The sequence below is a fragment of the Roseateles sp. DAIF2 genome, assembly GCF_015624425.1.
Taxonomy (GTDB): domain Bacteria; phylum Pseudomonadota; class Gammaproteobacteria; order Burkholderiales; family Burkholderiaceae_C; genus Kinneretia.
In genome coordinates this window covers 223624-277632 of record NZ_CP049919.1, presented here as the reverse complement: position 1 = coordinate 277632, position 54009 = coordinate 223624, and the positions used below count along the sequence as shown (strand labels likewise).

The window sequence follows — 54009 nt, the reverse complement described above, 5'->3', positions numbered from 1 at the left end:
GGCTCTTCGAGCGATCAAGGTCTCTGTTGCCCTGCATAGCGCTGCATGCGGCGGTCAACACCGCGGTCGTTGTACTTGAGCAGCTGAAGGGGCCACGGAGCGGGTCGCTCTTGGATGAGGTGGGCATTTCCACTTGGCTGGCTTCGGCAGTGGCCGCTGGGGTTGGCGCGTTTGTTCTGCATCGATTGCTTGTTGACTCCACTCGGAGGACGGCCAATGCGGTCTGACACTTCACTGCACCCGAAGGGCTGCAGTAAGCCTCGCACGCCTACACGCTCGGGTGAACTCAAACGGTAGCGCGCATGAACAACTTTGCATGGATCTTCGTCACCATCACGATCACTGGCCTTGTCATTGCTTTGATCGTGCTCAGTTCGAAGTCCGTGCAGAAAGAACGTGAGATCCTGATGGAGACTGGCCTTCTTGCCGAGGCCGAGATCCTGGGATATGAGCGCGATGAAGTCCACGTTGTTCACTACCGGTTTGTTCCGATGGGGAAAACAAAGCCGGTGGAGTGCAAAAAGAGAGCCTGTCAGGATTTTTGTGTGCGAGGCATAGCATGACGACCAGGAGCATCTATGCCAACCAAGAAGAAGCCGGCGGGAGCCGGCATGACGGCGCTGCCGTCGATCCCCAAGGAACTCATTGAGCAGCTGACCGGCGGCTCGACGCCGATGACGGCCGAGCAGATCAACGCCACGACCATGGCGCTGAAGAAGGCGCTGATCGAGCGCGCGTTGGGCGCGGAGCTGTCGCACCACTTGGGCTATCCGCCCGGCACGGCCAAGCCGGAGGAGGCCGGCAACCAGCGCAACGGCAAGTCCGCCAAGACGGTCTTGACCGAGGACGGTCCGTTGCGCATCGAGGTGCCGCGCGACCGCGCCGGCTCGTTCGAACCCATCCTTATCCCCAAGCACGAGCGGCGCTTCACCGGCTTCGACGACAAGATCGTGGCCATGTACGCGCGTGGCATGACGGTGCGCGAGATTCAGGGCTTCCTGGCCGAGCAGTACGGCACCGAGGTCAGCCCCGAGTTCATCAGCTCCGTGACGGATGCCGTGATGACCGAGGTCTCGGCCTGGCAGAGCCGGCCGCTGGAGCCGATGTATCCGGTGGTGTTCTTCGACGCTCTGCGCGTGAAGATTCGCGAGGATGCGGTGGTGCGCAACAAGGCTATCTACCTGGCCCTGGGCGTGCTGCCCGATGGCACGCGCGACATCCTGGGCCTGTGGATCGAGAACACCGAGGGCGCGAAGTTCTGGATGAAGGTCTTCAACGATCTGAAGACCCGAGGAGTCGCCGACATCCTGATTGCCGTCACCGATGGGCTCAAGGGCATCCCCGAGGCGCTCGCTGCCGTGTTCCCAGCCACGACGCTGCAGACCTGCATCGTGCACCTGATCCGCAACAGCCTGGACTTCGCGAGCTGGAAGGACCGCAAGGCCCTGGCGGCGGCCTTGAAGCCAATCTACACGGCGTCCAGTGCTGACGCGGCCCAGGCCGAACTCGATGCCTTCGAGGCGAGCGCCTGGGGCCAGAAGTTCCCGACCGTGACGGCCACCTGGCGCCGGGCCTGGGATCGGGTCATCCCGTTCTTCGCCTTCAGCCCAGCCGTGCGGCGCGTGATCTACACGACCAACGCCATCGAGAGCATCCACAGTCGGCTGCGCAAGATCATCAAGACGCGCGGCCACTTCCCCAGTGACGATGCCGCTACCAAGCTCCTGTGGCTGGCGCTGCGCAATATCACGGCCGACTGGGGCCGCGCGGCCAAGGAATGGAAGGAGGCCATGAACCAATTCGCCATCGCCTACGGCGAGCGATTTACCTGACCTGCCGCGTAATATGCGGCGCGGGCTCGTCTGAATCGGCGAGCCCTACACCGAGCCTCGAACACAGAAATTCAGACAGCCCCCGCGGTACCCAGTTGGCAGCAAGATGCCGGTGCGATACAAGCCTCAGCTGCCGTCGATAAGTTTGCTAGTCCCATATGCAAACTCACAGAGTCCATCGTCGTGAATCAAGCCGGCTCGAGATCAATGCGCGCTAACCAGTTGCTCGAGCCTACTCATGGCGGCAAGTCGCCGCCCGCAGTTCAGCCTCAACATTGCCAGCCGTGAGAAGCGTCACCCTCACCCTCCTCAAAGCCCTCCTCAGCATCCCCATCGGGATCGGCCTCGCCTACCCGTTCATCTTCGCGCCCCCGGACGCCCCCGCCGCCGGCATCCTCGGCGAGTTGCAGATGTTCGGCCCGGTCGGGTCTGCGCTGGTCATCGCAGTGTTCCTGCTGCTGATCCTCTTCTACGCGCTGGACCTCATCAAGACGCTCAAGCTGGTGTCGCCCGCGTCGAGAAAGGGCGTCAGGCCCCAGAGCGTCTGGCTGATGTTCCTGCTGCCCTACAACTTCATCGAGGACTTCTTCATCGTCGCCAATGTGGCCCGGTCGTTGAAGGCCGAGGCCGCCACCAACCCGGCAGCGCTCGCCGGCTTCAAGTCCTTCGGCATGGTGTCGGGTCTTGGCTGGTGCTCGGCGCAGATCGTCTCGCTCATCCCGAACCAGCTGGGCTCGGCCGCGGGCTTGCTGGCCATCGGTTTCTGGGTCTGGCACTGGGTGTTCATACGCCGCGCCAACGGCGCGCTGGCGCGAGCCCGGTCGTGACAAGGGCGCGACGATCTCACCGAAGGGGGCTGCATGCACGCGTCGATGCGGCCAGCACCCCTCCCACCGCATCGCCCTCCACACCCAACTTCTTTACCCTCCACGAACGCTTGTGGTGCGCCGCGCTGGGCCTTGGCTTGCTCGTCTACCGGAATCCTCGGCCTGCTGACGAATCGCTTGAGCCTGACCGGTCGTAGCTTGCGCATCGGCATCCTTCAAGGCGGCCCGGCCTGGCTGATGAGTGCAGCCCTGTTGGTCGGGGCAGTTGTACTGCTGTCCGAGGTCATCGACCACTACGACAAGAGGAACACCGAGCGGCACTACCAGCTCTTCCGCTGGATCGCACTGCACCTGGGCTGCTGCCTGGCAGGCGCGGCCCTGCTGGCGCATCTCTACCTCGGCTTCACAAGGTGACGACGCATGACCTGGCCGCTGCCCGCCTCCATCCGCCCCGCCACTCCCGACGACCTCCCCGCGATCTGCGCCCTCGGCCACGAGGTGAACGCCATCCACCATGAGGCCCATCCCCATGTGTTCGCGGGCCGCGGGGAACCCGAGCGCGACCGGGCGCATTGGGCGGCGTCGCTGGCCTGCGGCAACGACGATGATGATGGCGAGACCTGTGGCGACCGGCAGCTCTTCGTCGCCGAGCTGGACGGCCAGGTGGTCGGCTTCGTGACGGTGGCGGTGGCCACGGAGTCGCACAGCCTGCTGCAGCCGCTGCGCTTCGGCCGCGTCGGGTCCGTCTCGGTCGCCCCGCAGCATCGCGGCCGGGGCATCGGCAGCGGGCTGATGCAGCGGGCCCATGACTGGGTCCGGGCCCGGGGCGGGCACGAGATACGCCTGAACGTCTGGGCCTTCAACGAGGCGGCGCAACGGCTCTATGTGGACGAGCTGGGCTACGAGGTCCGCTCGCTGAGCCTGGCTTGCGTGCTGGCGTCGAGCAAGACTCGATAGCTGGGAAAGTTCATTTTTCTAGAATTCCCGGCAACGGTTTTTTCCCACCACCTCTTCAACCCGGCCCCCTCATGGCACTTGTGCAGCAGTACCTCGTCCTCCAGGATCACAGCAGTGAGTACCCCGAGCCCATCACCTTCCGCAAGGGTGCGCCGCTTTCGGTCGGGGAGCGCTACGAGGGCCCCGAAGGCTGGGACGACTGGTTCTTCTGCGAAACGCCGGGACAGCAGGGCGGCTGGGTGCCGGCGCAGATCATCGAGTACATCGGCGAAGAAGAAGAAAAAAGCACGACGACCAGGACCGCCCGGGCACGCGAGGATTACACGGCGAGAGAGCTCGATGTGCGGGCAGGCGACCTGCTGCTGGGCAGCCGGACCTTGAATGGATGGTCCTGGTGCGAGACCCCGAACGGCGCGGCCTCCGGCTGGGTGCCGCTGGCCAAGCTCGGCGCGAGTACCGCAGTCTGACGGAGCCCCTGGGCTTGCGACATAGACTCACCTTCTACGGCATCCTGTACCACCTGAGGAACGTCCACCCGATGATTACCTGCCACCTTCGCTATGTGATCGATCCCGGCAAGCTCCGGGAGTTCGAGCATTACGGCAAGACCTGGATCCCGCTCGTCCGGAAGTTCGGCGGCATCCACCATGGCTATCTGCTGCCCTCGGAGGGCGCCAACAATATCGCGCTGGCCTCCTTCTCCTTCCCCTCGCTGGCGGCCTACGAGGACTACCGGCGCAAGTCCTTCGCGGATCCGGAATGCCAGGCGGCCTTCAAGTACGCGGAGGAGGCCCGCTGCATCCTCAGCTACGAGCGCAGCTTCTTTCGCCCGGTGTTCGAGTAGGAAGCGCGGCCCGCGCCGTCGGGGCCATGGCTTTCGGCCCGGGCCGATCCGCCTTCAGCGACACTGCGCGGCCAGCACCGCCGGGAGAAGACGCCATGCCAGATCCGGAAGCCGAAGACATTCTTCACGCCTATGTGCATCTGCAGGACGGTGGCCGGGCCACCCTGCGGCCGCTGACGGCCGACTTCTGGCCGGCGCTGGCCCAGGGCGCCTATCCCGAGCTGGAGCAGGGCCGGCTGATGACGGCCTTCAGCTTCTCCGAGCCCTGGTCCAGCTGGGAGCGCCATCCCGCGGGCGAGGAACTGGTCATGCTGCTCAGCGGCGCGGCCACCCTGGTGCTGGACGAGCCGGGCGGCGAACGCGCCATCCCGCTGGACAGCGTGGGCGCCTATGTGCTGGTGCCGCGCGGCGTCTGGCATACGGCCAAGACTGAGCAGCCCACCACCCTGCTCTTCATCACGCCGGGTGCCGGCACCGAGCATCGGCCGGTGTAGTCAGAAAAAAAAAGCAGGCCGGGCCGGCGATCTTTCGCTGCGTCGCCTACTGCCACCACGCTGTCGGTAGCCCCACGCACACTGCGAAGCCTTGATCGCTTGATCGAACAGACGAACGATCACCACGCCAGCCACCAACCTCGGAGCCCCCACCCATCATGAGCAGCACAGCCCTTCTCGTCATCGACATCCAGCGCGGCGCTTTCGACGGGGTCCGCTGCCCGCCGATCGATGCGGCCGAACGCTTCGTCGGCAACGCGCAGTTGCTGGTCGAGGCGGCCCGCGCCGGCGGGCATCCCATCGTCTTCGTCCAGCATTGCGAGAGCGATCCGCGCGCGCCCTTCGAGGAGGGCTCGGTCCACTGGCAGCTGCATGAATCGCTGCAACCTCAGGGCGAGCGCGAGAGCACGCTGCGCAAGTACGCGTTCAGCGCCTTCGAGAACACCGATCTCGACGCGCGGCTGAAGGCCCAGGGCCTCACCGATCTGGTGATCTGCGGCCTGCAGAGCGAGTACTGCGTCAGCCATGCCACGCAATCAGCACTGCAGCTGGGCTACCGGGTACAGCTGGCGCAGGACGGGCACAGCACCTGGCCGACCGAGGAGCAGGGCCCGGCCGAGATCCGCGACCAGGTCAACGCCACGCTGGCCGCGGCCGGTGCCAGCCTGGCCTCCTCGGCCGAACTGGCCGCGCGGCTGGCGAAGGCCAAGCAGGACGCGGTGACGTCTTGACCGACCCCAGCGGCTCGTCGCCACGCTACTTCGCCGATGCCCGCGCCTGGCGCGATTGGCTGCAGGCGCATGCCGCGACGGCCGCCGAGGTGATCGTCGGCTTTCGCAAGGTGACCACAACAAGAAGAAGCGGCGGCGACGATGTGGGCCTGCGCTGGCCCGAATCGGTCGACGAGGCGCTGTGCTTCGGCTGGATCGACGGGGTGCGCAAGCGCATCGACGACGCGCATTACCAGATCCGCTTCACGCCGCGCCGGCCCGGCTCGATCTGGAGCCGGGTCAATATCGACAAGGTCGAGCGCCTGCAGGCCGAGGGCCGCATGACGCCGGCCGGGCTGGCGGCCTTTGCGCTGCGCAGGGCCGAACGCTCGGCCGTGTATTCCTACGAGCAGGACCCGCAGCTGCGACAGCAGCAACAGCAGGCGGCCGCGGCGCTGAGCCCGGCCGAGGAGCGCGCTTTCCGGCGCGACCAGGCGGCCTGGACCTTCTTCAACGAGGGCACACCGCCCAGCTACCGCAAGACCCTGCTGCACTGGATCTGCAGCGCCAAGAAGGCCGAGACCCGCGCGGCGCGGCTGGCCAAGCTGGTCGAGGCCTGCGCGCGAGGCGAGCGCCTGGAATGAAGTGCAGCCTGCGCCCGCGGCTCAGCGCCACCCCAGCACCACATGCCCGCGCTCCTTCATGCAGTGCTCGACATATTTCTCGTAGACCCGGTCGGCCTGGTTCCAGTCGGCGCCGACCTTGACCGCGGCGCCGACCAGGCCGCCGACGCCGCCGGCGATGGTGCCGCGCAGCAGATTGCCGGAGTTCTTGATCAGGCCCGCGGTGGCGGTCTCGGCCGCCTCGGACAGGCCCTCGGTCAGCATGGCGCGGCCTTCCTTGCGGCTCAGGCTGCGCTCGTTGCGGCCGACATCGGCCTGCGCCCGCTGCTCGCAGCCCTGCAGGGCGCTGGCCGCGCGCTCCTTGGCCGCCGCGGCATGGCTGGAGCCATCCGCGGCGCGCGGGTAGAGCACGGCCTGCTGCGGCGCGGTGGCACAGCCGCCAAGCGCAAGCGCGGCCAGGAGCAGGCCCGCCGCGCGAGCGCCGCGGAAGATGAGGAAAGAGAAGAAGGCTGAAGAGGGTCTGAGCATGGATCGTCACTCATGGCTGATGCGGTTGCAAAACACCCGCGGCGCCGACAAGGAGGCGCCCGGTCCAGCCCTGGTGACGTGCAGGCGCGCGATTTATTCCATCGCCGGCCCGCCCTTCCCCTTCATCATCATTTCCCCGCCAGCGCCGCCCGTTCCGCCGCCGCGTCCAGCGGCTTGCCCGCGCCGATGCTGGCCAGATAGCTGTCCAGCGCGGAATGCGGCGAGGCCGGCGTGAAGCCGCCGCCCTGTGCATCGGTCTCCGCCAGCGCGGCGAAGCGGACCTGCCAGGGGCCGGCTTCACCCGCACGGCAGGCCACCGCTTCCACCCGGGGCGCCTGGCCGGGCTCGACCGAGAAGTCGCGGCACAGCGCCCCGCCCGCATCGCGGTAGCTCGCCACCATCGCGACGACCACGGCCTGCTGCGCCGGACCGTTGGCCTGCTGCTGCCCGCTCGGCAGCCGGTCCAGCAGCGCAGCCAGCGCCGGTGCCGCGGGCTTGCCGACCACCGCCAGCGCGGCCGGCTCGTCACCGCCGCCGCCATCACGCCCACCGAGCCCGCCGCCGCTGCCCAGCAGATAGCCCAGCGTGCCGAACAGCACCGAGGCCAGCGCCCCGGCCGGCAGCGCATAGGCACCACCACCGCCCAGCTGCTGCAGCAGCCCGCGCCACCAGGACTGGCGGGGCGCGGCGGCAGCGGGCCGGCGCGCCGGCGTGGCGGGCGCCTGCTGCGACTCGGCGCGCGCACGCGCCGCCCGGTCCTGCGCCACCATCGCCTCGACCGAGGCGCGCAGCGCCGCCGGCACCGGCGTCTCGTCCAGCTGGGCGTCGAAGGCCTGCCGACCCAGCTCGCGGGTCTCGAACATCAGGGCCACGCGCTCGGCCAGCGCCGCATCGGCCTCCAGCGCGGCCTCCAGCGCGCTCGCTTGCGCGGCGTCCAGCGCACCGTCCGCATAGGCGGCAAGCTGCTCGTCGCTCCAGGTCTTGCTGTTGTCCATAGTTGTGTCCATTGCCTCTTCTTCTTGCCCTCAGGCCGCACTCGCCGCCGCCGCGGCTCCCGACAGGCCGGCCAGCTCGGCCAGCCGCACCCGCGCCCGCGCCAGCCGGCTCATCACGGTGCCGATCGGCACGCCGGTGACGGCCGCCGCCTCCTTGTAGGACAGCTCCTCGACGCAGATCAGCAGCATCAGCTCGCGCTGCTCGCCGGGCAGGCGCTCCAGCGCCCGCTGCACCTTCTCGAGCCGGCGCCGCGCATCGACTCGCTCGTCCTCGCTGCCGGCGCCGCTCAGCAGCTCGGCCTGCTCGTCGATATCGGTCTGCACGCCCTCGGTCTGCTTGCGGCGCAGCCGGTCCAGCCAGAGGTTGCGGATGATGGTGAACAGCCAGGCCAGCAGCGGCGTCTCGGCATCGGCCGGGCCGCGCGCGGCCAGCGCGCGCTCGCAGGCGCCCTGCACCAGATCGTCGGCGATATCGCCGCTGCGGCTCAGCGCCAGCGCATAGCGCCGCAGCCGGGGCAGGGCCGCCACCAGCGCGGCGCCCAGGTCTTCTTGCATGGTCTTGTTGTCCTTTTTTCCCTTGGGAACGCTCCCGAAGACGCGCAAGCCGCGCTTCTATTCCCACCTCTGCCCGCCTCTAGACTTACGGAATAAACCCGGCGCCCAGACGTCGGGGCAGAAGTCTATCGACTCATGGCTTCCTCCAGCCCCGCATTGCGTAACTCTTCATCTGCATGACTCGACCCGACCGCCCTGCCCTGCTGCCCCGCCAGTGCCGCCGCCTGCTGCTCTGCCTGGGCCTCACGCTGACTCCCTTGCTGCTGCCCTGGGCGCCCGGCAGCGCTCCGCCCGGCTTCGCCGCCCAGGCGGACGATGGCGACGGTGATGGCGGCGCCAGCGGCGATGGCAGTGGCGGCGTCGGCAGCAGCGGCGATGGCGGCGGCGACGCGCCGATGCAGCAGCAACAGGGCGACGCGGCCTTTCGCGAGCTGATCGCGGCCGGCCTCGGCCCGGCGCAGCTGGCGGAACTGCAGCGGCGCGGCTATGTGCTGCTGGACCAGCGCCCGAATGCGCTGCTGGGCGGCTCGGTCGCGCTGCTGCGCATGCCGCTGCGCGCGCTGCTGAGCGATGCCCCGGCCGAGCTGCGCGCGCTCGACGGCCAGGTGCTGGCGGACCGCAACCACCATTACCGCAGCAGCAGCAACAGCAAGACCCGCAGCGCCGCGGCCCTGCATCAGCATCAGCCGCCGCCGCATCGCCTGATCGCCTGGCCCGGCCAATGCGCGGCGGCTGCGCCGACCATCGGCCTGATCGACACCCGCGTCGACACCGGCCATGCCTCGCTGCAAGGCGCCGCGATCCGGCTGCTGGCCCTGCCGCCGCGCCAGGCCGACAACAAGCGCCAGGCCTCCGACCCCGCGCATGGCACGGCGGTGGCCGGCCTGCTGGTAGGCCAGACGCCGGAGCTGCGCGGCCTGCTGCCGCGCGCGCGCCTGCTCGCGGTGGACGCCTTCCATCGCGGCCGGCTGGGCGACGAGCGCATGGACGCCTGGGACCTGGTGGCCGCGCTGGACCTGCTCGCCGCGCAGGGCGCCCGCGTCATCAATATGAGCTTCGCCGGCGCGCCCAACGAGCTGCTGGAACAGGCGCTGGAGCGGGTGCACCGCCGCCAGATCGTGACGGTGGCGGCGGTCGGCAACCGCGGGCCGCGCGCCGTGCCGCAGTACCCCGCCGCCTACGAGGGCGTGATCGGGGTGACGGCCATCAGCGAGGGCCGTGAGGTCTACCACCGCGCCGGCCGTGGCGACCATGTCGACCTGGCGGCGCCCGGCGTCGACCTCCCGACCGCCGATGCCGACGGTGCGATCGACACCCGCAGCGGCACCTCCTTCGCCGCCCCCTTTGTCACCGCCGCTGCGGCCGCCACCCTCATGCATCGCCGCGGCCAGTCGCCGGCCGCCGTGCAGCGCCTGCTGCTGAGCCAGGCCCAGGACCTGGGCGAGCCGGGCCATGATCCGGTCTATGGCCATGGGCTGCTGCAGATGAACCCGCAGCAGCGCCCCTGCGGCGCCTGATCCGGATGGATTGATAAGGGATTGATGGAATAAGGCGCGGCGCGGCGCGTATGCCGGGGCATGAACGACAAAACCTGCCTCGCCCCGCCGTCCGCGCTTTCCTCCCCATCGTCGCCGTGCGCCTGGACCCGCCCCGCGCTGGCGGCGCTGCTGGCCCTGGCCGCCGCCGCCGGCATCTGGCTCGGCCTGCCCGGGCTGGCGCCGACCGCGCGCCTGGCCCTGCTGGTGTTCGCGCTGGCGCTGATCGCCTGGAGCCTGCTGCGCTGGGATGACACGCCGGTGGCCCTGCTGGCCTGCCTGGCCCTGGTCGGCGGCGGCGTCGTGCCGACCCAGACCCTCTATGCCAGCCTGGGCAGCGAGCTGATCTGGCTGCTGCTGGGCGCCTTCGTGCTGTCCGCGGTGCTGCAGGGCAGCGGCCTGGCCGAGCGCGCGGCGCTGCGCGCGGTGACCGGCGCCGGCAGCGCCGCCGGGCTGTGCCGCCGGCTTTGCTGGGTGATCGCGGCCACCGCCTTCATCATCCCCTCCACCTCGGCGCGCGCCGCGCTGCTGCTGCCGCTGTTCCTAGCGCTGACGCGCACGCTCGAGCGGCCGCGCCTGGCGCGCGCCCTGGCCCTGCTGTTCCCCACCGTGATCCTGCTGTCGGCCGGCGCCTCGCTGCTGGGCGCGGGCGCGCATCTGGTGGCGCTGGATTTCATCGAGCGCAGCGGCGGCCCTCGGCTCGACTTCCTGCGCTGGGCGGCGCTGGCCCTGCCCTTTGCGCTGCTGGCCTGCCTGGGCGCCACCGAGCTGATCCTGCGCCTGTTCCTGACGGCCGCCGAACGCGCCGCGCCGCTGAGCCTGCCGGCGCCGCCGCGCGAGCCGCTCAGCGCACCGCAGCGCGGCGTGCTGGCCGTCACCGCGCTGAGCATCGCCGGCTGGATCGCCGGGCCCTGGCTGGGCCTCGACGCCACCCTGGTGGCCCTGCTGGGCGCGCTGGCCGCGACCTGCCGGCCGCTGACCGGCATGGGCATGGCGCAGGCGCTGAAGAAGCTGGAGTGGAACCTGCTGCTGTTCCTGGCGGCGACCACGGTGATGGGCCAGGCACTGCTGGACAGCGGCGCGGCCCAGGCCCTGTCGCGCCTGGCGCTGCAGGCGCTGCCGCTGGCCGGCGCCGCGCCGGCCTGGCTGCTGGGCGCGGCGGCGCTGCTGTCGGTGCTGTCGCATCTCTTGATCACCTCGCGCACCGCGCGCGCGGTGGTGCTGATCCCGACCCTGGCGCTGCCGCTGGCCGCGGCCGGCGGCGGCGAGGCGGCGCTGCTGATCTTCGTCTGCGTGCAGGGCAGCGGCTTCTGCCAGACCCTGGCGGTCAGCGCCAAGCCGGTGGCCCTGTTCGCACGGGCCGAGGGGCCGGGCTGCGCGCCGCGGGACCTGCTCAAGCTCGCGGCCCTGCTGGCGCCCGCCTTCGCCGCGCTGCTGTGGCTGTTCGCGCTGTTCGTCTGGCCGCTGCAGGGTCTCTGAGCTTTTCTTTGCTTCTTTGTATCGATGCGTATCGGCAGGGAATAGCCGGCCGCCCCGCCCGTCCTCTGGACATGCGCGGGCCATTCGGGACCCGCGCGCCACGAACCGGGAGCAGCCGCATCATGCGCAAGAAGAAAAGCATCATCACCCACACCCAGCAACCCTTGACCGTGCTGGTCGCGCCCTCGGGCTTCAAGGAGAGCCTGAGCGCCCAGGAGGTGGCCGACCATATCGCCGCCGGCGTGCGCCGCGTGATGCCCGAGGCGGTGCTGCTGAAGGCGCCGATGGCCGATGGCGGCGAGGGCTTCACCGAGGCCCTGGTCGGCGCCACCGGCGGTCGGTTGCAGCGGCTGACGGTGACCGGGCCGGTCGGCGATCCGGTGCCGGCCTTCTTCGGCTTCCTCGGCGGCAGCGGGCCGCGCACCGCGGTGATCGAGATGGCCGCCGCGGCCGGCCTGCGCCTGGTGCCGCGCGACCGCCGCAACCCGATGCTGACCACCAGCCATGGCGTCGGCGAGCTGATCCGCGCGGCGCTCGACGCCGGCGCGCAGCGCATCCTGCTGGGCTGCGGCGATTCGGGCATCAATGACGGCGGCGCCGGCATGGCCCAGGCCCTGGGCGCCCGGCTGCTCGACGCCGACGGCGCCCAGATCGGCCGCGGCGGCGCCGAGCTGGCGCGCCTGGCGCGCATCGACCTGGCGGCGCTGGACCCCAGGCTGGCCCGCGTGCAGCTGGACGCCGCGGTCAACTGGCACAACCAGCTGCTGGGCGAGCGCGGCGTGGCCCGCGTGTTCGGCCCGCAGAAGGGCGCCACGCCCGAGCAGGTGCTGCAGCTGGAGGCGGCGCTGGAGAACTACGCCGCGCGCATCCAGGCCGACCTCGGCCTCGCGATCGGCGGCGCGCCGGGCTCCGGCGCCTCCGGCGGCCTGGGGTCGGGTGTTGCCGCGCTGCTGGGCGGAACCCTGCACCCGCGCTTCGACATCGTGATGCGCTATCTCGAGCTCGATGCCCTGATGGCGCGCGCCGACCTGGTCATCACCGCCGAGGGCAGCCTGGACGAGCAGACCCCCTTCGGCAAGGTGCCGGCCGAGGTGGCGCGCCGCGCCAAGCTGCTGGGCCTGCCGGTGGTGGCCCTGGCCGGCACCCTGGGGCGCGGCGCCACCGACAACCTGGCCCATGGCATCGACGCCTTCGCCAGCATCGTGCACCGGCCCTGCACCCTGGAGGAGTCGATGGCCCGCTCCCGGCCCTGGCTGGCGCGCGCCGCGGAGGACGTGATGCGCTTGATGTGCGTGGGCTCGCGCCTGCGTCTGCAGGCCTGAGGACCTCAGGCGAGGCCGGCCTTGTCCAGACCAAAGGCCTTGTCCTGCGAACCCGGCACATTGCGGAAGGCCACATTGACGCGGTTCCAGCCGTTGATCGCCATCACGCGGAAGGTCAGGTCGCTCAGCTCCTTCTCGCTGAACTGCTCGCGCACCTCGGTGTAGACGACATCGGACACGCCGCTCGCCTCGAGCCGGGTCAGGGCCTCGGTCCAGGCCAGCGCGGCGCGCTCGCGGGGGCTGAACAGCTGCGATTCATGCCAGATCGCGACATGGTGCAGGCGCAGCTCGCGCTCGCCGTGGATCTTGGCCTGCTTGACATGCATGTCCAGGCAGAAGGCGCAGCCGTTGAGCTGCGAGGCGCGGATGTCCACCAGATGGGACAGGCCCGCCTCGATGCTGCCGCCGGCCGCGATGGCCATGCTGAAGTCCAGGAACTTCTTGAACAGCTCGGGCGACTGCTTCATGTAGTTGATGCGGGGCTCGGTAGACGCGGTGTGTTGCTGGCTCATGGTCGTGATTTCTCGTGAAGTGAAGAAGATGTGGAAGGAAATTTCGTGATCACATCTTCAAGACGACATGGCCCGGCCGCTTGTGACATCGAGCTCGGAAATCGGCACCAGATCCTTTGGCAGCGCCAGGTGGCGCAGCTTGTCGGGGTTGAGCTGCACATAGATCGTCAGCACCCGCCCGTCGCCGGCCCGCGGCGCCAGCGCCACGCTCTGGATCGCGCAGCCGCGGGCATCGAACAGCACATAGCCGGGCAGGCCATTGATAGGTGTCAGCTGCAGGCACAGCTGGCCCAGATCGACCAGCTTGGAGAAGCCGACCAGGGTCTTGGCGATGCGCGCGCCGCCCCGCAGCGGCCGGGGCACGGCGTTGACCTTGCCGCCGCCGTCGGCCAGCAGCACCGCGTCGTCGGCCAGCACCTTGGCCAGGCGGTCCACATCGCCGCTCGCCAGCGCGGACAGAAAGGCCTGCAGCAGGCGCTGGCGCTCCACCTCCTCCAGATTGACCCGCGCATAGCCGGCCTTCACATGGGCCCGCGCGCGCAGCGAGAGCTGGCGGCAGGCCGCGACGCTGCGCGACAGATGGCCGGCCACCGCTTCGAAGTCCAGCCCGAACACGTCGTGCAGCACGAAGGCGGCGCGCTCCAGCGGCGTCAGCCGCTCCAGCGCCAGCATGAAGGCCAGCGACAGCTCCTGCGCATATTCGGCCTGGCTCTGCGGGTCGGGCTGCCAACCCTGCAGATCGTCGACCAGCGGCTCCGGCAGCCAGGTGCCGACATAGAGCTCGCGCTGCTGCGCCGGGCTGCGCAGCCGATCCAGGCAGAGGTTGGTGACCAGGCGCGACAGGAAGGCGCCGGCATGCCGCACCTCGCCCTCGTTCACCTCGGCCCAGCGCAACCAGGCCTCCTGCACGATGTCCTCCGCCTCGGCGCGCGAACCGAGCATGCGGTAGGCCAGCGCGCGCAGGGAGCGCGCATGCTCGCGGTCGAAGCGCCGGGCGCGCGCGGCCGCCGATCGGTCCGGCGCGGCGTCCGGGCCGGCTGCTGAATCCTGTTGTGCTTGTTGATCTTGCTCCCTGCTCATCATCGTGTCTGCGCCTCCCCGCCGCCGGCATTGTCGGCGCCCACGACCAGGCGCTGGCAGCTGCGGCCATGGCCCAGCGCGTACTTCAGGGTCGGGAAGGTGCGCGCCACGCTCAGCGCCAGCGCCACGCCGGCCACCGCCTGCGGCCCCAGGCGCTCGCCCAGCGCCCGCGCATGGGTTTCGGACTCGGGATCGCGCGCCAGCGCGGCCTCGGCATAGCGCCAGGCCAGGCGCATGTCCTCGGGCATCGCCGTGGCGTCACCGGCGACCAGCGCGCGCAGCGCAGCGGCCGGCACGCCGGCCTCCAGCGCCAGGTCCAGCACCAGCTGGGCGCAGGGGCCGCAGTCCTCGCGCCGGGTGGCGGCGAACTTGGCGGCCACCAGCATCGCCGGGCTCAGGCCCGGCACGCCGCCGGCAATGCCGAACAGCTTCGCCAGCTGCCAGAAGGCGGCGGGGCTGGCGTCGTAGAGCTGGCGCGCGTAGTCCATCCGGTAGCGGTAGCGCCGCTCGAAGGCGGCGATGCGCCCCGTCACCGGCGGGCGCAGCAGCGCGGCGATGAGGCGCCCGGCCAGGCCGCCACGCGGCCGCGCGGGCGGGAAGAGGGAGGCGGGGGCGGGGTTCGTCGGGTAGGCCATGCGGGGCTCCTTCGGGTTCATCAACGCCCCTAAGACGTGGCCGCATGGAAAAAAGTGACATCGCCGCCGCCCAAGGCGGCGCTGACTAGGCCCGCGGTGGCGGCGGCAGCCCCAGCGCCGCCATCACGCCGCGCAGCTTGTCCGGGTTGCGCTGGATATAGATCGCGCCGATGCGGCCCGGCTCGGTGGCCGAGGGCGCGAACGCGATGGTCTGCACCAGCCGACCGCTGTCGCCGTCCAGGATCAGGCAGCCCGGCATGCCGTTGATGCGGGCCGGCTGCAGGCGCCAGGCCTGGCTGGTCGGCAGCTGGGCAAAGCCGATGAAGGTTTTGGCGACCAGCGCGCCGCCATGCAGCGGGCGCGGCACCGCGCTGACCTTGCCGCCGCCGTCGGCCAGCATCACCGCGTCCTCGGTCAGCACCCGGGCCAGGGCCTCGACATCGAAGCTGCGCACCGCCTCGGCGAAGGCGCCGAACAGGCGTTCGCGCTCCTCCGCCTCGACCTCGCGGCGCGCATAGTCGGCCTTCACATGCTGGCGCGCGCGGCTGGCCAGCTGGCGGCAGGCGGCCGGGCTGCGCTCCAGGCGCCGCGCCACCTCGTCGAAGTCCAGCTCGAACACCTCGTGCAGCAGGAAGGCCGCGCGCTCCAGCGGCGACAGGCGCTCCAGGGTCAGCAGGAAGGCCAGCGACACATCCTGCGCGAACTCGGTCTGGGCCTCGGGGCTGGGCGACCAGTCGCTCAGGGCCTCTTCGTCCAGCAGCGGCTCGGGCAGCCAGACGCCGACATATTGCTCGCGCCGGGCCGCGGCGGAGCCGAGCTTGTCCAGGCAGAGATTGGTCACCAGGCGCGACAGGAAGGCGCCGGCATGCTGGACGCTGCTTTCGTCCACATCGGCCCAGCGCAGCCAGGCGTCCTGCACGATGTCCTCCGCCTCGGCGCGCGAGCCGAGCATGCGGTAGGCCAGCGCGCGCAGCGGGCGCGCATGTTCACGGTCGTAGCGCAGCGCGCGTTCGGTTGGCGTCATCATCGTCATGACCTTCTCTTTCTATTCCTTACCCGGACTGTTTGCGGGATTCTGCGATCCAGCCGTCAGGATGGCATGGCCGCGGGCCTCTGACGGAAGCCACTCACCGGTTTGCGCCGCCATGCCGGGCCGCGGTACGGGCATCATGCGGCGTCACGCCAGCGGCCGGGACGACGGCGGCCGGCAGGTTGAAGAAAGAAGAAGAAGGTTTCGAGGCCATGTCGAAATCCGGGGATCGACGGCGTCCTTGCAGGTCGGAACACACCCAAGGAGAACACCGATAGATAGGCCATCAACCAGCATGGCACGCCACGCATTACCGCAGACCCCGATCCGGCGGTCCCTCCGGATGGCCGTCACCGCAGCGCGACGGGGGTCAGACCTGAGCGCCCCGCCCGCATCACACCCAACCATGAGAGAGACATCCCCATGAAATACATGCTGCTGATCTACAACGATCCCCGGCTCGAACCCGCCTATGGCACGCCCGAGTTCCAGGCCATGATGGCCGGCTTCTTCGCCCTCAACGAGAAGATGAACGCCGACGGCGTGCTGATCTCCGGCGAGGGCCTGCAGGGGGTGGAGACCGCGACCTCGCTGCGTATCCGCGGCGCCAAGGTGGAGACCATGGACGGCCCCTTCGCCGAGACCAAGGAACATCTGGGCGGCTATTACGTGATCGAGGTGCCCGACCTGGATGCCGCATTGAAATATGCGGCGCTGGTGCCCTCGGCCAGCTTCGGCACGGTCGAGCTGCGCCCGCTGATGGACTACAACCCGGCGGGCTGACGCAAGCACGCGCGCCCGCACCCTCGATGAGCAGTAGCAGCAGCGGCTCCAGCACCTCCGGCGCCATCGCCGTGACCCAGGCCCTCAACCGCCTGGCGCGCGAGGACCGGGGGCGCCTGATGGCGGCGCTGATCGCGCGGCTGAAAGACTTCCAGCTGGCGGAGGATGCCTTGCAGGACGCGATGCTGTCGGCACTGTCCCATTGGGGCCGCGCCGGCATCATTCCCGAGTCGCCGCTGGGCTGGCTGCTGCGGGTGGCCTATCGCAAGGCGCTGGACCGCATCCGCAGCCAGCGGACGGCCGAGCGGGCCGGCGCCAGCCTGTTGGTACTGGCCGGCGACGAAGCCGGCGAGATCGAGAACACGGGCGGTGAGATCCCCGACGAGCGCCTGCGCCTGATCTTCAGCTGCTGCCATCCGGCGCTGGAGCAGAAGTCGCAGGTGGCGCTGACCCTGCGCGTGGTCGCCGGCCTGTCGACCGCCCAGATCGCCTGCGCCTTCCTCGACCAGGAGGCCACGATGGGCCAGCGCCTGTCGCGCGCCAAAGCCAAGATCGCGGCGGCCGGCATCCGCTACGCGGTGCCCGATCCGGCCGACTGGCCGCAGCGGCTGGAGGCGGTGCTGGCCGTCATCTACCTGATCTTCAACGCGGGCTACAGCGCCGGTCCCACCCCGGCCGGCCTGGACCTGGCCGAGGAGGCGCTGTACCTGTGCGCGCTGCTGGACCGGCTGCGCCCGGGCGAGGCGGAGGTCGAGGGCTGCCTGGCCGCGCTGATGCTGGGCCATGCGCGCCGCTTCGCGCGCCGCGATGCCGACGGCCGCACCACGGTACCGCTGGGCCAGCAGGATCGCAGCCTCTGGCGCCGCGACGAGATCACGGCCGGCATTGCGATCCTGGAGCGGGCGCTGCGCCGCCAGGCCCTGGGGCCGCACCAGATCAAGGCCGCGATCGCCGCCTGCCATTGCGAGGGCGAGGCTGAGGGCTCCGACTGGGCCCAGATCGCCTGCCTCTACGACACCCTGCTGCGCTTCGAGCCCACCGACGTGGTGCGCCTGAACCGCGCGGTGGCTCGGGCCGAGGCCGGCGCGCTGGAGCCGGCGCTGGAGGAGTTACTGCGCCTCGAGGCCGGCCTGAAGGACTATCAGCCCTTCTTCGCCGCGAAGGCGGACCTGCTGGCGCGCCAGGGGCGCAGCGCCGAGGCGCGTGTGGCGTATCTCAGGGCCAGCGAGCTGGCGTCGTCTGCTGCGGATCTAGCGTTTCTCGAAGGGAGGGTGAACGGGCTGGCGTCCGCCAGCTAGCGGCCGCACCAAGCTGAGCTATGCGCCGGAGCGCCTGTCGATGGAAAGGAAAACCGGACGCGCCGCCTTCGCCCCGGCCGACCAGACCGGATCTGGCAACTGACGATGTGTGCAATCCGGACAGCCAAAGCGAGGGGAGCATGCGGTTGCTGACGGGAGAGGACGGCAGCAAAGTCTGAGGTTCAGGCTCTCTTTGCTTCTGCGCTGAACGGCCGCCTTCGGGTGACCGTTTGCTTTGGTTTCCCCCTGTGGGATCAGCTGAAATACGTGTGAATCGATCGAACAAGCTTCTCAAGAGTTGGTGGAACTTGTTTTGTATTCTCGATCTCCTTCACAAGGTACTTAGCGAACTGCCCTTTGCGCTCACCGCTGACACGCTTGTGGATCAGCCTCCTGCAAGCAGCATCTGAAATTCGCCGTGCCACCAAGTCTGCAAATGATTCGTTGACTTTTAGCTTGCTCGCATTCTGTTTGACCACATCAGGTCGATCTTCAAGCCATCCCTTGGATTCAGCGTAGTTCCATGCATCCACTCCGCAGATCTCTTCGAGCGCTACTGAAATCTGAAAGCCGCCCTGGAGAACTTTGCGAAGTTCGTCGTTTGCGTTATCCGCACCAACCTTGAAAGCCTTGATTCGGTCCGCACTCGCCACAGCCTTCAACCGCGCAGTCAGAGTTTTTCGTGCTTCGGTGCCGGCTTCATCACCATCGAAGAGAACAGCAGTCTTGTGCTTCAGATCGGGCAGAACAGCTCGAGCTGTAGCATAGCCAACCGCCCAACCAACGCCAGCACCCATTCCCGGCTTCGCGACAATTTCAAATGGAAGCGGGGCTGGGAAAAGTACCTTGCAGGCGGCTTCAATAACCTCCTTGTCCGTCGCACCCTCCATACAAAGGAGTGGACGATCGATATGCATTGACTGCGAGTGCAACGTTTTCAGCTGTTGCAGCATCTCCGTCCGCTGTTGAACGGCGGCCCGAAGGTAGGGCTCGACAAATGGCATCAAACCAAGCCCTTCATCAAGCGCTTGCTGTGTTGCTGAGTTCTTGAAAGCAGTTTGCCCTTCGGCCCGCGTGGCAAACCAAGTGTTGGCCTTCTCTTGCGTCTTCGTCACACCATAAAAGGCGGGGGAATGGGTGGTCAGCAATACCTGAATCGTGCTGGAGCAACGATAGAACTCGGCAGCCTCATCCACCTGCTTGATCAGTTCGAGATTGTTCTCCGGTTCCTCGTAGCCCCAGATAGTCTCCGGAGGGGGTTTGCCACGCGCGAAATTCGTCTTTCTCTGATCTGCAAGAAAGCGGAGGATGACCGGAATATGGCGACCCTGGATCCCGTCGCCTCGGTTCTGAAGAGGCGTTGCCGCATGCTTATCAGCGGTCTTAAGGTCAAGTATCTCGAAGAGGCTTCCAAGATCGCTGGGGAGAGCAAACTCCGTCTTGAGTGCAAAGAGCCGCCGTGCCTCCGCTTCGATGTTGCCTACTTCCTTTCTGATATTTCCGAGAAAGCTTCCCGATGCCGAGGCTAAACGAGGTGCGATCGTTTCAGCGAGAGTGTTGTGCAGCCGACGCTTTAGGGTAGCGAAGAACTCTTTCCCTCGAATCGCCGGCACATACTCATATCCAATTTGCCGAACCCAAAAATCCGTTTTAGACCTTGGACTGAACTCCCTGCCGTCTACAGTACGAAGATCATCCGAGTAGGGAGTGCTTAGGCCATCCCGCCAAGTTTTCTTCCAGACGACAGGTTGGTTGTCTGTATAGTTATTGGGCGGTTTAAACTCGAGCTCAATCTCAATCTGTTTTGCCCGGTTTACTTTGATTGGTGCCTGCTGGCTATAGTCGAGATCAAAAACAAGGCTTTGGCCAACATCTGTCTGATTGTTGAAGAACAAGTTCAGCGCGCGCAGAACGTTGCTCTTTCCAGAATCGTTCGGGCCTACGAGTACCGTGTAGTTCGTTGGAAGAATATCTGCGTCTACAAGCGAACGAAAATTCTTGACTCGAATGCGTGTGATATACACGGCGCCTCCTCTGTTGTAAGGGGTAGCTTAGCCGAGTTCAGCTCTCACTCGGCGGAGGCATTTCCTGGACGCGTCCGCAACAAGTCACATATTTAGGACATATGGGAAGGCTGGTTACTAGAGCCAGGTCTCCCATTCCTCCCTTTTTCTGCCCCGAGAGCACCAGTCGGCCCACCGCCATGCAACGAGTCCTCTTCCTCTGCAGCCTGAACCGCTGGCGCAGCCCCACCGCCGAGCAGATCTTTGCCGAGCACCCCGGCATCGAATGCGCGTCCGCCGGCCTGAATCACGGTGCCGAAAACCCGCTGACACCGGAGCTGGTCGAATGGGCCGACCTGATCTTCGTGATGGAGCGCCAGCACAAGGTGAAACTGTCCAGCGAATTCAAACCCTGGCTGCGCGGCAAGCGGGTCGTGTGCCTGAACATTCCGGACCGCTACCAATTCATGGATCCCGCGCTGGTGAAGCTGCTACATGCCAAGGTCGGCAGCTTCCTGCCTCAAGACTAGCAGGCTGCTGAAAAACTACTGCGGCGACCATTTACGTCGTTGCGCGGTGCTCGGAATCCTCACGTACAGGAAGTACGTTCCGGTTCCTGCGCTCCGGGCGCCTAGCCGCTGGCCGTCCTCGCGACGTTTTTCAGCAGCCTGCGAGAGCGCCTCAGCCTCGCCCACCATCGTCCTCCTGGAAGAAGCGCCGTGCTCCGACTGGATCTATGGCCTGCGCAAGCAAGCGCATCGACGTCGTGCATTGCCAGATCGGCTCCACGCCGCGCCGGCTCGCGCACCAGGGGCCACGCCGACTTCAGCCGGCCGGCCTGCTTCTCTCCAGCAGCATCGCATCGCCATAGCTGAAGAAGCGGTAGCGCTGCTCGATCGCGTGACGGTACAGCGCCATGATGTGCTCGTAGCCGGCGAAGGCCGAGACCAGCATCATCAGGGTGCTCTTGGGCAGGTGGAAGTTGGTCACCAGGCGGTCGACGACGCGGAACTCGAAGCCGGGCGTGATGAAGATGTCGGTCTCGCGCGCCCCGGCCGCCAACTGGCCGCCACGCGCGGCGGATTCCAGCGCGCGCAGGGTCGTGGTGCCGACCGCCACCACCTTGCCGCCGGCCGCCTTGCAGGCCGCGATCGCGTCCACCGTGGCCTGGCTCACCTCGAACCATTCGCTGTGCATCTTGTGCTCGGCCAGCGATTCGACCCGCACCGGCTGGAAGGTGCCGGCGCCCACATGCAGGGTCACATGGGCCTGGCCGACGCCGCGCGCCGCCAGCCGCGCCAGCAGGGCCTCGTCGAAATGCAGGGCCGCGGTCGGCGCGGCCACCGCGCCCGGTTCCTTGGCGAACACGGTCTGGTAGCGGCGCACATCGTCGGCGCTGTCGCCATGCTCGATATAGGGCGGCAGCGGCACATGGCCATGCTGCTCCAGCAGCGCGAAGGGATCGCCCGACAGGCGCAGGTGGAACAGGCCGTTGTCCGGGCCGCAGCGGCCCAGCACCTCGGCCTCGAAGGCGCCATCGGCAAAGCGCACGACGGCGCCCGGCTTGGGCGCCTTGCTGGCGCGCATATGGGCCCAGACCTCGCGCGTGCCCGGCAGCACGCGCTCGACCAGCGCTTCCACCGCGCCGCCGCTGGCCTTGGCGCCATACAGCCGCGCCTTGATCACCTTGGTGTTGTTGAACACCAGCAGGTCGCCGGCCTGCAGCAGCTCGGGCAGCTCGCGGAACACCCGGTCCACCGGCACCACGGCGCGGCCGTCCAGCAGGCGCGAGGCGCTGCGCTCGGCGGCGGGATGCTGGGCGATCAGCTCGGGCGGCAGCGCGAAATCGAAGTCGCTGACGGTGAAATGGCGGGGCGAGGAGGAGGAGGAAGCTGCGGTCATGGGAATCTGTTGAGGGCCGGACGGACCCGTGCCAAACGGGCAGGGATTGTCCCATGGGGCCTGTTTAGACTCGCGGCTTCCTCATTAGCTTCAATGCCCGACCGGAAGATATGGCCATGAGTTCTTCGCTGCTCCGCCCCCTGGGTCCCGCCCTCCTGCTGCTGGCCGTCACCGCGCTGGCCGGCTGCCAGTCGATCGAGGTCAAGGACGGCGACATGTTCCGCCGCTCCGGCGCCACCCCGCCCGCGGACTGGCTGGCGCGGGCCCAGCCGCTGGCCGCGCCGCGGCAGGTGGAACGGCTGCAATTCGGAAGCGAAGACGGTGTGACCCTGGGCGGCCTGTTCCTGCGCCATCCCCGGGCGGTGGCCACGGTGCTCTACTTCCAGGGCGCGGGCAACCATGTCCAGAAGGACGCATCCTGGCTGGCCACCCTGGCCGGCGAACTGCCGGTGCATCTGATGGTCTGGGACTACCGGGGTACCGGCCTGAGCGCTGGCGAGGGCGGCACGGCCCGGCTGCTGGCCGACGCCCGCGCCGCAGCCGCCGAGGCGCGGCGCCAGGGCGGCGCCGACCTGCCCCTGGTGTACTGGGGCTATTCGCTGGGCACCCTCGTCGGTGCCCATCTGGCGCAAGACCTGGCCCCGGACGCGCTGATCCTTGAGGGTGCGCTGACCAATGCTCAGTACTGGGCCGACAACAAGGTGCCCTGGTACGGCCGCCCCTTCGTCAGCGTCCATCTGGCCGACACGGTCAGGGCCTACGACAACCGCCAGGCCCTGCAGCGGCTGCGCCGCCCCACCCTGATGCTGGTGGGCGGGCAGGACCCCGTGACGCCACCGCGTTTCGCCCGCGCCATCGTCGAGCGGATGCAGCACCCGCAATGCGCGACGCTGGTCGAGGCGCCCCGCGCGGGGCATGGCGGCATCCACCGACACGTGGAAAGCCGCGCCGCGCTGCAGCGCTTCCTGGACGAACTCAAGGACAAGGCCGGCTGCTGACCCGGCCGACGACGACTAGCGCGGCTGGCAGCTCGGCGGGTTCACCATGCCGAAGGACAGCAGGTTGCCGCCATTGATCGTGCAGCTGTGCTCCTTGCCGTCCTTGCCGCGCAGCACCGCGTAGGTGTTGGTGCCCGAGGTCTGGCGCGACAGCAGCTTCAGGTCGGCCGGCGCCTTGCCCAGCGCGCCGGCCGCCTCGGCGACGAGGCGTTCATCGCTGAGCATGTTCGTGCTGCCGGCGATGCTGGAGCAGCCGCCGAGCAGCGCCGCCGCCAGCAGCAGCAGGACGCAGGAGCCCAGGCGGGCGGGCATCGGGTTCCGGGAGGAGGAGGCGGTAGAAGGAGAAGAAAAGCTCAGCATGGGTTCGAGTCGCTTGTGGATGAAGAAGAAAAGGAAGATCGAGGCGGGACGGACTGCCAGGCCAGCAGCAGCAGGCAAACGATCAGCAGCACCGAGTACTCGGCGCCGTTGCGGCCCAGGCCGACGACGAACCAGCCGGCCTGGGCATGGACCAGGGCAATGCCCATCGCGTACAACGCGGCAAAGCCCAGACACAGCGGCACCAGGCAGCGCCCCAGCGCCAGCGGCAGCGGGCCGCAGATCTCCAGCGCCGTGATCAGCACGGCGATGGCCAGACCCTGCGTCCAGCCCTGACCCTCCAGCCATTGGCCGAAGGGAGCCACCGCCCCGTACCAGACCCGCGCCACGCCATGGATGCCGATCAGCCCGGCCAGGACTAACCGCAGCAACAGCCAGGCCTGGCGCTGGCGGTGCGAGGGGCTGGGGTGCAGCAGGGGCTGGAGCAGGTTCGGCGGCATGGACATAAGGAGGGGCACGAGCGGCGGGTTGGTGCTGACACGAGTACGGCGTGCCGCCATCCTCCGTCGCGGGCAGGCTCAGCGGCAAACGGATCTCCTGAGGGCTCAGGCTTAACAGGATTGAGCCTGCGGGTCGCGGCGGCGGCCCGGCTTGCCCAACAATGCCGCCATGGACAACAAGCGCATCCCGCCCTTGCCCGCCCTGCGCGCCTTCGAGGCCGCGGCCCGCCACATGAGCTTCGCGCGCGCCGCGAACGAGCTGCACCTGAGCGCGGCGGCGATCAGCCACCAGGTCAAGCAGCTGGAGCATTGGCTGGGCCAGCCGCTGTTCCAGCGCCATGCCAACGGCGTGGCCCTGACCGACGAGGGGCGCGACTATGCGCTGCGCGTGCGCGATGCCTTCGAGGGGCTGGTCAGCACCAGCCGCTCGATGCGCGAGCACCGGGCCCGGCCGGTGGTCAGCGTGCGGGCCCAGCTCAGCGTCGCCACGCTCTGGCTGACACCGCGGGTCATCGCGCTGAACCGGCTGCGCCCCGAGATCGAGATCCGCGTGCTGGCCGAACCGCATCGCTCCACCGGCCGGCTGAATGCCGATCTCTCGCTCTACTACCGGCGCACCGACCTGCCCGGCCACACCCAGCATCTGCTGTTGAACGCGTCCTTCCAGGCCCATGCGGCGCCGGCCCTGCTGGAGCAGCAAGGGCGGCCGCGGCACCGTACCCGCCCGGCCGACGTGCTGCGGCATCTGCCCCTGCTGCACCTCAGCGCCGAGGACCGCGGCTGGAGCTCGCCCGGCTTCGAGGAATGGTTCGCCCAGGCCGGCGTGCCGATCGAGCTGCCCCTGCCCGGCCTGCGCTTCAACCTGGTCCATCTGGCGGCCCAGGCCTGCATGCAGGGCGCCGGCGTGGCCCTGCTGCCGACCGACCTCTGCGCCGATGCGGTGCAGCGCGGCCAGCTGTTGCCCCTGCCCGGGCCGTCGCTGCCGGCGCCTCTGCCCTATTTCCTGATGTGTGCGGATGAGCCGAACGAGGCGGTGGGGTGGGTGAGGGATGCGTTGCTGAAGGGGGCTTCGGGCTGAGGCCGACTACTGGCGGAAAAAGAAAAAGCCGACCCGGGTGCCGGGTCGGCTTTCAGCAAAGCAGTGGTCGTGGGCTCAGAGACCGCCGGTACCTGTGGCCAGGAGGGTGCCTTCGTTGCCGCTGATCCAGGCGGTGCGGCTATCCACGGCATAGACACGCTGCAAGGACTTCTGCGTGCCCGAGTTCTGAGGCACCCAGGTTCGGCCGCCATCGCGGGTCAAGAGGATGGTGCCACCATCGCCCACGATCCAGCCCTGCTGGGCATCGATGAAGCGGATGCTGTTCAGGCGCTGCGTGGCCCCCACATTCACCGGGGTCCAGGTCTGGCCGGCATCGCCGGACTTCAGCACCGTGCCGCTCTCGCCCAGAGCCCAGGCCGTGCTGGCATCGCTGAACAGCACCCGGTTCAGGCTGACCGAAGTGCCGCTAAAACGAGCCACCCAGGTCTTGCCACCGTCCTCGGTGGCAAGAATGTGACCACCGCGGCCCACGATCACACCCTTCTTGTCACTGCCGAACTGCAGGGCAGTGCCCTCGGCGGTGAGTTCGGCCCGCTGCGTCCAGGTGGTACCGCCATCGCTGCTGGCCAGCAGCACATGCTTGTTGGCGTTCTGGTCATAGGCCTTGGCAAAACCAGTGCTCTCGTCCACGAAATGGAAGGCGCCGATGGTGTAGCGGCCCATCAACGGTGTGGACCAGCTCGCGCCGCCGTCGCTGCTGCGGTAGATCCTGTTGTCACCTGCCAGCAGCCAACCCTTGCTGCCATTGGCAGTGAACTGGAACTCGCTCGTGCCATAGTTGGCCGCCACCAGATTCTTGATCTTGGTGCTCCAGTCCAGGCCCCCATTGCTAGTTTCTTGCAGCTCGCCGCTGGCGTTCAGGGCCAGGCCGCGCTTGGCGTCGAAGAACCAGGCCGCCTCCAGGGAGCGCTGGGCGACCTCGCGACTCACACCGCCCACCTGGGTCCAGCTGAGCATGCCATCGTTACTCAGATAGGCCTGATCGCCACTGACCCAGAGCCAGGTCTTGGCGCCCAGACGGCGTGGGCTGTAGCTGATCATGCCGTCGCTGGTGGGCGAGGCAACGCGCAGCCAGCTGCCGCCGCCATCCTCGCTGAGGAAGTGGTCCTTGTTGTCGTTGGACTTGCGATAGAGCACGCCGCCGGCAAAGATCTTGGCGCTGCTATAGCTCCAGCTGCCGCTTGCCGGCGTGCCGAGCTTGCTCCAGCTGCGGCCACCATCGGCACTGCGGTAGATGTTGGCACCGGCCACCAGGAAGCCCTTGTCGGCATCCTGGAAGCTGACATCGCCCAGGCCGGAGTAGCTCAGGTCGGCATCGACCAGGCCCTGGGCCTCGTAGCTGGTCCAGCTGGCACCCGCATCGCTGCTGCGGCGCAAGGTCAGCTTGGTAACGTAGCGGCTGTTCGCACTGTCCCAGGTCGAGCTGTAGCTGCGCACGAAGAGCAGCTGGGAGTCGACCAGCTGGAAGCGGTCGCTGTAAGAACCGCCCGAGTACAGGGTGCTGCTAGTGGCGCCACCATCGCTGGATTTCTTCAGCGTGTAGCCGTCGAAGCTCCACAGCGTGCCGTCGGTACCGATCTCCGTCGGCGCAAAGGCCTGCTCGACCCAGGTTTTGCCGCCATCCGTGGTGCGGCGCATGCGGCCGTACCCGTATATCGAGTAGACCGCCGCGGTGTTGGCGTCGATTGCGCGCACGCGCAGGCCCGAATCGCTCAGGCCCAGGGCCTGCTGGCTCCAGGTCTTGCCGCCATCGGTGCTGCGCAGCACGGCGCCATAGCTGCCCACGGCCCAGCCGTTGTTGGCATCCGCAAAGGCGATGGATAGCAGGCGCGCGCTGAGGCCGCTGTCCTGCCGGGCCCAGGTCTTGCCGCCATCGACCGTCTTGAAGATCTCGCCGTTGTCGCCCACCGACCAACCGGTCTGCGCGTCGAGGAAGAAGTAGTCCTCGCGGCTGGTGCCGGTGGGGCGGGGCTGCTGCCAGCACCAGCCGCTGTCGGCGGCCGCGGAGCAGACCAGGCCCTTCACATGGGCGCGGTTGTTGACGCTGAGCTTGTACTTCAGCTCCTTGGAAGCGCCGGCGGTGTTGCTGACCCGCAGGGTGACCTCGTAGTCGCCCACCTTGGCGTAGTCGTGCTTGGGGCTGGCCTCGGTGCTGCCGCTGCCATCGCCGAAGCTCCAGGCGAAGCTCAGGCCGGTCAGGGCCGCGGCGTTGCTGGTGAACGTGGTGCCGGCCGTCACATCGCTGCTGGCCGGGGCCGTGATGCTCAGGTTGTCCGGGATCGCGGTGGGTTGCACCGTCGGTTGCGGCGCCGGGTCGGCGCTGTCGCCACCGCCACCGCAGGCGCTCAGCAGCGCAGCGCTCAACAGCACGCCGGCCCATCCGGCGCGCTCATACAGGTTCGTGCTCATGGCGAGCCCTCCCTCTTCCTCTAGGTATTTGTTGGAGCGCGGATTTTCCATGTTTCTCGATCATGTTCGAGCCGGGCAACCCACGAGATTCCGGGGGATCGCAGGCAGAATCGCGCCCATGCCTGAGGTTTCATCCAGTCCTGCCAAAGCCAGCGCCACCGACGCCAAGACCAGCAAGTCCGCGCCGCAGAAGGCCATGGAGCGGCTGGGCCTGCTGCGCGACATCGACCTGGCGCTGCATCTGCCGCTGCGCTACGAGGACGAGACCCGCCTGACACCGGTGCGCCTGGCGCGCGAGGGCGACACGGTGCAATGCGAGGGCATCGTCACCGAGTGCCGCATCGAGCAGCGCGGCCGGCGCCAGCTGATCGTGCGGATCGAGGACGAGGCGGGCGACGAGCTGCTGCTGCGCTTCATCCATTTCTACCCCTCGCACCAGAAGACTTGTGGCGTGGGTCAGCGTCTGCGCGTGCGCGGCGAGCTGCGCGGCGGCTTCTTCGGGCGCGAGATGGTGCATCCGAGCTTCCGCGCGGTGGACGAAGACACGCCGCTGGCGCAAAGCCTGACCCCCGTCTACCCGACCAGCGCCAGCCTGCCGCAGGCCTATCTGCGCAAGGCGGTGGCCGCGGGGCTGCGGCGAGCCGACCTGGCCGAACTGCTGCCGCCGGGCAGCGTGCCGCGCCAGCTGCCGGCGCTGCGCGAGGCGCTGGACTTCCTGCACCACCCGCCGCCGCGCCTGGGCCTGGCCCAGCTGGAGGACCACAGCCACCCGGCCTGGCAGCGCCTGAAGTTCGAGGAGCTGCTGGCCCAGCAGCTGAGCCAGCTGCAGGCCCAGCGCGAACGCGCGCGACTGAAGGCACCGGCGCTGTGCGCCCGGCCCGGCGGCCTGCACGAGCAGTTGCTGGCCGCCCTGCCCTTCGGCCTGACCGGCGCCCAGCAGCGCGTGGCCGAGGAGATCGCGCAGAACCTGGCGCGGCCGCAGCCGATGCACCGCCTGCTGCAGGGCGATGTCGGTGCGGGCAAGACCGTGGTCGCGGCGCTGGCCGCGGCAGTGGCGATCGACGCGGGCTGGCAATGCGCGCTGATGGCGCCGACCGAGATCCTGGCCGAGCAGCATTTCCGCAAGCTGGTCGGCTGGCTGGAGCCGCTGGGCCTGAAGGTGGCCTGGCTGACCGGCAGCGTCAAGGGCAAGGCGCGCCAGAAGATGATCGATGCCGTGGCCGACGGCTCGGCCCAGCTGGTGATCGGCACCCATGCGGTGATCGAGGACAAGGTCAGCTTCAAGAAGCTGGGCCTGGCCATCATCGACGAGCAGCACCGCTTCGGCGTCGCGCAGCGTTTGGCCTTGCGCAAGAAGCTGGCTTCGCAGGCGCTGGAGCCGCACCTGCTGATGATGAGCGCGACGCCGATCCCGCGCACCCTGGCGATGACCTATTTCGCCGACCTGGACGTCAGCACCATCGACGAGCTGCCGCCCGGGCGCACGCCGATCGTCACCAAGGTGTTCGCCGACGAGAAGCGGCTGAATGTGATCGAGCGCATCCGCGACGAGGTCGGCGACAAGGGCGCGCAGGTCTACTGGGTCTGCCCGCTGATCGAGGAGAGCGAGACCCTGGACCTGAAGAACGCCACCGAGACCTATGCCGAACTGAGCGCCGCCCTGCCCGGCCGCCTGGTCGGCCTGCTGCACGGCCGCATGCCGCCCGCCGAGAAGGCCGCGGTGATGGCGCAGTTCAGCGCCGGCGCGATGAGCGTGCTGGTGGCGACCACGGTGATCGAGGTCGGCGTGGATGTGCCGAACGCCAGCCTGATGGTGATCGAGCATGCCGAGCGCTTCGGCCTCTCGCAGCTGCACCAGCTGCGCGGGCGCGTCGGCCGCGGCGCCAAGGCCAGCGTCTGCGTGCTGCTCTACACCGGCCCGCTGTCGCCGACCGGCAAGGACCGGCTGCGCGCGATGGCCGAGACCAACGACGGATTCGAGATCGCGCGCCGCGACCTGGATATCCGCGGTCCCGGCGAGTTCATGGGCTCGCGCCAGAGCGGCGCCGAGCTGCTGCGTTTTGCCGACCTGCAGGAGGATGCGCCGCTGCTGAAAGCCGCGCGCGAACTCGCGCCGCGCCTGCTGGACCAGCACCCGGACGCCGCCCGGCGCCAGGTGGAGCGTTGGCTGGGTGGCAAGGCGGAGTTCCTGAAGGCCTGACAGGCTGTCGAAAAACTACTGCGGCGGCCATCTGCGTCGTTGCGCGGTGCTCGGAATCCTCACGTACAGGAAGTACGTTCCGGTTCCTGCGCTCCGGGCGCCTAGCAGCTGGCCGTCCTCGCGACGTTTTCCGACAGCCTGCTGATCGGCATCAGGAGCGCCCGGCGGCCGGCGGCGCGACGAGGGCCGGATTGATCAGCGCCATGCCCAGGCTGTCGACATCCAGATGCCCGTTGGCCATCAGCAGCACGGCGCGGCCGCTCAGCTCGCTATAGCCGATGAAGCTGCGAAAGCCGCCGGTGCCGCCGTTGTGCCAGACGATGCGGTCGCCCGCCCGTTCGCTGCGGACCCAGCCCAGGCCCGCCGCGCTGCTGGCGCTGCGGCGCTGCTGCTCGCGTTCGGCACCGGCATCGAAGGGCGGGCGCCGGCGCCGCATGGCCTCCAGCAACGCCAGCATCTGGGTCGTGTCGGCGCGCAGCGCGCCCATCGCCGCCAGCGGCCCCATATGCCAGGGCGGCGTGACGCGGCCGCGCTCGTCATGCCCTGGTATCTGGCCGGCCATCAGGGCCTCGTCCAGGCCCGCGCCGGCGGCCCCGGCCGGGCGCAGCAGCTCGCGCTCCATCAGCGCGGCCAGCGGCATGCCGCCGGCGCGCTCCAGCACCTGGCCCAGCAGCGCATAACCGAGGTTCGAGTACAGGAACTCCGGCGGCTGCACGGCTCCTCCTCTCTTGACCCCCGGCCAATCGCGCAGCCACTGGATCAGGCGGTCCCGGTCGAGATGGCGGTAGGGGTCGTCATGCTCCGCGATCAGCGCCCAGATGAAGCGCGCCGACAGCGGCAGCCGCGGCAGGCCCGAGTGATGCGTGGCCAGGCTGCGCAGGCTCAGACGCCCCGCCGGCCTGCCGGCCAGTTCGGGCAGCCAGCGCTCGACCGGATCGTCCAGGCCCAGCCGGCCCTGCGCGGCCAGCCGCGCCAGCAGGCTGCCGCTCAGGGCCTTGGTCACCGAGCCCAGCTCGAAGCGAGACTTCATGTCCAGCGCCGGACCATCCCGCCCGCTACGCCCCAGCAGCAAGACTTCCGGCGGGCCGTCGCCCTCGAGCCGGGCCACCACCAGGCCGGTGGCCGACCCCGACCGGGCCAGCAGGCGCTCCAGGCGCTCGCGCTGCGCGGCCAGTGGTTCGAGCGCCAGCGCGGCCTGGCTCGCCACCCACATCAGACCGGCCGCCATCGTCGTCATCATCCGTCCCTTGTCCATCGATCAAGCATGAGACTTGGGCCTGAAGGGCGGATGAATGCTTGATCAACTCGCTCGCTACTTCAGCCGCTGCACCCAGTACACCAGCACCTCGGTGCGCGGCCGCCGGTCGGTATCGCTGTAGACATACACCGGCAGCTCGTTGATCGCGTCCAGCGTGTTCCAGCCCGAGATCAGGCGGCCGAACACCGCATAGCCCGGCTGCGCGGCGCTCTGGTAGTCCAACGCGCGGCTGTTGTCGAGCACATTGACGAAGAACTGGCTGGTGGCGCTGTTGGGCTCGCTGCGCCGGGCCATCGCGATCGTGCCGCGCAGATTGGACAGGCCGTTGTTGCTCTCCAGCGCGATCGGCGCATAGGCCGTCGGCCGCGGCACCTGGCCGCTGGTATAGCCGCCGCCCTGGACCACGAAGTCGCGCTCGACGCGGTGGATCAGCGTGTTGCTGTAATAGCCGTCGGCGACATAGCGCAGAAAGTTGGCGACGCTGAGCGGCGCATAGGGCCGGTCGTAGAGCTCGAACACCATCTCGCCGCTGCTGGTCAGCATGCAGACGGTCGGCCAGCTGCTCTGCGCCGAGGCCGCCAGCCCGGCCGGGCTGCAGCTCAGCGTGGGCGGGTTGGGATAAGGGTTCGGCCGCGGACGGGGCGGGTCGTTACCGCCATCACCGTCGCCGATACCGACGTAGACGGAGCCGCCGCCGCAGGCTGCTAGCAGCAAGGCAACCAAGATAGCGACAAGCTTGGGGGCAAGACGTACCGGTAGCGCAGGCATCGGAGTCCTCCTGGAGTTCTGGCGTGCAACGTGTTGCCGATCGTTCCCGCTGACGCACAACTTCACCCAATAGCAACAAGATGTGGCCGAAGCCGTCGCTACACTGCCGCGCGCGCCTTCCACGCGAAGGCATCTCCTCTCGGCGAGGCCGGCATGACCGGTGCCCTCGCTTATCGCCAACGGACCGGCAGCGACACGCAAGCTGGTCCACAACATGTCCGAACTGCCGACCATGAGCCTTGCGAAGACATCCCGTCGCCATCTCCTCGCGCTGAGCGCTGCCACCGTTACCTTACTGGGCCTGAGCGCCTGCGGTGGAGGCGGGGGCGGCAATGACAACACCCCCGGCTGGGGTGAAGTCTCCGGCTCCACAGCCATCACCACATTGAAGACCACCGACACCCTGTTGGGTGCTGGCGCCGAAGCACAAAACGGCAAGAAGCTGACCGTCCATTACACCGGCTGGCTCTATGACGTGCGGGTCACGGCCAATCAGAAGGGCACGCAGTTCGAAACCTCGACCAACGGATCCCCCATCGCCTTCACACTGGGGGCCGGAACCCTCATCAAAGGTTGGGAGCAAGGTCTGGTCGGCATGAAGGTAGGCGGCAAGCGCACCCTGTTGATCCCGGCTTCACTGGCCTACGGCAGTGCCGGACAGAGAGATATCCCTGGCAATGCCGCGCTGATCTTCGAGATCCAACTAATCGGCGCTGAGTAAGGACGGGACCCAACGACGCCCGAGGATCCGGCTATGCCGGGCCCGCGGGCATGCCCCCTTCGAGGGGGCGCGCGTAGCGCGTAGGAGGTGGGCTCTTCCTCAGACCTCGATGTTGTCGATCAGCCGCGTATTGCCCAGCCGCGCCGCGCCCAGGGCCACCAGGGCCTCGCCCTCGGCGGGCGCGCCCAGGTCGCGCTGGCGGCGCAGCACCAGGTAGTCGGGCGCCCAGCCGCGCGCGCTCAGGCGCTCCATCGCCAGCGACTCCAGCGCGGCCAGGTCGCGCTCGCCGGCCGACCAGCGAGCGATCATGCCCTTCAGCGTCGCGCTGAGCTGCAGCGCCTCGGCCAGCTCGGCCTCGCTGAGATAGCCGTTGCGCGAGGACAGGGCCAGGCCGCCGGCGTTGCGGCTGGTCTCGCCGGCCAGGATCTCGACCGGCAGCGCCATCTGCGCCACCATGCGGCGGATCACCATCAGTTGCTGGTAGTCCTTCTTGCCGAACACGGCCCAGCGCGGCTGCACGATGTTGAACAGCTTGGCCACCACGGTGCAGACGCCGGTGAAGAAGCCGGGGCGGAAATGGCCCTCCAGGATGTCGGCCAGCTCCGTTGGCGGCGCGAGCTTGTAGCCCTGCGGCTCCGGATACAGCTCGGCCTCGTCGGGCGCGAACACATAGTCGCAGCCGGCACCAGCCAGCAGCTCGGCATCGCGCGCCAGGGTGCGCGGGTAGCGGTCGAAATCCTCATGCGGCGCAAACTGCAGCCGGTTCACGAAGATGCTGGCGACGACGGGCCCGGCACCGGCCGCGGCGCGGGCCTGGTGCACCAGGCTCAGATGGCCCTCGTGCAGATTGCCCATCGTGGGCACGAAGGCCGTGGCCTGGCCGGCCAGCGCTTGGCGCAGCTCGGCGATGGTGTGGATGACTTGCATTGCGAGCACGGCTCAGTAACTGTGAAGGGCGTTGTCGGGGAAGGTGCCGGCCTTGACCTCGGCCACATAGCGGCGCACCGCATCCTGCACCGAGGACGCGCCCTGCATGAAGTTCTTGACGAAGCGCGGCCGGCGGCCCGGCGTCACGTCCAGCATGTCATGCAGCACCAGCACCTGGCCGGAGCAGCCGACGCCGGCGCCGATGCCGATCACCGGAATGCCCAGGCTCTGCGTCAGCTCGGCCGCCAGCGGTGCCGGCACCATTTCCAGCACCAGCATCTGCGCGCCGGCCTCGACCAGCTCACGCGCCTCGCGCCGCAGCTTGTCGGCCGCCGCGTCCTCGCGGCCCTGCACCTTGTAGCCGCCCAGCATCGTGACGGTCTGCGGCGTCAGGCCCAGGTGGGCGCAGACCGGGATGCCGCGCTCCACCAGGAAGCGCACCACCGGCGCGGTCCAGCCGCCGCCCTCCAGCTTGACCATGTGCGCGCCGGCCTTGACCAGCGCGGCCGCGCTCTTCCAGGCCTCCTCGCGCGAGGCCTGGTAGCTGTCGAACGGCAGGTCGCCGACGATCCAGGCCGTGCGCCGGCCGCGCGCGACGCAGCGGGTGTGATAGACCATCGCGTCCAGGCCCACCGGCACCGTCGTCGCCTCGCCCTGCAGCACCATGCCCAGCGAATCGCCGACCAGCATCACGTCCACGCCGGCCTCGTCCAGCAGGCTGGCGAAGGCGGCGTCGTAGCAGGTCAGCATGGCGATCTTCTCGCCGGCGGCATGCATGTCCAGCAGGCGCTGCAGGGACAGGGGTTTGCGTTCGGTACTCATGACTCGGGGGACGGGGCAGGATGTGCGAATAGCGGATTCCCGCATCGCGTGGCGGGCGCAGTGTAGCGGGGCCGGCAAGGCCCCCATGCCGGTGCAGACAATGTAGGCTTCGGTCCTGATAGGAGAGCTCCATGACCCTGACCGAGTTGCGCTACATCGTTGCCGTCGCCCGCGAGCGCCATTTCGGCCGCGCGGCCGAAGCCTGCTTCGTGTCGCAGCCCACCCTGTCCGTCGCGATCAAGAAGCTGGAGGAGGAGCTGGACGTCAAGATCTTCGAGCGCGGCGCGGCCGAGGTCACCGTGACGCCGCTGGGCGAGGACATCGTGCGCCAGGCCCAGTCGGTGATCGAGCAGGCCAGCGCGATCAAGGAGATCGCCAAGCGCGGCAAGGACCCGCTGGCCGGCGCGCTGCGCCTGGGCATCATCTACACGATCGGCCCCTACCTGCTGCCCGAGCTGGTCAAGCACACGATCGAGCGCTACCCGCAGATGCCGCTGATGCTGCAGGAGAACTTCACGGTCAAGCTGCTGGAGATGCTGCGCACCGGCGAGCTGGACTGCGCGATCATGGCCGAGCCCTTCCCCGACACCGGGCTGGCGATCGCGCCGCTGTACGACGAGTCCTTCGTCGTCGCGGTGCCGGCCCAGCATCCGCTGGCGCAGCGCGAGTCGATCAGCTCGCAGGAGCTGAAGAGCGAGACCATGCTGCTGCTGGGCACCGGCCATTGCTTCCGCGACCATGTGCTGGAGGTCTGCCCCGAGTTCGCGCGCTTCTCCAGCGACGCCGAGGGCATCCGCAAGAGCTTCGAGGGCAGCTCGCTGGAGACGATCAAGCATATGGTGGCCTCGGGCATGGGCATCACCGTGGTGCCGGCGCTGTCGGTGCCCAAGGAGCCGCAGACGCACCTGCGCTTCATCCCCTTCACCGCGCCGGTGCCGACCCGGCGCGTGGTGCTGGCCTGGCGCCGCACCTTCACCCGCTACGAGGCCATCGCGGCGCTGCGCAACGCGATCTACGACTGCACGCTGGACGGCGTGACGCGCCTGTCCTGACCCTGGCGCCTGGGTCAAGACCTGACCCTGCCACACCCAACCGCAGCCGCCTCCGGGCGGCTGTTTTCATTGCGGCGTCGCAATTTCCGGAGCAACATCCACGGGCCTGTTTTGGTTTTAGCTATTACTGAATTTGCATCTATCGATTAGCGCTATTCCCAGGCAGAACCTAAGCTTTGCGCCATGCCGGCTCGAGCCGGCGACAACCGAGGAGAAGCCGATGTCAAGCCAAGCCAAGTGCCCCTTCCACCATGCCGCCGGCGGCGGCACGACGAACCGCGACTGGTGGCCCAACCAGCTGCGCGTCGACCTGCTGAACCAGCATTCCGAGAAGTCCAACCCGCTGGGCGAGAAGTTCAACTACGCCGAGGAATTCAAGAAGCTCGACTACAAGGCCCTGAAGGCCGACCTGGTCCGGCTGATGACCGACAGCCAGGACTGGTGGCCGGCCGACTTCGGCCATTACGGCCCGCAGATGATCCGCATGGCCTGGCATGCCACCGGCACCTACCGCACCCTGGACGGCCGCGGCGGCGGTGGGCGTGGCCAGCAGCGCTTCGCGCCGCTGAACAGCTGGCCCGACAACGTCAACATCGACAAGTCGCGCCGCCTGCTCTGGCCGATCAAGCAGAAGTACGGCCAGCAGATCTCCTGGGCCGACCTCTTCGTGCTGGCCGGCAATGTCGCGCTGGAATCGATGGGCTTTCGCACCTTCGGCTTCGCCGGCGGCCGCGAGGATGTCTGGGAACCGGACCTGGACGTCAACTGGGGCGCGGAGACCAGCTGGCTGGGCACCGACAAGCGCTTCCACGGCGACCGCGAGCTGGACCACAACCTCGCCGCCACCCACATGGGCCTGATCTATGTGAACCCGGAGGGCCCCAACGCCAGCGGCGACTACCTGGCCGCGGCCAAGGACATCCGCGCCACCTTCGGCCGCATGGCGATGGACGACGAGGAGATCGTCGCGCTGATCGCCGGCGGCCATACCTTCGGCAAGGCCCATGGCGCCGCGCCCGAGTCGCACAAGGGCCCCGAGCCCGAGGGTGCCGGCCTGGAGGCCCAGGGCCTGGGCTGGAACAGCAACTTCGGCAGCGGCCATGGCAAGGACACCGTCTCCAGCGGCATCGAGGTGACCTGGACCAAGACCCCGGCGCTGTGGAGCAACAACTTCTTCGAGAACCTGTTCAAGTTCGAATGGGAGCTGGAGCACAGCCCCGCCGGCGCCAAGCAATGGGTGGCCAAGGACGCGCCGGAGAACATCCCGGACGCCCATGTGCCGGGCAAGTTCCACAAGCCCAAGATGCTGACCACCGACCTGACGCTGCGCTTCGACCCGGAGTTCGGCAAGATCTCCAAGCGCTTCCACGAGGACCCGCAGGCCTTCGCCGAGGCCTTCGCCCGCGCCTGGTACAAGCTGACCCACCGCGACATGGGCCCGAAGGCGCGCTACCTCGGCCCCGAGGTGCCGAAGGAGGACCTGCTGTGGCAGGACCCGCTACCCGCCGCCAGCCATGCGCCGAGCGCGGCCGACATCGCGGACCTGAAGGCCCGCATCGCCGCCTCCGGCCTGTCGGTCGCCGAGCTGGTGTCGACCGCCTGGGCCTCGGCCTCCACCTTCCGCGGCGGTGACAAGCGCGGCGGCGCCAATGGCGCGCGCCTGGCGCTGGCGCCGCAGAAGGACTGGGAGGTCAACGCGGTCGCGGCCCGGGTGCTGCCCCGGCTGGTCGAGATCCAGCGCGCCTCGGGCAAGGCCTCGCTGGCCGATGTGATCGTGCTGGCCGGCGGCGTCGGCATCGAGCAGGCGGCCAAGGCGGCCGGCCAGGCGCTCGAGGTGCCGTTCACGCCGGGCCGCGTCGACGCGACGCAGGCACAGACCGATGTCGAAGCCTTCGCGGTGCTCGAGCCGCTGGCCGACGGCTTCCGCAACTACCGCAAGGGTCCGATCGGCGCGCCGACCGAGGCCCTGCTGGTGGACCGCGCCCAGCTGCTGACCCTGACCGCGCCCGAGCTGACCGTGCTGGTCGGCGGCCTGCGCGTGCTGGGCGCCAATGCCGACGGCGGCCCGCAGGGCGTGTTCACCGACCGGCCCGGCGTACTCAGCAACGACTTCTTCGTGCGCCTGCTGGACATGAACCTGGTCTGGAAGGCGGTCGACGCCGAGGCCGAGCTGTTCGAGGGCCGCGACCGCAAGAGCGGCGCGGTGAAGTACACCGGCACCCGCAGCGACCTGGTCTTCGGCTCCAACTCGGTGCTGCGCGCCTATGCCGAGGTCTATGCCAGCGCCGACGGCCAGCCGAAGTTCATTCGCGACTTCGTCGCGGCCTGGACCAAGGTGATGAACCTCGACCGCTTCGACATCCAGTGAAAGGAGACCGGCCATGACTTCCCGCACGTTGCGCCGCCGTCTGGGCCTGGTGCTGGTCATGGCCGGCGCCCTGCTGAACGCGCAGTACCTGGTCGACTGGATGAGGTATCACAACACCTGACCCCTTGCAGGTTCTATAGTCGATGCCATCTTTCTCTCTCTCCCCCACCTCACAAGGAAGGACCCGTTCGATGAGCAGCAAGAAGAGCAACAAGGCCAGCAAGAGCAGCAGCGGCGCCGCCGGCATCAACATCGGCATCGGCGAGAAGGACCGCGGCGCGATCGCCGACGGCCTGTCCCGCCTGCTGGCCGACACCTACACGCTCTACCTGACCACCCACAACTTCCACTGGAACGTGTCGGGTCCGATGTTCAACTCGCTGCATGCGATGTTCATGACCCAGTACACGGAGCTGTGGAACGCGGTCGACCCGATTGCCGAGCGCATCCGCTCGCTGGGCTTCCCGGCACCGGGCTCCTATGCCCAGTTCGCCGCGCTCAGCAGCCTGAAGGACGCGCCCACCGCCCCGCCGAAGGCGCTGGAGATGGTGCGCATCCTGGTCGAGGGCCATGAGGGCGTCGCACGCACCGCGCGCAGCCTGTTCCCGCTGGTCGACAAGGCCAGCGACGAGCCCAGCGCCGACCTGCTGACCCAGCGCCTCGCGGTGCACGAACAAGCCGCCTGGATGCTGCGCAGCCTGCTGGAAGAATGATCGATCGCTCCCGCCGGCCGCCGGCCCTGCTGGGGCTGCTGCCGGCCTGCCTGTGCCTGCTGGCGGGCACGGCCCAGGCCCAGGCCCAGCAGGCGCTCAGCTGGGACGACGCGCTGCAGCGCCTGCGCAGCGGCTCCGACCAGCTGGCCGCGGCGCGCGCCGGCGTCGAACACCAGGAGGCCCGCGCCGAGGGCATCGCCCGGCTGGGCGGCCCCAGCGTCAGCCTGCTGGGCGCGGCCTACAGCTACAAGGCCAGCCTGGACCTGAACCTGGACCCGCTGTCCCAGGGGCTGAACCAGATCGTCGGCCGGCTGCCGCCGCTGCTGGGCGGCATCGTCTCGCAGCTGCCCCAGCTGCCGCACAGCTACACCCTGGAGCGCCGCAACAGCGGCGAGACCGCCCAGCTGAGCGCCTTCTGGCCGCTCTACCTGGGCGGCGCTGCCGATGCCGCGCGCGGCCTGGTCGCGGCCCAGACCGCGGAGGCCCGCGCCGAACTGCTGGGCAGCGAGCATGACGCGACCGCCCTGCTGGCGCAGCGCTATTTCCTGACCCAGCTGGCGCGCCGCGCCGCCGCGCTGCGCGAGGCCGCGGCCGAGGGCGTCGCCGCGCATGACGCCGCCGCGGCCAAGATGCAGGCCGCCGGCGTCGCCTCGCGGCTGGAGCGCCTGCAGGCCAAGGCCGCGCTGGAGGAGGCCCGGCACCAGGCCCGCAAGGCGCGCAGCGACGCCGAGCTGGCCGCGCTGGCGCTGGCGCGCAGCCTGAAGCTGGAGGCCCAGCCCGCGCCCAGCACGCCGCTGGCCCTGCACAGCCAGGCCCTGCCGCCGCTGCCGGACTTCCTGATCGTCGCGCTGCAGAACCACCCGGGCCTGGCCCGGGTCGCGGCCAAGAAGGAGCAGGCCGCCGAGCTGCTGCGCGCCAGCCATGCGCTGAACCGGCCCCAGGTGTTCGCCTTCGGCCAGCGCGCGCTGAACCACAACGGCGACTGGGTCGCCGGCGTCGGCGTGCGCGTCAATCTGTGGGACTCGCTGGACCATGCGGCGCTGGAGCGCTCGCACCTGCGCCAGATCGCCCAGGCCGATGCCACCGATGCCCAGGCGCGCAGCGACATCGCGCTGCTGGTCGAGCGCCAGTGGCGCGCCACCGAGAGCGCGCGCGAGCAGTACCTCGGCCTGGCCGCGCAGGACGAGCTGGCCCAGGAGCTGCTGCGCCTGCGCCAGGCCGGCCTGCGCCAGGGCACCAGCACCGCGCTGGACCTGATCGACGCCGAGCTGAACCTGGCCAAGCAGCGCACCGCGCGCGCCCAGGTGGCCTACGACTATGTGCTGGCGCTGACCGGTCTGCTGCAGGCCTGCGGCCAGCTCGACAGCCTGGGCGACTACCTGGCCCGGGCCGACATCAAGCTCGAATGATTGACTGAGGATCCGCCGACGATGAAGGCAAGCAAAAAGATCCTGCTGCCGCTGGCCCTGCTGATCGCCGCCGGCCTGGGCATCTGCGCGCTCTGGCAGGCCGGGCGCGGCCCGGAGCAGGCGCCGATCCAGGGCATGATGGAGGCGCAGGAAACCGACATCGCGCCCAAGCTGACCGGCCGCATCGCCGAGCTGGCGGTGCAGGAGGGCCAGACCATCGCCAAGGGCGCGCTGCTGCTGCGCATCGACAGCCCCGAGGTCGCGGCCAAGCTGGCCCAGGCCAGCAGCGCCGAGGCGGCGGCCTCGGCCGTCGCGCTGAAGGCGCGCAACGGCGCGCGGCCGCAGGAGATCCGCATGGCCCAGGCCAATTACGAGCGCGCCCAGGCCGGCGCCGATCTCGCCAAGGCCAGCCACGCGCGGGTCGAGAGCCTGTTCAAGGACGGCCTGGTGGCCGCGCAGAAGCGCGACGAGGCCGCCACCAACTGGCGCGCCAGCGAGCGCCTGGCCGAGGCCGCCAAGGCCCAGTGGGAGCTGGCCCTGGCCGGCGCCCGCAGCGAGGACCAGGCCGCCGCCACGGCGCAGGCGCGCCAGGTCGCGGGCCTGGTGCAGGAGGTCGAGGCGGCGCGCGCCGAGACCGAGCTGAAGAGCCCGGTGGCCGGCGAGGTGGCCAAGCTGCTGGCCAAGGTCGGCGAGCTGTCGCCGGCCGGCGTGCCGGTGGCGACCATCGTCGACCTGGCCGACCAATGGGCCGTGTTCAATGTGCGCGAGGACCAGCTGGCCCGCTTCGCGCTGGGCCAGGAGTTCGAGGCCCGGCTGCCGGCGCTGCAGGACCGCAAGGTGCGCTTCAAGGTGACCGCCTCCAAGGCCCTGCCCGATTTCGCCACCTGGCGCGCGACGCGCGGCAACCAGGGCTATGACCTGAAAACCTTCGAGGTGAAAGCCCGCCCGCTGAGCCCGATCAAGGATGCCCGCCCCGGCATGAGCGTGCTGCTGTGAGCCCGGGCAGGCGCGCCGTCTGGTCGCGCGAATGGGCCCGGCTGCGCGCCGATCCACTGGACCTGGCGATGCTCGGCTGGGTGCCGCTGCTGCTGGGCCTGCTGATGCTGTGGACCTTCTCGGCCGGCCTGGCGACGCGGCTGCCGATCGCGGTGCTGGACCAGGACCACAGCGGCCCCTCGCGCCAGCTGCAGCGCCTGCTCGATGCGGCGCCGGGCCTGGCGCTGAGCGCCGCGCCGGCCGACCCGGCCGAGGCGCGCGCCCTGCTGCGCGACGGCCGGGTCTATGCGCTGCTGGTGATCCCCGCCGGCCTGGCGCGCGAGCTCAAGCGCGGCCGCGCCGCCCAGGTGCAGCTGCTGCACAACGCGCAGTTCTCGACCCATTCGGGCCTGATCCAGAAGGATGTGCGCGGCGCGGTGGGCACGATGTCGGCCGGCATCGAGCTCCTGGCGCGCGAGAAGCGCGGGCAGAGCCCGCTGGCCGCGGCTCAAAGCTTCGAGCCGCTGCGCGCCGGCCTGGCCTCGCAGTACAACACCGCGCTGAACTACCAGCAGTTCCTCGCCACCGCGCTGATGCCGGCGCTGCTGCACCTGCTGGCGATGGTGGCCGGCGCCTGGACCGCCGGGCGCGAGCTGCGCGACGCCAGCAGCCCCGCCTGGCTGGACGCCGCCGGCGGCCGCGCCTGGCCGGCCCTGCTGGCCAAGCTGGCGCCGGCCTGGCTGCTGCTGTGCGCCACCGACGCGCTGATCCTGCTGGCCCTGCAGGGCCTCGGGCTGCTGCAGTCGGGCGCCATGCTGCTGGCCCTGCATGCCGCGCTGCTAGCGCTGTACCTGGCGCTGGGTGCGGCGCTGGCACTGCTGGCGCGCTCGCTGCGGCTGGCGCTGTCGGCCGCCGGCTTCATCACCGCGCCGGCCTTCGCCTTTTCCGGCATTGGCTTTCCGCTGATGGCCATGCCCGAGGGGGCGCGGCTGTGGGCCGAGGCCCTGCCGCTGACCTGGACCCTGCAGGTCCAGGTGGGCCTGCTGCAGCAGGGCTGGGCCGCGCGCGCCGCGCTGCCGCTGCTGGGTGCGCTGCTGGCCGGCACGCTGGCGCTGCTGGCCCTGGCGGCCTGGCGCCTGCCGCGCGTCGCCCATGATCCCGCCGCCTGGGGGAAGCGCTGATGCTACGTACCTGGCTGGCCGAGGTCCTGCGCACCTGGCGCTCGGTGCTGGGCGATGCCGGCGTGCTGCTGATGCTGGCGATCGCGCCGCTGCTCTATTCCTTCTTCTACCCCTGGCCCTATTCGACCGAGCAGCTGCAGCGCGTGCCGGTCGCGCTGGTCGACCAGGACCACAGCGCGCTGAGCCGGCAGATCCAGCGCTTCACCCAGGCCAGCCCGCGGCTGGAGCTGCGCCTGCTGACCGCCGACGAGGGCGAGGCGCGCGCCGCGCTGGCGGCCGGTGAGATCCGAGCCTATGCGCTGCTGCCCGCCGGGCTGAAGCGCGAGGCGGGCCGCGGCCGGGGTCAGGTCGTGCCGGTGCTGGCCGACGGCGCCTATTTCCTGCCCAACAAGATCGCGCTGCTGGGCTTCGCCGAGGTGATCGGCACCGTCTCGGCCGGCATCGAGCTGCGCCAGCTGCAGGCGCACGGCCAGTCGCCGCAGCAGGCCGCGGCCGGCCGCAACCCGCTGAACCTGCAGCTGGGGGCGCTGTACAACCCGCATGAGGGCTATGGCAGCGCGGTGGTGCCGGCGGTGGCGGTGCTGATCGTGCAGCAGCTGCTGCTGATCGGCGTCGCGATGTGGGTGGGCCAGCGCTTCGAGATAACAGGGCCGGCCCGGCCGGCCGAGGGCGCCGCGGTCTGGAGCGCGCGCATCGCCGCCTTCGCCGCCTTCGGGCTGGCCAGCGGCGCCTGGTTCTTCGTGCTGATCTTCCCCTTCTTCGGCTATGCGCATGGCGGCAACCAGGCCGGCGCCGCGCTGCTGCTCCTGCCCTTCGCCTGGGCGGTAGCCGCGGCCGGCGTGGCGCTGGGCGCGCTGCTGGCCGAGCGCGAGCGCGCGATGCAGCTGCTGCTGGCCAGCTCGCTGCCGATCGCCTTCCTGGCCGGCTTCTCCTGGCCGCGCGAGGCGCTGCCGGCGCCGCTGTGGTGGCTGGGCGAGCTGTTCATCCCGGCGGTGCCGGGCATCCAGGCCTTCCTGCGCCTGAACCAGATGGGCGCGCCGCTGCAGGCGGTACAGGCCGAGGCCCTGGCGCTGACCTTGCAGGCGCTGGCCTACAGCGCGCTGGCCGCCTGGGCGCTGCGCCGGCGCCGCTGAGCGCTTTGGCTCAGCCGGGCAGCACGATCAGCGCGATCGACCCCAGCATCTGCGCCAGTATCGCCATCGGCTCGAAGCGCCGCCCGGGCTGCGTCTGGTGGTGCCGATAGATCTCGCTCAAGGTCCGATTCAAGCCGCCCTCCCGCCATATCTGGTGCCACAGCAGCGCCAGGGTCGCGAAGATCAGGGCATAGCCGAGGTAGAGCGCGGCCGGCACGCGCGCCTGTGGCCAGCACAGCAGCGGCAGGGTGCAGGCGATCGTCGCGCCATGCACCGAATCCCGTGAACGTTCAAGCCATCGCATCGCCGCGGCTCCTCTCCCTTGTCCGACCAGCTTAGCCGAAGCCGCGCGGCTACCATCTTCATGTCCTCACGATCGGAGCTGCCGATGCCAAAGCCGCATGACCCGCTGGCCCCCTACCGCCTCGCCGCCGAGACCGAGCTCGACCTGGTCGACTTCGATCCCGCCGCCAAGCCCTGCTCCGGCGGCGACAAGGCGGCCGACAAGCGCGAGGTCGAGGCGCTGGCGCTCGAGCTGGACGCGCTGCAGAACCTGTTCTATGCCGACCGGCGCTTCAAGCTGCTGGTGGTGCTGCAGGGGCTGGACACCAGCGGCAAGGACGGCACCCTGCGCGGCGTGTTCGGCCGCATGAGCCCGCTGGGCGTGCACACGGTGAGCTGGAAGGCGCCCAGCAGCGCGGAGCGCGACCATGACTATCTGTGGCGCATCCACCAGCAGGTGCCGGCGGCCGGCGAGATCACGGTGTTCAACCGCAGCCATTACGAGGACGTGCTGGTGCCACTGGTCAACGGCGCGATCGACACCAAGCAGGCCAGGCAGCGCTACGCGCAGATCCGCGACTTCGAGCGCCTGCTCAGCGAGACCGGCACCGTGATCCTGAAGTTCATGCTGCACATCTCCAAGGACGAGCAGCGCGAGCGCCTGCAGGCGCGCCTGGACGACCCGGAGAAACGCTGGAAGTTCCAGGCCTCGGACCTGCAGACGCGCGCGCAATGGGACGCCTACCAGCGCGCCTACGGCCGCGCGCTCGGCGCCACCGCCAGCCCCTGGGCGCCCTGGCATATCGTGCCGGCCGATTCCAAGACGCACCGCAACCTGATGATCGCGCGCCTGCTGAAGACCAGCCTGCAGGCGCTGCCGCTGCGCTATCCGGACCTCGATCCGGCGCTGGCCAAGCTGAAGGTGCAATGACGGAGCCGGGTCAGCCCTTTTTCAGCACATAGCCATAGGCGCGCCGCAGGCCGTCGGCCTCGGCCCTGACATAGACGCCCTGCAGCTCCGGCTCGAAGCCCGGCAGCGCATTGATGCCGGCCTCCAGGGTCCGGAAGTAGCGCAGCGCCGGCCCGCCCCAGACCTCGCCCGGCACCACGCACAGCACGCCCGGCGGATAGGGCAGCGCGCCCTCGGCCGCGATGCGGCCCTCGATGGCCGACAGCGGCACCAGCTCCACCTCGTTGCGCACCAGCGCGGCGTTCGCCGCCTGCGGCGTCATGGCCCGGCGCGGCAGGTGCTGGCGGCGGAACATCTCCTTTTGCCGGCGCTTGATGTCGTGCTCGCGGTAGAAGTCGTGCATGCGCTGGCACAGCTGGCGCAGGCGCAGGCCCTCGTAGACCTGCGGATGCGCGACGCACAGGCTGGGCAGCACCTCGCGCAGCGGGCTGTCGTTCTCCAGGTGATGCTCGAACTGCACCAGGCGCGCGATCAGGCTCTGCAGCTTGCCGAAGCTCTCGGACGGGGTCAGCAGGAACAGGATCGAGTAGAGGTCGGACTTCTCCGGGATCACGCCCTGCTCGCGCAGGAAATGCGCCAGCACCGCGGCCGGCGCGCCGAAGGGCTCGTATTCATGCGTGTCGCGCGCGATGCCCGGCGTGGTCAGCAGCAGCTTGCAGGGGTCGACGAAGTACTGGTTCTCGGCGTAGCCCTCGAAGCCATGCCAGCTCTCGCCGGGCTGGAAGCGGAAGAAGCGCAGCTCGTCGACGATCTGCTCGGTCGGGTGCTCGGCCCAGGGCCGGCCGTCGACCTGACGCGGGATGAAGGGCGCGATATGGCGGCAGCTCTTCAGCAGCAGCTTGCGCGCCTCGACGCCGTTTCTCACGCAATCGCGCCACAGGCGCCGGCCGGCCGGGCCGTCGTGTATCTGCGCGTTGACGTCCAGCGCCGCGAACATCGGATAGAAGGGGCTGGTCGACGCATGCATCATGAAGGCGTTGTTGAAGCGCTTGTGGTTGCAGTAGCGCTGCTGGCCCTTGATGTGGCGGTCCTTCTTGTGGATCTGCGAGCTCTGCGAGAAGCCGGCCTGCTGCTTGTGCACCGACTGGGTCACGAACAGGCCCGGATCCTCCGGCCCCAGCTCCAGCAGCAGCGGCGAGCAGTCGCGCATCATCGGGATGAACTGCTCGTAGCCGACCCAGGCGGAATCGAACAGGATGTAGTCGCACAGCCGGCCGATGCGGTCCACCACCTGGCGCGCGTTGTAGATCGTGCCGTCGTAGGTACCGAGCTGGATCACCGCGACGCGGAAGGGGCGCGGCGCATCGGCGCGCTCCGGCGCCACCTCGCGGATCGCGGCGCGGATCGCCGCCTCGTCGAAGGCCTGGGCGTCGATGCCGCCGATGAAGCCCCAGGCATTGCGCGCGGTCTCCAGGTAGACCGGCTGCGCGCCGGCCAGCACCAGCGCGCCCAGGTGCACCGACTTGTGGTTGTTGCGGTCGAACAGCACCAGGTCGCCGGGCGCCAGCAGCGCGTTCAGCACCACCTTGTTGGAGGTGGAGGTGCCGTTCAGCACGAAGTAGCTCTTGTCGGCGTTGTAGATGCGCGCGGCGTTCTTCTGCGCCTGCAGCGCCGGGCCCTCGTGGATCAGCAGGTCGCCGAGCTTGACGTCGGCATTGCAGAGGTCGGAGCGGAACAGGGTCTCGCCGTAGAAGTCGAAGAACATCCGGCCCAGCGGATGGTTGGAGAAGAACTGGCCGCCCTGGTGGCCGGGGCAGTCGAACTCCACATGGCCGCGCCGCACATAGTCGCGCAGGGTGCGGAAGAAGGGCGGCAGCAGACCGTCGGCATAGCGCTCGGCCGCATCGGCGATCTGACGGCCGTGGTAGTGGCGCCCGCCATGGCCCAGCTGGATCACGCCGGCCACGCGCGGCAGCAGCGCTTCGCCGAGCGCCTCGCCCGGCTCGACGGTGACGAACAGCGGCACCGCGAAGCCGCGGTGCGCCAGCGCCTCCAGCACCCGACCGGCCTCGGCATGGCGCACGACGGCGGCGGCGATGTCGGTGAAATCGGTGGCGAACACGTCCACCTGGGCCTGCGGCGTGATGAACAGGCCCTGCAGGGCCGGGTCCATCGCGATCTTGAACAGTTGTTTGCTTTGATCCATGTCTTGACTCCCCGTCGCTCAGAGGCTCTCGCGGCCGTTCTTCAGGAAACGCAGGCCGGCGACGCCCCACAGGGTGAAGCCCAGCATCACGACATAGAAGGCCAGGGTGATCGCCTGCGAGCCCGAGCTGTAGATCGCGTAATAGCTGTAGGCCGCGCCGATGCTGGCGACGACATTGGTCAGCAGGGCCTTGGCCGGGGTCACCTTGTAGGCCTTCTGGATGATGAAGATCGCGCCCATCGACATCACATAGGGCACGATATTGGTCACCACCGCCAGGTTGACCAGCGCATCGAACTGCTTGGTCAGGTCCGGGCTGATGGTCAGCAGGCCCAGCGCGGTCTGCGCCACGCCCAGGATCAGCATGCCGGCGATCGGCACGCCCTTGGCCGTGGCCTTCGCAAAGATCGAAATGAAGTAGCCGACATCGGCCGAGCTCTTGAACACCTGGGCCACGGTGAACTGCCAGCCCAGCAGCGAGCCGACGCAGGCCAGCACCATCAGCGCCGAGACCACGTCGCCGATCATCGGGTTGAACATGCGCGCAAAGGCCAGGCCGAAGGGCGCGGTGGAGGCGGCCAGGTCGGCGTTCGGCACGATGCCGGCGATCACATTGGTCGACAGGATGTAGATCACCGCCGCGCCGATGGTGCCGCCCAGCACCGCGATCGGCACATTGCGCTCCGGGTTCTCGACCGCGTCGGCATTGGCGCAGGCCGACTCCAGGCCCAGGAAGGCCCACAGCGTGATCGCCACCGAGGCGCCCATCGCCTCCAGCAGCGACAGGCCATGCGGGTTCCAGGCCGCGACATAGAGCGCCGGCTCGAACCAGAACCAGCCCAAGGTGGCCATGCCGGCCACCGGCAGGATCACGCCCCAGACGGTCAGGCTGCCGATGCGCCCGGTGATGCTGGCGCCGCCGAAGTTGGCGATGGTGGTGAGCCACAGCAGCGCGATGGTCGACAGGCCGACCGCCAGCGGGCTCAGCTTGAGGCGGAACAGCTCCTCGGCATAGCCCACCGCGGTGGTGGCGATCGCGACATTGGCGATCACCAGCGAGATGCCGTAGGTGAAGTTGGCCATGTAGTTGCCGCCCAGGCCGAAGGCGTATTCCGAATAGCCGCCCATGCCGCCGGGCTTGCGGCTGAGCATGCCGCAGCGCGCGAAGGCATAGGCCAGGCACAGCGAGCCGGCGGCCGTCACCAGCCAGGACAGGATCGAGATCGTGCCGACCTGGGCCAGCTTGGCCGGCAGCAGCACGATGCCGGAGCCGATCATGTTGACCGCGGTCAGGATGGTCAGCTGGCTGACCGTCATCTTCTTCGCGGCGGCCGTCATTGCGCGGCTCCGTCGCGCGCTTTCAGCACCTCGACCAGGTAGCGGCCGTCACCGTCGCGCACGACGCCGTGGATGTCCGATTCGAAGCCGGGCAGCAGCGCGTCCTGGGCCTGGGCCAGGTGCAGGTAGTCGACGATCGCGCGGGTGCGCTCGTCGTAGCGCTCGCCCGGCATGATCAGCGGGATGCCCGGCGGATAGGGCACCAGCATCGCGGCGGCGACCCGGCCGTCCAGCGCGTCGATGCCGACATGCTCGACCCGGCCATGCACCAGGGCGTCATAGGCATCGGCCGGGCGCAGCACCATGCTCGGCAGCTCGGTGTACATCTCGTTGAGCACGGCCGGCATGCGGTGCTCGCGGTTGAACTCGTGCAGGCGCTGGCACAGCCCGCGCAGGCCCATGCCGGCATAGACCGCGCTTGCCTGCTCGACCAGCTGCGGCAGCGCCTCGGCCAGCGGCGCGTCGCGGTCGTAGAGGTTCTTGAAGGCCAGCAGCTCGGCCACCAGGGTGCTCCACTTGCCCTTGGTGATGCCCATCGAGAACAGCACCAGGAAGGAGTAGAGCCCGGTCTTCTCGACCACGATGCCGCGCGTCCACAGGAACTTGGAGACCACGGCCGCCGGGATGCCCTGCCCGGCCATCGCGCCGGCGATGTCCAGGCCCGGCATCGTGATCGTCACCTTGATCGGGTCGATCAGCACATAGTCCTCGGCCAGGCGTTCGCCGAAGCCATGCCAGGCGGCGCCGGGCTCCAGCACCCAGTCCTCCGCGCGGGTCTGGGCGATCGCCGCGTCGTCGCCCGAGGCCAGGCGCCGGGCGATCGCCTCCGGCTGCCAGACCTCGAACCACCAGTCCTCGCGCGCCAGCTCGCCGCGGATATGCTGCATCGCGACGCGAAAACGCATCGCCTCGCCATGCATCTCCTGCACCAGCGAGGGCCCGGCCGCGCCCTCCATCATGTGAGAGGCCACGTCGCAACCCGCGATGATCGCGTAGTTGGGCGAGGTCGAGGTGTGCATCATGAAGGCCTCGTTGAAGCGGTCCACGTCGAGGCGGCGCTGGCGCGAGTTCCGGACATGGATCATCGAGGCCTGCGAGAAGGCGGCCAGCAGCTTGTGCGTCGAATGGGTGGTGAAGACCACCGGGTGCTCGGCGCGCTCGCCGCCCTTGTCCATGCCGTAGCGCCCGGCATAGAAGGGATGGAAGGCCGCGTAGGCGTACCAGGCCTCGTCGAAATGCAGGAAGTCGACGCCGCTACCGATCGTGTCGGTGATCTGGCGCGCGTTGTAGCAGAGCCCGTCGTAGGTGGAGTTGGTGACCACCGCCATGCGCGGCCTGCCGCCGGCGATCTTGCCGGCCAGCGGATGGGCCGCCACCACCGCGCGCATCGCCTCGGGTTCGAACTGATCGCGCGAGATCGGGCCGATGATGCCGTGCGCATTGCGCGAGGGCCGGAAGTAGCAGGGGATCGCGCCGGTCATGATCATCGCGTGCAGCAGCGACTTGTGGCAGTTGCGGTCGATGAAGACGATGTCGTCGCGGCCCACATTGCCATGCCAGACGATCTTGTTGGCGGTCGAGGTGCCGTTGGTGACGAAGAAGGTGTGGTCGGCGCCGAAGTTGCGCGCGGCGGCCGCCTCGGCGGCCTTGATCGGGCCGGAATGGTCCAGCAGCGAACCCAGCTCGGGCACCGAGATCGACAGGTCGGAGCGCAGCGTGTTCTCGCCGAAGAACTGGTGCAGGGTGCGCCCCACCGGACTCTTGGTGAAGGCCACGCCGCCCGCATGGCCCGGCGTGTGCCAGGACATATTGGACTCCAGGCAATGCCGTACCAGCGCCTTGAAGAAGGGCGGGAACAGGCTCTCCACATAGTCCTCGGCGGCGCGCAGCACCTGGCGCGCGATGAAGGTCTTGGTGTCCTCGAACAGGTAGATGTAGCCCTGCACCTCGCGCAGCAGCCGCGTCGGCAGCGCCTCGGCGGTGCGCCGCTCGCCGTACAGGAAGATCGGCAGCCGGCCATGGCGCTCGCGCACCAGGGCCAGCAGCGACTGCATCTCGGCCCATTGCGCCTCGCCCTGGGCCTCGCTGCCGTCGATCGACACCAGCACCGCGGACACCGCGTTGAAGCTGCGGCCGCCGACCCGCACATCCTCCAGGGTCAGGCCGCTGAGCACCTGGGCGCCCTGCTGCTGCAGCTCCTGCGCCAGCGCGCGCACCAGGATGCCGCCGATATGCTCGGCCTGGAAATCCCGGTCCAGCACCGCGACCGGGAACTCGAAGGACCTCAACAAGGAACTCTTGCTGCTGCTCATGCCAACCTCCTTGAACGGGAGGCCGCAGGGGCATGCCGGCCTCACCATCTTGACCATCGGACTCATTACTGCGCCGTCCCGACGAGCGGCATGCCTGCTGTTGCCGCAGGTCTGTCCGGGCCAGCGTAGCCCAAGAGCCAAGGGAGCGACAAGGGGGTCAGGTCTTTCCTTCTAGGTGTTCATGACGGCGTCAGGGTCGGAACTTCCGCAGACCGAACAAGACAATCACAATGCGCCCATGCAGCGCAGCACCCGCATCGCCATCCTGACCTTCGACGGCTTCAACGAGCTGGACAGCTTCATCGCGCTGGGCCTGCTGAACCGGCTCAAGCCGCTAGGCTTCGCGGCCGAGCTGTGCGGGCCCGGCGGCCATGTCACCTCGATGAACGGCGTCAGCGTGCAGCTGCAACGCCCGCTGGAATGGGCCAACGAGGCCGAGGTGGTGCTGTTCGGCTCCGGCCTCTACACCCGCGCAATCGCCGAGAACGGCGCGCTGCTGGACCGGCTGCAGCTGGACCCGGTCAAGCAGCTGGTCGGCGCGCAATGCTCGGGCACCCTGCTGCTGGCGCGCCTGGGCCTGCTGGGCGACCGCCCGGCCTGCACCGACCTGACGACCAAGCCCTGGGTGGTCGAGGCCGGCGTGCGCGTGCTGGACGAGCCCTTCCATGCCCAGGGCCCGGTCGCCACCGCCGGCGGCTGCCTGGCCTCGCAATACCTGGCCACCTGGGTGATGCTCCTGAAGGCCGGCGAGGCGGCCGCGCGCGAGGCGCTGCACTATGTGGCGCCGGTGGGCGAGAAGCAGGACTATGCCGAGCGGCTGATCGCGCGGGTGCGGCCCTTCGTCGACTGAAGCCGCCGGGCAAGACCCGGCCCTCCCCGTTCAGTCCAGGCCGTAGCCGGCCCGCTCCAGCTCCTGCGCCAGGAAATCGAAGAACACCCGCGCCCGCGGCGAGAAGGAGCGGCGCGCGGTGGTGACCGCATAGACCGTCAGCGGCGCGGGCAGGAAGGGCTCCAGCAGCGGCAGCAGCCGGCCATCGGCCAGCAGGTCGTCGACGACGAAGCGCGGCGTCAGCGCCAGCCCCAGGCCTGCCAGCAGGGTCTCGCGCAGCGCCAGGCTGTTGTCGACGCGCAGGCAGCCGCTCACCTCGACCTCCAGCTCCCGGTCCTCGATCCGGAAGGGCCAGGCATCGCCGCTGCTGGACAGCGCATAGACCAGGGCCTGGTGCGCCACCAGGTCCGCCGGTGTCACCAGCGCCGGGGCCTGGCGCAGATAGCGCGACGCGGCGACCAGCACCCGCGGCACCCGGCCCAGCGGCCGCGCCACCAGGCTGGAATCGGGCAGCGGCCGGCTACCGATGCGCACCGCGCCGTCGAAGCGCTCGGCCACCAGGTCCACATAGCGGTCGTTCAGCGACAGGTCCAGGCGCAGCTCCGGATGACGCAGCAGAAACTCGGGCAGGCGCGCGCTCAGGCAGCGCAGCGCGAACGAGGTCGGCAGCGCGATGCGCAGGGTGCCGCGCGGCGCATCGCCGAGCGCGCGCACCCGCGCCAGCGCCGCCTCGGCATCGTCCAGCAGCTGCGCGCAGTCGGGCAGGAAGGCCTCGCCGGCCATCGTCAGCCCGACCCGGCGGGTGCTGCGCTGCAGCAGCTGCACGCCCAGCGCCTGCTCCAGCCCGGCCACCAGCTTGGTGACGGCGCTGCCGGTCACGCCCAGCCGCGCCGCCGCGCGGGCGAAGCTGCCGGACTCGGCCACCGCCCGGAAGGCGCGCAGGGACTGCAGGCTGGGGGAATCCGCCATCAATTACTTCCTCTTTGGAATCAAACCAATTCCCCGAAGTGTCATCCATTCCTGCAGCTACTGCCTAGCATCGGCGCATGGCTCTTCCCTCCTCCCCCTACGAGATCCGCCGCGGTGCCGAGCGCGGCCGCATGCGGACCGATTGGCTCGACGCCCGCTTCAGCTTCGCCTTCGCCGACTACGCGCCGCCCGGGCGCGAGCATTTCGGGGCGCTGCGAGTGCTGAACGAGGACTTCATCCGGCCGGCCAGCGGCTTCGGCATGCACCCGCACCGGGACATGGAGATCCTCCTGATGCCGCTGCGCAGCGCCGTGCAGCATGAGGATTCGCTCGGCAACCGGCTGGACGTGCAGCCCGGCGAGCTGCTGGTGATGCACGCCGGTCGCGGCATCTGGCACAGCCAGATGAATGCCTCGCCCGAGCAGGAGGACCACCATCTGCAGCTCTGGCTGCTGCCGCGCCGGCAGGACGCCGAGCCGGGCATCGCCTGGAGCGCCTTCGCCGAGGCCGGCCGCGAGGGCCGCTGGCAGCTCTGGGCCTCCGGCCATGGCGAGCCCGAGGCGCTGGCGATCGATGCCGAGGCGCGCGTGCTGCGCGCCCGGCTGCCGGCCGGCCAGGGGCTGGCCAACCCGCTGGCGGCGGGCCGGCGCCTGTACCTGCATGTGGTGTCCGGCGTGGTGCGGCTGCGCCCGGCCACGCGGGACACCGAGGAGCTGCTGCAGGCCGGCGATGCGCTGGCCTGGCCGCGCGGCGCCGCCTTCGAGCTGGAGGCCGCGCCGGAGGCGCCCGCCGACTTACTGCTGTTCGACCTGGGAGAGGACTAGACGATGAGCATCGACCACCCGCCTGCCCGCAAAGGCGGCACCGCCGGCCGGCTGCTGGGCCTGACCCTGCTGGCCGTGCTGGCCGGCTATGGCAACCCGGCCGCGGTATTTGCCCAGCCCAAGCCCTATCTGGCGCTGGCGGACCGGCTGGACCGGCCGCAGGACGGCTATTGCATCGACATCGCCGGCTCGGGCGATTGGATCGATGTCACGATCCCGCTGGCCGCGCACAACTGCAAGGGCCCGGCCACCTATCCGGACCAGGCGGTGCGCTACGACCCCGCCAGCGGCCAGGTCCGCTTCTACCGGCTACAGGTCTGCATGACCGCGCTGGGCCGCAACGGCCGCAGCCTGGCGCAGATGCCGCTGCTGGCCCAGCCCTGCGTCACGCCCCATGTGTCGGAGCCCCTGCCCTTCGCCAGCGCCGCGCTGCAGGCCTTCGACTTCCGCAGCGACGGCCGGCTGGAGCTGCGCGGCAGCGGCCTGTGCGTGGTGGCCGGCGCCAGTTCGGACACCACCTTCAGCCCGGCCGACAAATGGCGCGCGCTGCAGATGACGCCCTGCACGGGCGCGCCGGCCGCGCTGTCGGTGTGGGTGCGGCCGCCGGCGCCGTCGGGCAGCGGCTGAGGGCCGGACGGTCAGCTGGAATGGCGCCATGCGGGGCACGGCGGGCCCGAGCCCCTGACCAAGCTTCAGCGGGACAGGCGACTGATGCCGAGCATCTCGGCCTGCTCCGGGAAGCTGCGCGCGAAACTGAGCTTGAGCGTTGCCGCCGCCGGGCCATCGGGAAGGGTGATGCCGTACACATGGTCCCGGGCTTCGGCGGGTGCCATCTGGACATGCTTGCCGGCAACCCGCGAAGCCGGATAGCGCTGGCGCAGCTCGGCCGCCGTGGTCTTGAGGCTCAGGCCGGCGAAGCTGAAACCTTCTGCATCCGCCGCCCATGCACCGGGCACCAGCAGCACAAGCAGTAGCCAGACGCTGCAGCGGGCGGCGATCGCGAAGGAGAAGAAACAAGCGGCACAGAGAGGTCGCCACATGCCGTCACCGGCGGCGTCACGCACCGCGGGAGGGATCATCATGGCTCGTACCTGGGATAAAAGGCATCGAAGTCGGCCAGCGAGAACGCGGGGAATTCCACCTGCCGGGTGCGGGAGGAGGCCGGCTTGTTGTTCCTGTAGGCCTGCTCAATCACCTTGCCCGTCAGGAAGTTGGTGGATCGCTTGGAGGCCAGCTCCACTTCACCGTTGCGGCCGCAAGCGGGCTCCTGGGTGTCCATGCCGGTCAGCCCCCAGACGGCGGGCGACTCGCGCTGCGCAAATCGATAGCGGGTGACGTAGACCCCGCAGGCCGAGCGCGCATTGATCTGCAGGGAGAAGCGCGTGTCGGACTGCGCCTCCAGCGCCTCGATATCGGTGCGCCCGCTGGCGTCCGAAAAATCGAAGGGCTTGGACCTGGCAAGCTCCCGGAAGCCTCGACCACCGGGCAGGCGCTCCAGCACAAAGACAAAGGCCGGTCGCGCGCTGTTGTTCTCGCCATAGGCC

The 54009-nt window shown here is 69.3% G+C and carries 55 protein-coding genes (2 of these 55 cut by a window edge); 32 read left to right on the top strand and 23 right to left on the bottom strand.

Going from position 1 to position 54009, the window contains the following annotated elements; translation table 11 throughout:
- The 11 genes from G8A07_RS01280 to G8A07_RS01230 all read left to right on the top strand — a co-directional run.
- Nucleotides 1-227 carry the 3' end of a CPBP family intramembrane glutamic endopeptidase gene (locus tag G8A07_RS01280; protein ID WP_195795337.1) on the top strand. The gene continues 589 nt to the left of window position 1, outside the view, so 227 of the gene's 816 nt are visible here — the last part of the coding sequence; the start codon falls outside the window, past its left edge; its stop codon occupies nucleotides 225-227.
- A 75-nt stretch (nucleotides 228-302) separates the two neighbouring features.
- On the top strand, nucleotides 303-563 hold the full coding sequence (locus tag G8A07_RS01275; RefSeq protein WP_195795336.1) for a hypothetical protein: 261 nt from the start codon (nucleotides 303-305) through the stop codon (nucleotides 561-563).
- A gap of 15 nt (nucleotides 564-578) precedes the next feature.
- Nucleotides 579-1832: an IS256 family transposase gene (locus tag G8A07_RS01270; RefSeq protein ID WP_195792716.1), complete on the top strand. Its 1254-nt coding sequence runs from the start codon at nucleotides 579-581 to the stop codon at nucleotides 1830-1832.
- Between the two features lie 284 nt (nucleotides 1833-2116).
- The gene (locus G8A07_RS01265; RefSeq protein WP_195795335.1) at nucleotides 2117-2659 is read left to right on the top strand and encodes a hypothetical protein; all 543 of its coding nucleotides are present in this window, start codon (nucleotides 2117-2119) and stop codon (nucleotides 2657-2659) included.
- Nucleotides 2660-2836: 177 nt separating this feature from the next.
- Nucleotides 2837-3073, top strand: coding sequence for a hypothetical protein (locus G8A07_RS01260; protein WP_195795334.1), 237 nt, complete (start codon nucleotides 2837-2839; stop codon nucleotides 3071-3073).
- A 6-nt stretch (nucleotides 3074-3079) separates the two neighbouring features.
- Complete coding sequence (locus tag G8A07_RS01255) at nucleotides 3080-3616, top strand: GNAT family N-acetyltransferase (protein WP_195795333.1); 537 nt, start codon at nucleotides 3080-3082, stop codon at nucleotides 3614-3616.
- 71 nt (nucleotides 3617-3687) lie between these two features.
- Nucleotides 3688-4083: an SH3 domain-containing protein gene (locus G8A07_RS01250; RefSeq protein ID WP_195795332.1), complete on the top strand. Its 396-nt coding sequence runs from the start codon at nucleotides 3688-3690 to the stop codon at nucleotides 4081-4083.
- 71 nt (nucleotides 4084-4154) lie between these two features.
- The gene (locus G8A07_RS01245; RefSeq protein WP_195797534.1) at nucleotides 4155-4460 is read left to right on the top strand and encodes an NIPSNAP family protein; all 306 of its coding nucleotides are present in this window, start codon (nucleotides 4155-4157) and stop codon (nucleotides 4458-4460) included.
- Nucleotides 4461-4555: 95 nt separating this feature from the next.
- On the top strand, nucleotides 4556-4954 hold the full coding sequence (locus G8A07_RS01240) for a cupin domain-containing protein (RefSeq protein WP_195795331.1): 399 nt from the start codon (nucleotides 4556-4558) through the stop codon (nucleotides 4952-4954).
- Nucleotides 4955-5112: 158 nt separating this feature from the next.
- The gene (locus G8A07_RS01235) at nucleotides 5113-5685 is read left to right on the top strand and encodes an isochorismatase family protein (protein WP_195795330.1); all 573 of its coding nucleotides are present in this window, start codon (nucleotides 5113-5115) and stop codon (nucleotides 5683-5685) included.
- On the top strand, nucleotides 5682-6308 hold the full coding sequence (locus G8A07_RS01230; protein ID WP_195795329.1) for a YdeI family protein: 627 nt from the start codon (nucleotides 5682-5684) through the stop codon (nucleotides 6306-6308). The genes G8A07_RS01235 and G8A07_RS01230 overlap by 4 nt, the downstream gene beginning before the upstream one ends.
- A gap of 21 nt (nucleotides 6309-6329) precedes the next feature.
- On the opposite strand, the gene G8A07_RS01225 is transcribed toward G8A07_RS01230, so the two are convergent.
- The 3 genes from G8A07_RS01225 to G8A07_RS01215 all read right to left on the bottom strand — a co-directional run bounded on the left by G8A07_RS01225 (nucleotide 6330) and on the right by G8A07_RS01215 (nucleotide 8365).
- Nucleotides 6330-6815, bottom strand: coding sequence for a hypothetical protein (locus tag G8A07_RS01225; RefSeq protein ID WP_195795328.1), 486 nt, complete (start codon nucleotides 6813-6815; stop codon nucleotides 6330-6332).
- Nucleotides 6816-6943: 128 nt separating this feature from the next.
- Nucleotides 6944-7822: a hypothetical protein gene (locus G8A07_RS01220; protein WP_195795327.1), complete on the bottom strand. Its 879-nt coding sequence runs from the start codon at nucleotides 7820-7822 to the stop codon at nucleotides 6944-6946.
- Nucleotides 7823-7840: 18 nt separating this feature from the next.
- Complete coding sequence (locus tag G8A07_RS01215) at nucleotides 7841-8365, bottom strand: RNA polymerase sigma factor (RefSeq protein ID WP_195795326.1); 525 nt, start codon at nucleotides 8363-8365, stop codon at nucleotides 7841-7843.
- Between the two features lie 176 nt (nucleotides 8366-8541).
- On the opposite strand from G8A07_RS01215, the gene G8A07_RS01210 reads away from it, so the two are divergent.
- The 3 genes from G8A07_RS01210 (at nucleotide 8542) to G8A07_RS01200 (ending at nucleotide 12701) form a co-directional block, all read left to right on the top strand.
- Nucleotides 8542-9882, top strand: a complete 1341-nt coding sequence (locus G8A07_RS01210) for a S8 family serine peptidase (RefSeq protein WP_195795325.1) — start codon at nucleotides 8542-8544, stop codon at nucleotides 9880-9882.
- A 60-nt stretch (nucleotides 9883-9942) separates the two neighbouring features.
- Nucleotides 9943-11379 carry an SLC13 family permease gene (locus G8A07_RS01205; RefSeq protein WP_195795324.1) on the top strand — a complete coding sequence of 479 codons (1437 nt, stop codon included), beginning with the start codon at nucleotides 9943-9945 and terminating at the stop codon, nucleotides 11377-11379.
- Nucleotides 11380-11501: 122 nt separating this feature from the next.
- Nucleotides 11502-12701, top strand: coding sequence for a glycerate kinase (locus tag G8A07_RS01200; RefSeq protein ID WP_195795323.1), 1200 nt, complete (start codon nucleotides 11502-11504; stop codon nucleotides 12699-12701).
- A 5-nt stretch (nucleotides 12702-12706) separates the two neighbouring features.
- Here the strand turns inward: G8A07_RS01200 and G8A07_RS01195 are convergent, their stop codons facing one another.
- The 4 genes from G8A07_RS01195 to sigJ (G8A07_RS01180) form a co-directional block, all read right to left on the bottom strand.
- On the bottom strand, nucleotides 12707-13213 hold the full coding sequence (locus G8A07_RS01195; RefSeq protein WP_195795322.1) for a carboxymuconolactone decarboxylase family protein: 507 nt from the start codon (nucleotides 13211-13213) through the stop codon (nucleotides 12707-12709).
- A gap of 57 nt (nucleotides 13214-13270) precedes the next feature.
- Nucleotides 13271-14296, bottom strand: a complete 1026-nt coding sequence (gene sigJ, locus G8A07_RS01190; RefSeq protein WP_249937187.1) for an RNA polymerase sigma factor SigJ — start codon at nucleotides 14294-14296, stop codon at nucleotides 13271-13273.
- Nucleotides 14293-14928 carry a hypothetical protein gene (locus G8A07_RS01185; protein ID WP_195795321.1) on the bottom strand — a complete coding sequence of 212 codons (636 nt, stop codon included), beginning with the start codon at nucleotides 14926-14928 and terminating at the stop codon, nucleotides 14293-14295. Before G8A07_RS01185 ends, sigJ (G8A07_RS01190) begins: the two co-directional genes overlap by 4 nt.
- Nucleotides 14929-15013: 85 nt before the next feature.
- On the bottom strand, nucleotides 15014-15955 hold the full coding sequence (sigJ, locus tag G8A07_RS01180; protein ID WP_195795320.1) for an RNA polymerase sigma factor SigJ: 942 nt from the start codon (nucleotides 15953-15955) through the stop codon (nucleotides 15014-15016).
- 426 nt (nucleotides 15956-16381) lie between these two features.
- On the opposite strand from sigJ (G8A07_RS01180), the gene G8A07_RS01175 reads away from it, so the two are divergent.
- Both G8A07_RS01175 and G8A07_RS01170 read left to right on the top strand, forming a co-directional pair.
- Nucleotides 16382-16741 carry a YciI family protein gene (locus G8A07_RS01175; RefSeq protein ID WP_195795319.1) on the top strand — a complete coding sequence of 120 codons (360 nt, stop codon included), beginning with the start codon at nucleotides 16382-16384 and terminating at the stop codon, nucleotides 16739-16741.
- A gap of 26 nt (nucleotides 16742-16767) precedes the next feature.
- Nucleotides 16768-18039, top strand: coding sequence for an RNA polymerase sigma factor (locus G8A07_RS01170; RefSeq protein WP_195795318.1), 1272 nt, complete (start codon nucleotides 16768-16770; stop codon nucleotides 18037-18039).
- Nucleotides 18040-18293: 254 nt separating this feature from the next.
- On the opposite strand, the gene G8A07_RS01165 is transcribed toward G8A07_RS01170, so the two are convergent.
- Complete coding sequence (locus G8A07_RS01165; RefSeq protein WP_195795317.1) at nucleotides 18294-20063, bottom strand: ATP-dependent endonuclease; 1770 nt, start codon at nucleotides 20061-20063, stop codon at nucleotides 18294-18296.
- A 179-nt stretch (nucleotides 20064-20242) separates the two neighbouring features.
- On the opposite strand from G8A07_RS01165, the gene G8A07_RS01160 reads away from it, so the two are divergent.
- Complete coding sequence (locus G8A07_RS01160; protein WP_195795316.1) at nucleotides 20243-20572, top strand: low molecular weight protein tyrosine phosphatase family protein; 330 nt, start codon at nucleotides 20243-20245, stop codon at nucleotides 20570-20572.
- A gap of 295 nt (nucleotides 20573-20867) precedes the next feature.
- On the opposite strand, the gene queA is transcribed toward G8A07_RS01160, so the two are convergent.
- Nucleotides 20868-21944, bottom strand: coding sequence for a tRNA preQ1(34) S-adenosylmethionine ribosyltransferase-isomerase QueA (queA, locus tag G8A07_RS01155; RefSeq protein WP_195795315.1), 1077 nt, complete (start codon nucleotides 21942-21944; stop codon nucleotides 20868-20870).
- A 116-nt stretch (nucleotides 21945-22060) separates the two neighbouring features.
- Between queA and G8A07_RS01150 the strand changes: the two genes are divergently transcribed.
- Complete coding sequence (locus G8A07_RS01150) at nucleotides 22061-22942, top strand: alpha/beta hydrolase (protein ID WP_195795314.1); 882 nt, start codon at nucleotides 22061-22063, stop codon at nucleotides 22940-22942.
- A 15-nt stretch (nucleotides 22943-22957) separates the two neighbouring features.
- On the opposite strand, the gene G8A07_RS01145 is transcribed toward G8A07_RS01150, so the two are convergent.
- Together G8A07_RS01145 and G8A07_RS01140 are read right to left on the bottom strand one after the other, a co-directional pair.
- On the bottom strand, nucleotides 22958-23254 hold the full coding sequence (locus G8A07_RS01145) for a hypothetical protein (RefSeq protein ID WP_195795313.1): 297 nt from the start codon (nucleotides 23252-23254) through the stop codon (nucleotides 22958-22960).
- Nucleotides 23255-23295: 41 nt separating this feature from the next.
- The gene (locus tag G8A07_RS01140) at nucleotides 23296-23766 is read right to left on the bottom strand and encodes a DoxX family membrane protein (RefSeq protein ID WP_195795312.1); all 471 of its coding nucleotides are present in this window, start codon (nucleotides 23764-23766) and stop codon (nucleotides 23296-23298) included.
- 163 nt (nucleotides 23767-23929) lie between these two features.
- Between G8A07_RS01140 and G8A07_RS01135 the strand changes: the two genes are divergently transcribed.
- The gene (locus tag G8A07_RS01135) at nucleotides 23930-24838 is read left to right on the top strand and encodes a LysR family transcriptional regulator (RefSeq protein ID WP_195795311.1); all 909 of its coding nucleotides are present in this window, start codon (nucleotides 23930-23932) and stop codon (nucleotides 24836-24838) included.
- A 75-nt stretch (nucleotides 24839-24913) separates the two neighbouring features.
- On the opposite strand, the gene G8A07_RS01130 is transcribed toward G8A07_RS01135, so the two are convergent.
- Nucleotides 24914-27268, bottom strand: coding sequence for a YCF48-related protein (locus tag G8A07_RS01130; RefSeq protein WP_195795310.1), 2355 nt, complete (start codon nucleotides 27266-27268; stop codon nucleotides 24914-24916).
- A gap of 118 nt (nucleotides 27269-27386) precedes the next feature.
- Here G8A07_RS01130 and recG point away from each other — a divergent pair, with 118 nt between their 5' ends.
- Nucleotides 27387-29468, top strand: coding sequence for an ATP-dependent DNA helicase RecG (gene recG, locus G8A07_RS01125; RefSeq protein ID WP_195795309.1), 2082 nt, complete (start codon nucleotides 27387-27389; stop codon nucleotides 29466-29468).
- A 151-nt stretch (nucleotides 29469-29619) separates the two neighbouring features.
- Here recG and G8A07_RS01120 read toward each other — a convergent pair whose 3' ends face one another.
- A complete protein-coding gene (locus tag G8A07_RS01120; protein WP_195795308.1) occupies nucleotides 29620-30708 on the bottom strand; it encodes a serine hydrolase in 1089 nt (362 codons plus the stop codon).
- A gap of 72 nt (nucleotides 30709-30780) precedes the next feature.
- Nucleotides 30781-31440 carry a peptidylprolyl isomerase gene (locus G8A07_RS01115; protein WP_195795307.1) on the bottom strand — a complete coding sequence of 220 codons (660 nt, stop codon included), beginning with the start codon at nucleotides 31438-31440 and terminating at the stop codon, nucleotides 30781-30783.
- 268 nt (nucleotides 31441-31708) lie between these two features.
- Here G8A07_RS01115 and G8A07_RS01110 point away from each other — a divergent pair, with 268 nt between their 5' ends.
- Nucleotides 31709-32215, top strand: coding sequence for an FKBP-type peptidyl-prolyl cis-trans isomerase (locus tag G8A07_RS01110; RefSeq protein WP_249937186.1), 507 nt, complete (start codon nucleotides 31709-31711; stop codon nucleotides 32213-32215).
- Nucleotides 32216-32314: 99 nt separating this feature from the next.
- Here G8A07_RS01110 and panC read toward each other — a convergent pair whose 3' ends face one another.
- Both panC and panB read right to left on the bottom strand, forming a co-directional pair.
- Nucleotides 32315-33142 (bottom strand): pantoate--beta-alanine ligase, encoded by an 828-nt coding sequence (gene panC, locus G8A07_RS01105; RefSeq protein ID WP_195795306.1) that lies wholly within the window; start codon nucleotides 33140-33142, stop codon nucleotides 32315-32317.
- 12 nt (nucleotides 33143-33154) lie between these two features.
- On the bottom strand, nucleotides 33155-33964 hold the full coding sequence (gene panB, locus G8A07_RS01100) for a 3-methyl-2-oxobutanoate hydroxymethyltransferase (RefSeq protein ID WP_249937185.1): 810 nt from the start codon (nucleotides 33962-33964) through the stop codon (nucleotides 33155-33157).
- A 131-nt stretch (nucleotides 33965-34095) separates the two neighbouring features.
- On the opposite strand from panB, the gene G8A07_RS01095 reads away from it, so the two are divergent.
- From G8A07_RS01095 to G8A07_RS01065, 7 genes are all read left to right on the top strand, one after another.
- Nucleotides 34096-35016: a LysR substrate-binding domain-containing protein gene (locus G8A07_RS01095; protein ID WP_195795304.1), complete on the top strand. Its 921-nt coding sequence runs from the start codon at nucleotides 34096-34098 to the stop codon at nucleotides 35014-35016.
- A gap of 220 nt (nucleotides 35017-35236) precedes the next feature.
- Nucleotides 35237-37384, top strand: a complete 2148-nt coding sequence (gene katG, locus G8A07_RS01090) for a catalase/peroxidase HPI (protein ID WP_195795303.1) — start codon at nucleotides 35237-35239, stop codon at nucleotides 37382-37384.
- A 191-nt stretch (nucleotides 37385-37575) separates the two neighbouring features.
- Nucleotides 37576-38097: a Dps family protein gene (locus G8A07_RS01085; RefSeq protein WP_195795302.1), complete on the top strand. Its 522-nt coding sequence runs from the start codon at nucleotides 37576-37578 to the stop codon at nucleotides 38095-38097.
- Nucleotides 38094-39506, top strand: a complete 1413-nt coding sequence (locus G8A07_RS01080) for a TolC family protein (protein ID WP_195795301.1) — start codon at nucleotides 38094-38096, stop codon at nucleotides 39504-39506. The genes G8A07_RS01085 and G8A07_RS01080 overlap by 4 nt, the downstream gene beginning before the upstream one ends.
- Before the next feature lie 21 nt (nucleotides 39507-39527).
- Entirely contained in the window at nucleotides 39528-40502 is a 975-nt protein-coding gene (locus G8A07_RS01075) for an HlyD family secretion protein (protein ID WP_195795300.1), read from the top strand.
- Nucleotides 40499-41662 (top strand): ABC transporter permease, encoded by a 1164-nt coding sequence (locus G8A07_RS01070; protein ID WP_249937184.1) that lies wholly within the window; start codon nucleotides 40499-40501, stop codon nucleotides 41660-41662. Before G8A07_RS01075 ends, G8A07_RS01070 begins: the two co-directional genes overlap by 4 nt.
- Complete coding sequence (locus tag G8A07_RS01065) at nucleotides 41662-42795, top strand: ABC transporter permease (protein ID WP_195795299.1); 1134 nt, start codon at nucleotides 41662-41664, stop codon at nucleotides 42793-42795. Before G8A07_RS01070 ends, G8A07_RS01065 begins: the two co-directional genes overlap by 1 nt.
- A gap of 10 nt (nucleotides 42796-42805) precedes the next feature.
- On the opposite strand, the gene G8A07_RS01060 is transcribed toward G8A07_RS01065, so the two are convergent.
- Nucleotides 42806-43099, bottom strand: coding sequence for a hypothetical protein (locus tag G8A07_RS01060; RefSeq protein ID WP_195795298.1), 294 nt, complete (start codon nucleotides 43097-43099; stop codon nucleotides 42806-42808).
- 84 nt (nucleotides 43100-43183) lie between these two features.
- Here G8A07_RS01060 and G8A07_RS01055 point away from each other — a divergent pair, with 84 nt between their 5' ends.
- On the top strand, nucleotides 43184-44008 hold the full coding sequence (locus G8A07_RS01055) for a PPK2 family polyphosphate kinase (protein WP_249937183.1): 825 nt from the start codon (nucleotides 43184-43186) through the stop codon (nucleotides 44006-44008).
- 10 nt (nucleotides 44009-44018) lie between these two features.
- On the opposite strand, the gene G8A07_RS01050 is transcribed toward G8A07_RS01055, so the two are convergent.
- The 3 genes from G8A07_RS01050 to G8A07_RS01040 are packed head-to-tail and all read right to left on the bottom strand — an operon-like array spanning nucleotide 44019 to nucleotide 49843.
- Entirely contained in the window at nucleotides 44019-46193 is a 2175-nt protein-coding gene (locus G8A07_RS01050; RefSeq protein WP_305798634.1) for an ornithine decarboxylase, read from the bottom strand.
- 18 nt (nucleotides 46194-46211) lie between these two features.
- Complete coding sequence (gene potE, locus G8A07_RS01045; RefSeq protein ID WP_195795296.1) at nucleotides 46212-47531, bottom strand: putrescine-ornithine antiporter; 1320 nt, start codon at nucleotides 47529-47531, stop codon at nucleotides 46212-46214.
- Nucleotides 47528-49843, bottom strand: coding sequence for an Orn/Lys/Arg decarboxylase N-terminal domain-containing protein (locus G8A07_RS01040; RefSeq protein ID WP_195795295.1), 2316 nt, complete (start codon nucleotides 49841-49843; stop codon nucleotides 47528-47530). The genes potE and G8A07_RS01040 overlap by 4 nt, the downstream gene beginning before the upstream one ends.
- Nucleotides 49844-50081: 238 nt before the next feature.
- Here G8A07_RS01040 and G8A07_RS01035 point away from each other — a divergent pair, with 238 nt between their 5' ends.
- The gene (locus G8A07_RS01035) at nucleotides 50082-50693 is read left to right on the top strand and encodes a DJ-1/PfpI family protein (RefSeq protein ID WP_195795294.1); all 612 of its coding nucleotides are present in this window, start codon (nucleotides 50082-50084) and stop codon (nucleotides 50691-50693) included.
- Nucleotides 50694-50723: 30 nt separating this feature from the next.
- Here G8A07_RS01035 and G8A07_RS01030 read toward each other — a convergent pair whose 3' ends face one another.
- The gene (locus tag G8A07_RS01030) at nucleotides 50724-51641 is read right to left on the bottom strand and encodes a LysR family transcriptional regulator (RefSeq protein WP_195795293.1); all 918 of its coding nucleotides are present in this window, start codon (nucleotides 51639-51641) and stop codon (nucleotides 50724-50726) included.
- Nucleotides 51642-51718: 77 nt separating this feature from the next.
- Between G8A07_RS01030 and G8A07_RS01025 the strand changes: the two genes are divergently transcribed.
- Nucleotides 51719-52465 carry a pirin family protein gene (locus G8A07_RS01025; protein ID WP_195795292.1) on the top strand — a complete coding sequence of 249 codons (747 nt, stop codon included), beginning with the start codon at nucleotides 51719-51721 and terminating at the stop codon, nucleotides 52463-52465.
- 3 nt (nucleotides 52466-52468) lie between these two features.
- A complete protein-coding gene (locus G8A07_RS01020) occupies nucleotides 52469-53092 on the top strand; it encodes an RICIN domain-containing protein (RefSeq protein ID WP_195795291.1) in 624 nt (207 codons plus the stop codon).
- Between the two features lie 65 nt (nucleotides 53093-53157).
- On the opposite strand, the gene G8A07_RS01015 is transcribed toward G8A07_RS01020, so the two are convergent.
- The gene (locus tag G8A07_RS01015; RefSeq protein WP_195795290.1) at nucleotides 53158-53547 is read right to left on the bottom strand and encodes a hypothetical protein; all 390 of its coding nucleotides are present in this window, start codon (nucleotides 53545-53547) and stop codon (nucleotides 53158-53160) included.
- Nucleotides 53544-54009: the 3' portion of a hypothetical protein gene (locus G8A07_RS01010; RefSeq protein WP_195795289.1), read on the bottom strand. 245 nt of this gene lie beyond the right edge of the window; only the last 466 of its 711 coding nucleotides appear in the window; its start codon lies off the right edge, out of view; the stop codon is at nucleotides 53544-53546. The genes G8A07_RS01015 and G8A07_RS01010 overlap by 4 nt, the downstream gene beginning before the upstream one ends.

What these genes read in the sequence shown, in the direction of transcription:
- G8A07_RS01275 (WP_195795336.1), top strand. Translation starts at nt 303, where the DNA reads ATGAACAACTTTGCATGGATCTTCGTCACCATCACGATCACTGGCCTT.
- G8A07_RS01270 (WP_195792716.1), top strand. Translation starts at nt 579, where the DNA reads ATGCCAACCAAGAAGAAGCCGGCGGGAGCCGGCATGACGGCGCTGCCG.
- G8A07_RS01255 (WP_195795333.1), top strand. Translation starts at nt 3,080, where the DNA reads ATGACCTGGCCGCTGCCCGCCTCCATCCGCCCCGCCACTCCCGACGAC.
- G8A07_RS01250 (WP_195795332.1), top strand. Translation starts at nt 3,688, where the DNA reads ATGGCACTTGTGCAGCAGTACCTCGTCCTCCAGGATCACAGCAGTGAG.
- G8A07_RS01245 (WP_195797534.1), top strand. Translation starts at nt 4,155, where the DNA reads ATGATTACCTGCCACCTTCGCTATGTGATCGATCCCGGCAAGCTCCGG.
- G8A07_RS01240 (WP_195795331.1), top strand. Translation starts at nt 4,556, where the DNA reads ATGCCAGATCCGGAAGCCGAAGACATTCTTCACGCCTATGTGCATCTG.
- G8A07_RS01235 (WP_195795330.1), top strand. Translation starts at nt 5,113, where the DNA reads ATGAGCAGCACAGCCCTTCTCGTCATCGACATCCAGCGCGGCGCTTTC.
- G8A07_RS01225 (WP_195795328.1), bottom strand. Translation starts at nt 6,815, where the DNA reads ATGCTCAGACCCTCTTCAGCCTTCTTCTCTTTCCTCATCTTCCGCGGC.
- G8A07_RS01220 (WP_195795327.1), bottom strand. Translation starts at nt 7,822, where the DNA reads ATGGACACAACTATGGACAACAGCAAGACCTGGAGCGACGAGCAGCTT.
- G8A07_RS01215 (WP_195795326.1), bottom strand. Translation starts at nt 8,365, where the DNA reads ATGCAAGAAGACCTGGGCGCCGCGCTGGTGGCGGCCCTGCCCCGGCTG.
- G8A07_RS01210 (WP_195795325.1), top strand. Translation starts at nt 8,542, where the DNA reads ATGACTCGACCCGACCGCCCTGCCCTGCTGCCCCGCCAGTGCCGCCGC.
- G8A07_RS01205 (WP_195795324.1), top strand. Translation starts at nt 9,943, where the DNA reads ATGAACGACAAAACCTGCCTCGCCCCGCCGTCCGCGCTTTCCTCCCCA.
- G8A07_RS01200 (WP_195795323.1), top strand. Translation starts at nt 11,502, where the DNA reads ATGCGCAAGAAGAAAAGCATCATCACCCACACCCAGCAACCCTTGACC.
- G8A07_RS01195 (WP_195795322.1), bottom strand. Translation starts at nt 13,213, where the DNA reads ATGAGCCAGCAACACACCGCGTCTACCGAGCCCCGCATCAACTACATG.
- sigJ (WP_249937187.1), bottom strand. Translation starts at nt 14,296, where the DNA reads ATGATGAGCAGGGAGCAAGATCAACAAGCACAACAGGATTCAGCAGCC.
- G8A07_RS01185 (WP_195795321.1), bottom strand. Translation starts at nt 14,928, where the DNA reads ATGGCCTACCCGACGAACCCCGCCCCCGCCTCCCTCTTCCCGCCCGCG.
- sigJ (WP_195795320.1), bottom strand. Translation starts at nt 15,955, where the DNA reads ATGATGACGCCAACCGAACGCGCGCTGCGCTACGACCGTGAACATGCG.
- G8A07_RS01175 (WP_195795319.1), top strand. Translation starts at nt 16,382, where the DNA reads ATGAAATACATGCTGCTGATCTACAACGATCCCCGGCTCGAACCCGCC.
- G8A07_RS01170 (WP_195795318.1), top strand. Translation starts at nt 16,768, where the DNA reads ATGAGCAGTAGCAGCAGCGGCTCCAGCACCTCCGGCGCCATCGCCGTG.
- G8A07_RS01160 (WP_195795316.1), top strand. Translation starts at nt 20,243, where the DNA reads ATGCAACGAGTCCTCTTCCTCTGCAGCCTGAACCGCTGGCGCAGCCCC.
- queA (WP_195795315.1), bottom strand. Translation starts at nt 21,944, where the DNA reads ATGACCGCAGCTTCCTCCTCCTCCTCGCCCCGCCATTTCACCGTCAGC.
- G8A07_RS01150 (WP_195795314.1), top strand. Translation starts at nt 22,061, where the DNA reads ATGAGTTCTTCGCTGCTCCGCCCCCTGGGTCCCGCCCTCCTGCTGCTG.
- G8A07_RS01145 (WP_195795313.1), bottom strand. Translation starts at nt 23,254, where the DNA reads ATGCCCGCCCGCCTGGGCTCCTGCGTCCTGCTGCTGCTGGCGGCGGCG.
- G8A07_RS01140 (WP_195795312.1), bottom strand. Translation starts at nt 23,766, where the DNA reads ATGTCCATGCCGCCGAACCTGCTCCAGCCCCTGCTGCACCCCAGCCCC.
- G8A07_RS01135 (WP_195795311.1), top strand. Translation starts at nt 23,930, where the DNA reads ATGGACAACAAGCGCATCCCGCCCTTGCCCGCCCTGCGCGCCTTCGAG.
- G8A07_RS01130 (WP_195795310.1), bottom strand. Translation starts at nt 27,268, where the DNA reads ATGAGCACGAACCTGTATGAGCGCGCCGGATGGGCCGGCGTGCTGTTG.
- recG (WP_195795309.1), top strand. Translation starts at nt 27,387, where the DNA reads ATGCCTGAGGTTTCATCCAGTCCTGCCAAAGCCAGCGCCACCGACGCC.
- G8A07_RS01120 (WP_195795308.1), bottom strand. Translation starts at nt 30,708, where the DNA reads ATGATGACGACGATGGCGGCCGGTCTGATGTGGGTGGCGAGCCAGGCC.
- G8A07_RS01110 (WP_249937186.1), top strand. Translation starts at nt 31,709, where the DNA reads ATGTCCGAACTGCCGACCATGAGCCTTGCGAAGACATCCCGTCGCCAT.
- panC (WP_195795306.1), bottom strand. Translation starts at nt 33,142, where the DNA reads ATGCAAGTCATCCACACCATCGCCGAGCTGCGCCAAGCGCTGGCCGGC.
- panB (WP_249937185.1), bottom strand. Translation starts at nt 33,964, where the DNA reads ATGAGTACCGAACGCAAACCCCTGTCCCTGCAGCGCCTGCTGGACATG.
- G8A07_RS01095 (WP_195795304.1), top strand. Translation starts at nt 34,096, where the DNA reads ATGACCCTGACCGAGTTGCGCTACATCGTTGCCGTCGCCCGCGAGCGC.
- katG (WP_195795303.1), top strand. Translation starts at nt 35,237, where the DNA reads ATGTCAAGCCAAGCCAAGTGCCCCTTCCACCATGCCGCCGGCGGCGGC.
- G8A07_RS01085 (WP_195795302.1), top strand. Translation starts at nt 37,576, where the DNA reads ATGAGCAGCAAGAAGAGCAACAAGGCCAGCAAGAGCAGCAGCGGCGCC.
- G8A07_RS01080 (WP_195795301.1), top strand. Translation starts at nt 38,094, where the DNA reads ATGATCGATCGCTCCCGCCGGCCGCCGGCCCTGCTGGGGCTGCTGCCG.
- G8A07_RS01075 (WP_195795300.1), top strand. Translation starts at nt 39,528, where the DNA reads ATGAAGGCAAGCAAAAAGATCCTGCTGCCGCTGGCCCTGCTGATCGCC.
- G8A07_RS01065 (WP_195795299.1), top strand. Translation starts at nt 41,662, where the DNA reads ATGCTACGTACCTGGCTGGCCGAGGTCCTGCGCACCTGGCGCTCGGTG.
- G8A07_RS01060 (WP_195795298.1), bottom strand. Translation starts at nt 43,099, where the DNA reads ATGCGATGGCTTGAACGTTCACGGGATTCGGTGCATGGCGCGACGATC.
- G8A07_RS01055 (WP_249937183.1), top strand. Translation starts at nt 43,184, where the DNA reads ATGCCAAAGCCGCATGACCCGCTGGCCCCCTACCGCCTCGCCGCCGAG.
- G8A07_RS01050 (WP_305798634.1), bottom strand. Translation starts at nt 46,193, where the DNA reads ATGGATCAAAGCAAACAACTGTTCAAGATCGCGATGGACCCGGCCCTG.
- potE (WP_195795296.1), bottom strand. Translation starts at nt 47,531, where the DNA reads ATGACGGCCGCCGCGAAGAAGATGACGGTCAGCCAGCTGACCATCCTG.
- G8A07_RS01040 (WP_195795295.1), bottom strand. Translation starts at nt 49,843, where the DNA reads ATGAGCAGCAGCAAGAGTTCCTTGTTGAGGTCCTTCGAGTTCCCGGTC.
- G8A07_RS01035 (WP_195795294.1), top strand. Translation starts at nt 50,082, where the DNA reads ATGCAGCGCAGCACCCGCATCGCCATCCTGACCTTCGACGGCTTCAAC.
- G8A07_RS01030 (WP_195795293.1), bottom strand. Translation starts at nt 51,641, where the DNA reads ATGGCGGATTCCCCCAGCCTGCAGTCCCTGCGCGCCTTCCGGGCGGTG.
- G8A07_RS01025 (WP_195795292.1), top strand. Translation starts at nt 51,719, where the DNA reads ATGGCTCTTCCCTCCTCCCCCTACGAGATCCGCCGCGGTGCCGAGCGC.
- G8A07_RS01020 (WP_195795291.1), top strand. Translation starts at nt 52,469, where the DNA reads ATGAGCATCGACCACCCGCCTGCCCGCAAAGGCGGCACCGCCGGCCGG.
- G8A07_RS01015 (WP_195795290.1), bottom strand. Translation starts at nt 53,547, where the DNA reads ATGATGATCCCTCCCGCGGTGCGTGACGCCGCCGGTGACGGCATGTGG.